We start from the raw sequence: 57,671 nt of genomic DNA, 5'->3' as shown, positions 1-57,671 counted from the left end.
GTTTGTTTCGCATCAGCCGTTTTCTGGATGTTACGAAAACCAATGCTGTATTTGATATGGGTGATTTCAACATAAATCAGTATATGAAAAATACCTGGTCCGTGGATCGGGGTGACGAACATATTCATTTTAAGGTGAGATTCTCTGAAAAAGTTGCCCCCTACATAAAAGAAGAAGAGATGTTTGTTCGTCCGCGCATGACAGATCTTGCGGATGGTGGTTTGTTATTCGAGGTAACTCTGAATAGCAGTCGTGAATTTTTAAAGTGGTTATATCAGTTTGGTCCTGAGGCGGAGGTGCTTGAACCCCAGGAGTATCGAAAAGAGATTCGTAAACAACTTTTGGTATGGCTGGAACGATATGAAGATGAAGAGGCACTCTAGTCACCAGGGAGAATGCGGAAGAAAAGGAGTAGTTATATGAGTGTGAAAATATTTGCCGCAGTAAATGGCATGGATAATTATTATGGAGCTCAGGCATTTCAAGTAGGAGATACGCTGTATCTTGTAAAAGACCCCGATAATCGCCGGGATCACCAGGCAATTAAAGTAGTTGTTCCACCGATCGGAGAGGTAGGATATATTATTAACCATCCGGGCAAGGTCCCTCATGGCTGCTGGACCGGGGCAGGGTTCTATGATGCCTTCTATCAGCAAACCTGTGCAAAAGTGAGATTTATGATGAAGGATATGCTCATTATTGAACTGATTGAAATTACACATGTACCTGTGCCACAGATGGATTCAATGATCGCGGATTGGCAGTTTCGTGAGAAAGCCTGAGTATTGATGAAAATATAAAAAGGCTCATGCACGAATGAGCCTTGTGTAGGCAGCCTCCAGATGCATGGCTGTCCTTGCCCAGCTGAATTGGGCAGCAGCGGTTTCACGTCCGCATTCCCCAAGCGATTGTGCAAGAGCAGGGCTGCTTGCCAGCTGAGATAAAGCGGATGCGAAAGGCTGCGGCTTTCCGTAGCCGGATATCAAATATCCGTTCTTTCCCGATTGAATGATTTCACGAATCCCCCCATTATCGGAAGCAATAACGGGAATGCCGGAGGCCATTGCTTCTACATTAACGAGGCCAAAGGCTTCATGGTTCTGTGAAGGGCATACGAGACAGTCCACGCTTCGGTAGAGCTGATCAATCTGCTCATGTTTCATCTGACCGAGAAAGAGCGCCTGCACATTATATTTACGTGCCAATTTACGCAGGTAGCGTATAAATTGCTGAGGACCCTTACCTGCAATGACCAGCTGGACAGTCAGATGTTTCTGTAAGAGAGCAATGGCACGGATAAGAACATCGACCCCTTTGCCTGGAATTATTCTACCGGCATACAGCACAGTGAAACGATCGGTTAAGCCAACATTTTTGCGCAAACGAAGCTGTTCCTCTCTGTTGACTGCTGGTCTGAATCGCTCAACATCCGTACCTAGGGGAACAACATGCAGACGCGACTTGATAGCAGGAAAACGCTGAAAGAGTCTGCGCTTTAAAGATTGGCTGTTCACAGCTATGCAATCCGCTTTTTTGAGTGCGGCCACCTTCCCTGGGCCGGGTTTAACGAATGTAAGAGAGTGAAGATAGAGTACAACGGGGATGTGGGGAAATGCCTTTTTAATTGCTGCCATACTGTGGGGTCTGTTATCCACTTGAATAACGTGAACCTCCAGTGTATGCAGCAAACGAATAACAGATCGTGTATAGTCAGCTGCATTTGTAGCGGAGACACGCCTGATAGTAATCTGGTCAATCTGCTCTATCACTGGAGAACCTTTTACAGAACGACTTATAATGGTTACCTGATGACGACGGGCAAGCTCGCGTGCAATGCTCAAAATACAGATTTCGACTGAACCATTGCCGGGTAGAGGCAGTTTCTCTGGTGCTATCATGACGATTTGCATGTTTCGCTCCTCCTTGTCCGACCTGGGTAACAAACTTCGTTATGTATTGTATGTGTGAATCAGCAATTTGGCTCCTGTGTGGTGCTCGAACTCAGCAGTGGTAAACGTTTCATACATGGAATATTCTGCTGTCGACCTGTGCTGCAGATCGGACGTGCTTTTGTGATATACTGTACAGGATATACTATGCGTTTTTTGCATATAGAAGCAGGGGGATAAAAATGTTACGTTCAATGCTGGGTCGTTTCCGGCTGCTGTTGTGGTTACAGGGAATTTCGTATCTGTTATTATTATTTGTTGCTTTTCCTCTCCGGGATGCAGGCATCATGCCTCAAGCCGTCACGTGGTTTGGCAATTTATACGGTTTTCTGTTTTTGATGTACCTTTTGTTTATGGTGTCCTTATACACTGTTCAGAAATGGCAATTGCGCCGTCCCATAGCGCTTTTTTTCGTGTCATTCGTACCACTGGGCAACATGATTTACGACTTTTTTGTTTTTCGAAAAATGTACCGTGAATCCGTAAATAAAGCTTGACTTTATTTTATGTTATGAAATATGATGTTTACATGTTATTCATCGGTTGTACTAAAACTACATATTCCTGTTAAAGGGGAGTAGCTTTTACAATAAAGTCGTCAATTCGGGATCACATCCCCGGCTTTATTGGCAGCATTTCGTTGTTAGCGAGACCTTTACCAAGTATACATGCTCGGTAAAGGTTTCTTTTTGTGGTTATAAAAGGACCTTGCCAGTAATGGTAAAGGTCCTTTTTTTTGTACATTATAAGGATATTAAGGAGGAGTCAATGTTGGATGCAGCATTATTATTGGAATACGGGTGGGTGCTTCTGGTCCTGGTAGTCCTTGAAGGATTGCTTGCAGCAGATAATGCTTTGGTGCTTGCAATTATGGTCAAACATTTGCCAGAGGAGAAGCGTAAAAAAGCGTTGTTTTATGGTTTGCTGGGCGCATTTATTTTCCGTCTTGGTTCTTTGTTCCTTATCTCGTTCCTGGTCGATGTATGGCAGGTCCAAGCGATTGGAGCGCTTTATCTCCTGTACATCTCGATTAACCATATCGTTAAGAAGATTATGGGCAGCCGCAATAAAACGGATGAAGCTGTGGACGATACACCTAAAAAGCCGAAAAAACAATCCGGTTTCTGGATGACCGTGTTTAAGGTTGAAGTAGCGGATATTGCCTTTGCAGTGGACTCGATTCTGGCTGCTGTAGCGTTGGCAGTGGCTCTGCCTCCGAGTGGTTTGCCGCCAATAGGCGGATTGGATGGCGGTCAGTTTATCGTCATTTTCCTGGGTGGTTTTATCGGACTTGTGATCATGCGTTTTGCCGCTTCATTTTTCGTAAAATTGCTTCATTCCCGTCCGGGTCTCGAAGTAGCTGCTTTTGTCATCGTAGGTTGGGTAGGGGTCAAGTTATCCGTAATTACGCTGGCTCACCCGGCACTCGGTGTTCTGGATGAGCATTTCCCCGAAAATAAAATATGGAAATTCGGATTTTATATTGTGTTAATTGCGATCGCTGTGTGTGGATGGTTCCTGTCATCCAAGGTTCCAGCGAAGGAGAATGAAAACCCGGTTGAAGAACTGGAGAAGCAGACTGAATTGTAAAGTTCTCCTGAAGAAAAATGGCTATGGAGGAGGCGTCTTCGGACGACCTCCTCTTTTTGCGCAGGTGCACACGGGTTTCACGTGTACATCAATATTTTCCAAGGAAAGGGTTGACAACCGAAAAGATGTGCCCTTAATATAGTACTATCAATGATGAAGGGAGGCCGAGAGACATGACGCTTGGTTATAATTTGAATTCGACACAACGTAACTTGGACACAACTGCATATCCGGCTCATCGTCTTTTTGGCCTCATACGGTCGACATAAAAGAAAAGGCATATTGATTATGGAATGACATAACATTCTATGAGCAATATGTGTTCTTCGCGATATCAAGCGATGGATGACAGGTACAGACTCGATTTGTCCTGTTACCCATTATTGTCATGCAGTATAAGCCATGGACGACGAGTCCATGGTTTTTTTATATTTTTTTTAAAAATAATTACACAAGTTGAATTGTTTTCAACTTATATAACAGCAAACCGAATTTGCTGAACGTACAGGAAGGAATAAATTTTTATGAATAATGAGAACAATCCATTTACAAACTTGAGCGAGCCAGCGGAAGGCTTCCGCCATCAAGTTCATCTACCAGCCGGAGAACTCACCGTATATGCTGCTCAGCAGCTGTTCTCTTCTCTGGACTATAAAGTATTCGAGATGGCCAACAATAATCTGCAAATTCCCGGCATTTCTTATATGGGGTATACTCCGGATGTGCATGTCGGTGTAGGAACATGTATCGGCACAACGGCTGTCTGGGAGGCACAGGGTGGATATGTATCGCCGTCCATCGTAGGAAGTGACATTGGCTGCGGCATGCGTGTGCATCTGACGAATCTGCACAAGGATGATCTGAAAGAGGTCAAGCTGCGGCGCAAGCTGGTCAAAGCCATTGAAAAGGTACTGCCGATGGAGGCAAACCAGCGGGGGCATTACTCGGATATCAGACTAGAGCACGTCGTACGTAAAGGACTGCATGGACTCCCGAAAAAATACATTCCCGACAGTTACACTCCCAAAAAATCCACTTCACTTACACATGTGGAAAGCAGCAAGTTCACTTACGATGAAAATGTGTTAAACCTTGTCCCGGATATGACCTGGCACCGGTCTCATCGTCAGCTTGGCACATTGGGTGGCGGGAATCACTTTGCCGAGATTCAGGCGATTGAGATTGCTGAGGAAAATCGTGAAGTAGCCGAGGCTTGGGGACTGGTGGATGGACAGATCGCAATCATGATCCACTCAGGCTCCCGCGCATGGGGCGGGCATGTGAGCCAGACGAGCTCGGCTGCCATTGCCAAAGTGATGCAGCGGCTGGGACTTGGAACTTCTGATCCGAGACTGGTATTCGCCCCGCTGGAGCACGCGGAAGCAAGACACTACGTAAACATGATGTACTCTGCGTTGAATTATGCCGTGGTGAATCGTCATCTGATCGCTTATTCCATTCGCGAAGCATTTCGTGATGTATTCGGGTCTAAATGTGAATTCCGTACCTTGTACGACCTGATGCATAATTATGCCTGGGAGGAATCCCATGCAGAGCGAGGCTCCGTGTTTGTACACCGTAAAGGGGCAACTCGAGCATTGCCTGCGGGTCATCCTGATAATCCCAAACCTTACATGGCTACAGGCCATCCGGCGTTGATTCCGGGGTCTATGGGCACGGCCTCCTACATCATGGTGGGTCAGCCTGAAGGAGCAGACAACTATTATTCGATATGTCATGGTGCGGGCCGTGCCCGGTCTCGTACAGCGACCAAACGTCTGGTTACTGTGGAGGATTTTGCCGGAGCATTAGGGGTAGGTACAGCTGACGAGATTGTTGTAAATCAGCGGTCTCTGGAATCTATTATTGATGAATCACCTCAGGCGTATAAAAATGTCGATGAAATTATAGATAGTGTTACTGGTGCCGGATTAGCACAAGTGGTAGCCAAATGCAAGCCGCTTGCTGCGGTAAAAGGAGCGAAATAATGAATCAAAATGAAATAAAGATGAAACAGGAAGAAGCAATGAAGGCCATTTACACCTATGATGAGCAGCATGATAACCGAATTCGGGTTGAAGGATATGCGGTTTATTCCAGACTGATCCGTGGCATCGGTGAAGCCCTGTTGAAGCGGTACGGCGTGGAATACAAGTTGTATTCAAGCTCGGATCCGAATAACGAATATTGGGAGCTGCTGCGTGAGGATTTACAGAACGGCAGCGAAGAGGTGGAACTGGTCGCTCGTATCTTCGAGGACCTTGAGCTTCAAACCCTGCATTATGATGACGATGGGGATGTGCCTACATATGGTGTGCATTACTCCATCCGCAACAACGTGTTTGCTTATCCGAAGTGGGGTGTAGCTTTGGTCCGCGTTCCTTTTTTCCGCGAGAACGGGATCTACAGTGAGGACTTTGTGTTTGCTATCGGCGATGAAGAGATGAAGCAGTTTCTCGGCAGTGTACGGGAACGGGAACGTCAGCAAAATATGAAAAAGGTCACGGTATATACGGATGCCCGCAACGGGAGTGACCGTCATGTGGAGTCCATCACACGTTCAGTAAGCAGAGAAGATGTAGTCCTTTCTGCACAGATCAAGCAGGATATTTTCCGCTCGCTGGACCAGTTCTTTGAAGCGGATCGCTCCTTCTATCGCGATTATGATATTCCTTATAAACGCGGCATACTGCTCTATGGTCACCCCGGAAACGGAAAGACCACACTGGTAAAATCAATCGCAGGCAGCATTCCCGGACCGGCTGCTTACTGGCAAATTACCGAATACACCAACAGCGAGTCGGTACGTGAAGTGTTTGACGCAGCCAAACGACTGGCACCGATGGTGCTGATTATCGAGGACATTGATTCCATGCCGGATGAGGTGCGTTCCTTCTTCCTGAATACACTGGATGGCGCGACGTCCAAGGAAGGCATTTTCCTCATTGGTACAACCAATTATCCTGAGAAAATCGATCCGGGTCTGATGAACCGTGCAGGTCGTTTCGACCGGGCTTATGAAATTCCGCTGCCAGATGAGGCCCTGCGTTTGCAATATTTGCGTCAGCGAGGATTTGGCGCATTTGCGGGTGAAGAAGGCACCATAGAGGCGGCACGTTTGACAGATACGTTCTCGCTTGCACAACTCGGGGAATTGTATGTCAGTGCAGCGCTGGAGTGGCATCAAAATGGGCGTACAGACATTGTTCAGGTGATTCAGTCCATGCGTGGAGAACTGGACAAGAGCCATAAACACAACTGGCTTGCTCAGCCGGGCAAGGGTCGAGCAGGATTTTATTGATCTGATGAAGATGATGATGGATCTTTCGGCACAATTGCACCTGCCATAAATATAAATTCATCTGGTTTGGGTATACTAACCTTGTCTCTGATAACATAGAATGACTTTCGGGAGGTACCTATCGCAGCCATGTGCTGATGAAATGCCGGATACTGACACGGCCTGTCGCCATGCCTCAACGGAACGTCTGTTTAGCAGAGAAGGAAGCATTTGGATCATGGTAATATGCAACAATTTTTATGCCAATTGTTTAAATGCCTCTGGAGCGGTTAATAGTAGTCAGACGCAACAAAAACTTAAAATTAGAGGTGAATGATATGGGTTGGTTATGGTCATTAATTATCGGTGGTATCATTGGTTGGCTCGCAGGTCTGATTGTTGGTCGTGACATCCCGGGCGGTGTTATCGGTAATATCGTTGCCGGATTTATCGGTGGATGGTTAGGCGGAGTGATTCTGGGAGACATGGGACCGGAAATGGGTGGATTCCACATTGTACCTGCATTGATTGGTGCGATCGTGCTTGTAGCTATCGTCAGCTTGATCTTCCGTTCCATGGGACGTAGCCGCGGATAAACGCCGCAATGATTACAATGTTTTGATGAAGCAGTATTTGAAACGTTTGCTGTGCAGCATGAAGCTGTACGAAACATACACATATGAGTGCTTCCAAACGAAGCCTAATGAAGAGGTTGATGAAGAGCTGCCTGCGGCGGCTTTCCATCAACCTCTTGTTTGTTTTACAATGGAGAATGCAGGCATAGTCTGAGCACAGGGAGATGAAGAGGTTTGGGAATTGAAGAGAAAAAATTAGAAAAGGCAACGTTTGCCGGTGGATGCTTCTGGTGTATGGTCACTCCGTTTGAGGAACAGCCAGGCATACACGGTATTATATCGGGATATACAGGTGGTCATGTCGAAAACCCGACATATGAGCAGGTTAAGACCGGGGAAACCGGACATGTGGAAGTGGTCGAGATTACGTTTGATCCAGAGGTGTTCCCTTACGAGCGTTTGCTGGAGCTGTACTGGCCTCAGATTGACCCGACAGATGACGGAGGGCAGTTTCAGGATCGTGGGACGCAGTATCGTACGGCTATCTTTGTGCACAATGAACGTCAGCGGCAGCTGGCCGAGCAATCGAAGCAGGATGTGGCTGCCAGTGGTCGGTTCACCCAGCCGATCGTGACGGAGATTCGCGATGCTGTAACCTTTTACCCCGCAGAGGATTATCATCAGGACTATCACAAGAAAAACGAGAAGCATTATAAAGAAGACCGGGCGATGTCCGGCAGAGATGAGTTTATTCAAGCAAATTGGAAATAAGAGAAGCCGGAGCGGCTCCGCAAGGAGCTTATCCGGCTTTTCTCATTCCATCATGAGTGTTCGGGACTCGATGGAAATTATTTGGCGGATGAAACCTTCAGTGCATACTTGGACAGTGCATCACCCTTCATGGAATAGATGACATCGTTCGCATAAGCCGATACATGATCCAGTGACGGAACAGCTGTGCTGACGGTGTATACGTGTATGTCTTCCAAGGTCTGCGGATCAAGGATATATCCTGTTTTGGCAAAATCCAGCTGATATAGTCCGTCCTGTGTCCGGTCCACATTCATGAGCACTGGCTTCGCATCCTGGAATAAACGTTCAGTTACCTTGCCGTTCATCGTGTAAAGTTCCAGCTTCGGTCCAGTGAGTACGGTATAACCGTTCCCTGACGTTTGGATGAAAGCATTGCCAGCAATGGCACGACCCCATGCAAGCTTGCCGTCCGGGCCAAACCCCATCAGTCGGTTGCCTGTGCTTGCAAAGTTGGCACGCATGATGATGGAGCCGTCCTCCAGAATAGCCAGTGATTCACCCCCGCCATCGCCTTGTGTACTTGCATCTGCCGGGTATTGATAGAAGGACAGACGCGTGAACGAGGCATCGTAAATTTCAATTTTAGGGTTGGCAGCGGGCTGCCAGAAGCTGCCTGACTTCACCTGTTTGCTTGCATCAACGACAATTCGGTCATGGCCTGCCTGAAGCACCGTGCCTGAGATCGTTTTCTCGCTCAGCAGTTTTCCTTTTTTGTCATACAGCGAGAGTGTGGAGCGCACAGAGCCGTTTGCCTGCACCCCCTGACTTGAAGCCACCAGCAGATTATCATTATTCATGAGAGATATATTGGCTGAAGCATTTATATTTTTAACCCAATTAGTCTTACCCGAAGTGTTGAAGGAGTAGAGTTTTTTGCTTTTATCCGAATACTCCATGTACACATAGGCTGTACCATTGTTTGTATACCAGGAATTAGAGTAGGTAGTATAAGGCCCGCTTTTCTCATGGAAAATGGTGCTCCATTTGACTTGCCCTGTCTTGGCGTCCAGTGCCTGCAGTGAATCAAGCTGCCAATCCAGTGTCGTTTTGCTGCTCGTTTTGATCACAGGCTGGGAGGAGTGAACGTACACCAGATTTTTGGATGGTACAGCGTAAATATTGTGGATCATCACGTCTTTCTCTGTATTGGCCTCTGTCAGCATCAGAGAAGATGAGGTCCAGGCTGGTTTTGGAAGAGATTCTGTGGCTGCCGCCGCGTGTGCTGCTGTGTTCATGTTCAGGAAAAGCATGCTGCTGAGCAGCAGGGCAGCCCATGTTGTCGTCTTGTGTTTGTTCGTTGGATACAAGTGAGAAACCACCTTTCGTCTTCGGTCAAAATAGAACCGATGGAAGAATTCTACCATTATATTCTAGTATAATTCAACCAGAGACGTTGTAACCTTTTCGTGATTTTTGTATGTAAATTCGTTGTTTAAAGAAGTGGAACAGTTACAGCGCATTCATCTTCTTCCGATGTGTTTCGAAGTTTGATATATTTAGTGCTGTAACACGAGCTGCACGGAAGGTACGGAGCAAGCGGACAAGGAGAACAGACATGAATTGGAGTGAAAACCTGACTTTATTGATCCTCGCAGGCATCGTCCTGTTGTTACTGCTGACCTGGATCATAAGGAGAATAGTATATCGCGGGCAGCGGATACGGAGCGAGGCGAATCCTCAGAAAATTACGATCAAGGATATTGATCAAATGCAAGATGGCTCCGAATTTGAATTGTATCTATACAATCTGTTAGAGCAGCTGGGCTACGATGAGGTTCATAAAACGACGGGCAGCCGGGATTTCGGAGCAGATCTCGTTTTTGTGGACAGACTGGGCAGAAGAAGTGTTGTGCAAGCGAAGCGTTATGGAGCAAATCATCCAGTGGGTCTGGGCGCGGTGCAGGAAATCTACACGTCGATGCGTTATTATGAGGCAGAACGTTCGATTGTACTGACTTCTGCCCGGTATACGGAGTCCTGCCGAATACTGGCAGCGGTGAACGGGGTAAAGCTGCTGGACCGCGAGGATTTGATGGAGCTGATCCGTCTCTTCAAATCATGCAGGCTGGACGAGGCGCTGGAGCTGATCGAAGAGGATGATCACGAGCCCATTGAAACGTGGCAGTCTCGGCGCAGGCGCTCTTGATATCAGACGGGCGCGGTCTTGGGCGCTGGGATGGAGGGTTTCTTTTACATAAAAGGGATGTAGAACGGGTCTCAGGCTTAGCTGCACCTTCACTTGTAACGCTGCACATGATATATTGAACTTATATCAATTGAAGGAGTGTGTAATGGGTTATGGCACGTACACAGACACAAAAAGCGTTGCGCAAAGCAGCACGGTCAGGGCAGTGGTGTCCCGAGCAAAGCCGGAGAATCAATGGAGATTATGGTGCGTTATCCCAGCATGTTCGTCTGACGCCAACCAAACAGGAAAAATTGCAAAAGGTCAAACACAAGAAGCAGATCATCCAGGATGGTGGTGCTTCTTTTTATTTTGTCCTGGAGCGGAGTGTGTTAGGAGGCGTTCACCAGGAAGGCTGATTGTATGAGTGAATACTGCATAAAATACGGTATAAATACTGCATTAAAATGAAAAAAGAGAGAAGCTGTGCAGCTCCTCCCCCAAATAAACCAACATCAATTTTATGACTGAACAAGATGTGGAACTTCTACGTTCGGATCAACGTCGGCTTCATAATCGACCCCATCGGTTTCAAAACCGAACAGCTGGAAAAACTCGCGGCGGTAGCCTTCCAGATCGGACAGGTCATAGATGTTCTCGGTTGTCAGCTCGTTCCAGATCTTCGCAACTTCCTCCTGAACGTCTGCTCTCATCTCCCAATCATCGATCCGAATACGTCCTTGCTCATCGGTCGGCACATCACCGCCCGCATACAGACGATCTGCAAACAGTCGCTGCAGCTGTTCGATGCAGCCTTCATGCAGTCCTTTTTCCTTCATCACTTTGTACAACGCGGAAATATACAGCGGCACAACCGGTATTGCAGAGCTGGACTGGGTGACAAGCGCTTTGGCTACCGTAACGTAGGCACGTCCGCCTGTTGTACTCAGACGCTCATGCATTTTGCGTGCTGTTGCTTCCAGGTGGTCCTTCGCCTGACCAATGGAGCCTTCACGATAGATCGCATGTGTCAGCTCAGGCCCGATGTAGGAGAAAGCAATGGTCGTAGCGTTGTCTGCAATTACGCCGCCTTGCTGCAGTGCATCCATCCACAGCTCCCAGTCCTCGCCGCCCATCACGTTGATGGTCTGACGAATCTCTTCTTCTGTAGCAGGTTCAAGCGTGACCGAACTGATCTCACCTGTATGGAAGTTTACGGTTTTGTTCGTATAGGATTGTCCAATCGGCTTCAGCACCGAGTTGAACACTTCACCTGTATTTGGATCGGTACGGCGCGCGGAAGCAACGCTGTAAACGACCAGATCCACCTGACCGAATTCGCTGCGGATCAGCTCGACGGCTTTGTCGCGGGTTTCGTTGGCAAAAGCATCACCCGTGATGCTATAGGATTTCAGGCCTGCGGCGTCAGCTGCCTTCTCGAAGGCTGCAGAGTTATACCATCCGGCAGAAGCGGTACGCTTGTCCGTAGAGCTGGACGGGCGGTAGATACCGATTGTATTGGCTCCTGCTCCAAAAGCGGATACGATCCGTGAAGCCAAGCCATAACCTGTAGACGCACCAATGACAAGCACGTTGCGCGGGCCCTGAATGGCTGGCTGGGATTTTACATAATCAATCTGCTCCTGAACTTGTGCCGCACAGCCGACAGGATGGGACGTTGTGCAGATAAAACCACGTGTTCTTGGTTTAATAATCATTATTGTGACACCCTTTCGTGTTCAATTCATGTTTTAATCATGGTCAAAGCATAATCGTTTCATTGTGCTGCTGCTCGTCCTCATACTCCACATGTTCCATACTCTTCATGCTCTAATCGTTCCAGACTCTGCATGAATGCTCTAATGTGGGTATGCATCTTCCCTATTGTAAAACAATTATGTTCGAAACGGAAACCGTTTTGACCATTTTTACTGCAAGTCTGGCTATTGAGGGGTTATTTTGGGATGATGGGTTTGAAGGTTTTGCCGAAAACCAGGCAGAAATAATTTAGCGGATCATGAATGTTTTTTTATAGAGCGGACGCTTTTATCAGAATGATTAGACTTCTTGCGAAGTGAGAAGGTATCAGATTATTTTTATGGATGAAAAGGTTATAACGTGATGATGAAAGGATAGACTTGGCATGTTAAAAGAACGGATTGAGTATTTGAGCAAACGAAAACAAATTGCACGCAAAGACCTTGTAGAAGGTCTGGTTACGCAAGCTCATTTTGCCAACATTCTCGCAGAACGGTACCCGCTGCCCGAGGATCTGGCGGAGAGCATTGCCGGGCGTCTGGGGGTGAGCGCCTCCTATCTGCTGCGTGCCAATGCACAAGACGAGCAGACGATGGCGCGGGCAGAGCAGATTTTTGCACAGATGTCCGTGCCAGCCACAATGATCCCGGAGGAGGAGGTGCATGCGCTGGAGGATCGGCATGATTCACTCGTGATCGAGTTAACAACGGCTCTTATGAAGGCAGTATATTATCAGCAATTAAATGACGCTGCGGCGCATGAATATATTCATACGTCGTATCTCAATTTTTATCTGGAGAAGCTTGGCCGTCCGGATGATGTACAGCTTCCCCGGCCGCTCAGCAAAGCGCTGCTTTTCTATAAAATTCAATATTATCGCTCCAAGCTGGCTTATGTGGATGTGCTGACTCACGTGACAAGACTGAGCAGCCTGACGGAGCCGGGCAGTGAACTGTGGCTGTCCATTCAGAATGTTCAGATGGAGGCATATATTCAGACCCGGCAGTACGAGGCGGCAAAAAGCACGTTTGAACAGACGATGAAGCATGTCTATGATCAGCGTTTGTTTCACCGTTTGTCCGGTCTGTATGTGGCCTACAGTGGCTATTGTTTTACGATGGGGCTTGTACAGGAAGCGCTGTCCGCCTTGTCGATGGCAGAGGCGAATTTGGTATATGCCGGGAATCCGGGTGATCTGGTGACTGCGATTGCGAATAATCGGATTGTGATGTTAACGATGTCAGGTGAACTCGACCAGGCACAGGCGGAGATTGAGCGCTTCGAGAACCTGCTCCGTGCCGAAACGGAGGAGACGCAGCAGGCGATGAAGCCGCTGCTCTGGGTGTACCGCTGCGAGGTAGCCTCGGCCCGAAAAAGCTGGGGCGTGCTGGCGCAAGGGGTACATCAGCTGTTAAGCTGTGCTGTCACAGAGGATCAGCGGATGAATGCCGTCTACTATCAAAGCCAGCTGGCTCTGGCGCACGGTGAACAGGATGTGTTTTTGACACATGCGCAGGCATGTTTGCCTTATTTCGAGAGTATCCAGCAGTCGATGCGTTTGGAGTCATTATATGAAGGACTGGCTGTAGTGAATGAGGATCAGCGGCGGTACAAGGAAGCAGCAGCGTATTATCGCAAACTGGTGTATTTGCTGCGCAATTCCCGCTAAAGGTGGGGCGAGGCGGCAACGTGTGCTGAAATCTGGAGTAATAGTAAGGTCTGGAGAGGTAGTTGGTGCGGTGAAGTGCTCGAAGCAAATGAAGGGGGAGGGGGACATAAAGAAGGTGAAGCTGGGGATTGTGGACGGGGTGAGGGCTGAGAGGATATGAAGGAAAGTAAAGCTATAGGCGTCGGGGGCGGAGAGATGGATATAGAGCAAGTAAGGATATGGGCAAGCATGATGGTAGGAGGGAATGAAGGAAAGTAAAGTAATAGATAGTGGGCGGCGGGCAGGAGAGCATTAAAGAAAGTGAAGCGTGGCTGGATAAACTAAGTAAGGTAAAGTAAGTGGCGAAAGCGAAAGTGTAGTGGTGAGACAAAGTAACTTTAAAGATTTCTATGGGGAGACTTTGGCTAGAATGCTCCGACATGATGGGTTTTATGATTCTAACGATTTCAGGAGACGTTATTTGAGCGATATCACACGTTTTTATTTTCTAACGATTTGAGGAAGCCCTATTTAGGAATTCTGATGTGGAAATGGGCAATTTTCTGGCGATTTGAGTGAAATAAGGTTTCTGGGGATCGTTACAATTTTAGAACGCCGCATATCGCTTCAATAAGCTTATCTGGATTCGTTAGAATCATTAGCTGCGCCTGGCTCATGTTCAAATAAGCAGAGTGCATCTTAGGTTTCAGATTGAACCGCTCTGAGGCATTCTTGCAGGTTACTTGCAGGCGTACAGGGTTACATATGAATCAAAATGTGGGTGTCGGGCTGGGATGAGCAACTGAGATTCAAGGTAATGTTACAAAAATAAACGCTTGAATGCTCATTGAGTCAGGCCGAATATTCATTTTTATTGGGGAAAGCAGGGCACAGGGGCAAATATCTCGATAAAGTTGTGTCTGTAACAGACGCATTTCCTCGGTTTTTTTGTATGTGTCCGGATGTGTATTCAGGGCTGTCACGTTGTGTTTATAATTAAGCATACACAATAAAAAAACAAATGAGGTGCTTGATATGATGGGATGGTTTACACGTAAAAATAAACAGGAAGATGCGATTGCCAAAGCGGATCGCACGATAAATAGCGGGCTTACGGGTTTGCTGATGAAAGGTTTTGTACCTAAAGAACATCGGGATGCCATCAATCAAAGTTTGGACTCGGCTAAGCAGGCACAATTGGCTGCCAGCGGTTCGCTGCCCCTGACGGCAACCGGAAAAGTGCTCAGTGTATCGGATACAGGGAAATTAATTAATTTTGATCCGATTGTGGTGCTTGTGCTTGAGGTAACTGAAACGAACGGTCTCACCTATCAGCGCACGATGGAAACACTGGTGTCCAAACTGCAGATTCCGCGTACCGGTGATCGTGTTGGTTTGGGGCAGAATCCAGCTAATCCGTCTGAACTGATCTACATGGGACTGCTGTCGGTATAGGAAGAGCGGCATAAAGGAGTTTCGAAATTGAATCAAGTTCATCTAGAATCAGGCCGATACTGTTGTGCCATTTGTGAACACATATAGAGAAGAGATGGAACAGGGTGTATCGTTTCATAGGCAAGAATATAAGTGAAATAAGAGAAGATTATTAGATTGTTGCGGATAACAACGGTAAATAGACATAGAAAAGGGTGGTAGATATGAGTCGTTTTTTCAGAATAATAGGTCTGCTTATGGTGTTGGGGGCGGGATTTTCTCCCGTGGTAGCGCAGTGGCTCTGGGATGATCCGTTTATGGTCATGCAGGCGTGGTGGTTTAAACCGATGATTTTTGGCGGAATTGGGCTGATGGTGTTGACATCTATATTGGGTACAAGTCTGGGACAGCGCAAGATCAAATCAGGACAACCGGCGCTTGGCGTTATTCAAAGTATACAGCAGACGGGTATCTATATTAATGAGCAGCCTGAAGTGCGAATGACGCTGAAGGTATCTCGCCAGGGACGGGAAACATATGATGCGGAGCTGAGAAGTGTCATTCCGTTGACCTCGTTGTCCCAATTTCAGCCGGGCAGTGTTATTCCACTTGTTGTGTCCGAGAAGGATGAGCGCAAGGTCGGGCTGGATCAGCATGGAACGGTAACACAAGAACATATGCAGGAGCTGTTGAATGAAAAGATGATGCAGCAGGGCATCGCGCCCGAAATGGTGGATATTGCACGTACAGGAGAGAAGGGACTAGCCAAGATTGTAGATGTTACTCCACTCGGCAATGGAAGCAACGGCAACATCAAGCTGCAGTTGAAATTAAGTATTACGAAGCCGAACGGGGAAACCTTTGAGGTGACCACGCAAAAAGAAATTGTTCCTTCTGCGCTATCACAGGTCCAGCAGGGTCATATCATTAACGTCTTTTATTCCAGACAGGACCCTTCCAAGGTCGCCCTCGCACTTCAAGTGCAGGAGCAGCAGTTGAATCAGCTGTTCTCGTCCTGAACGTGCAAGTCATGAAAGCTATGCCTGCCCTGAGTCAGAATTGGGACCGGAGCAGGCTTTTTATTTTTCCAACGGTCTTTTAGAGAAGGTTAGAAACGTGAAACGTCATCTCGAAGAGGACTGTATAAGCATGGCCCGAAATGAGGAGAAAAGAGGCTGGGCATGCTGTTCAAGCTTCTCCCGACTGTGCTGCTGTTCATCAAATAATGATTCGTGATCGAACCATACGACAGCATAGTCTCGCTCTTGATCAGGCTTATTAGCATCCCAGCACACGGGACCTGCTCCATCTTCATAGGAAGCAAAAGGAATATATCCCGCCTCAATCAGTGTTGGCCATGAGGACCAAAGCTTACGAATTTCCTCCAGAGGGGAGTCCGAAGGCAGGTTGGGCAATGCAATTGTACATCCATCGTAACGGAGATATACGTTTAGAACGTATCTAGTGCTCAGATAAGCGGCGTACAGAGGCGGCACAGAAAAAGCAGCACCGCACGCATCAGAGCGAGGTCTGATCAAAGCATCAACCAATTCGTCAATCTGCTCCACGGTAACTGCTGAATCCAGCATTCTCCAGCGAACCCAGCCCTCTTCGTCGACCTCGCCATCCTGCATCTCCACAGGCACGCCCGCGTCATTTTCATCCATTTTGGCTGGAAGGGACATCAGTATATCCCGGTGGGGGGAATCAAAGTATGCATCAAGCCAGCTTTGGATGAAAAGCCGATCCTCCTTCAGTATCTGTGTGTCACCCAACGTGTTCACAGCCTTTCTGTTTTCCATTTTTCACTTCATCGAATACACTTCATCAAATGCATTACAATATACGTTAAACAATACCTATCCGCATGCGATAAGAGAATAACACTTCCTTGGAGGCTCCATCAAAAACAAGCTCGGCCTGTCGTCTGAAGTCATCCGCAAGCTCATTCAATTCTGCTGCACCGAGCTTCAGCGCCGTTTGCAGGCCACCTTGGCTGAGCGCCAGATTGGCATAACGATCAGCGGTAAACGGCTCGTAATGATGGAATACAATCTCGCGGCTGTAGCGGAACAGACCTGACTGCCGAATCTGCTGCAGATGTCCCTCCTTGCTCCATTTATGTGCCTGCTGCTCTGCACTCGACAGACGTGAGGCAAGCTCGTCTGCAGTGCTTACCAACTGCTGGTAGGCTGCTTCGAGCTGCCAGTCCAGCACTGGCGGCCAGTCACAATCGTAGGCGGCAAAAATGCCACCAGGACGCAGCACCCGTGCAAACTCACGCAGGGTGGATGCCGGTTCCATCCAGTGAAACGATTGGGAGCAGGTCAGGATATCCACGCTGTCATCTGGCAAGCCGAGGTCGTGGGACATGCCTGCCGCGAAGCGAAGCTGATCCGGCTTGCCTGCTGCTTCCCATTTGGCAATGCCCACACTGCTCATATCGTCACTAGGCTCCACACCGATAATACGCTCGGCATCGTTCAGCCAGATCCAGGTGGATAATCCTGTGCCGCAGCCGACATCAGCAACGAAGCGAGGTTTGCTTCCCAGATAATTCGTAAGTATATCGACAATTTCCCGGGGAGCAGAGGGCCTGTTTTGATCATAGAGTGTGCCAAAGCCTTTAAATCGTTCCACATTATTACGCCTGATTTGCTGATTCATCGTTGTGCCTCCCAACATCATTTAACGGCTATCCATGTTTCCTGGATACCTCAGTACCTCAACAGTTCAATCCCTGAACAGATGAACAGCTCAATATCTGAGCAACTCGACAGCTCAAAACCTGAACATGCTGCTTTCCTTAATAGCTTTATGATATAGCCATATATTATATTGTATCATCATGCGCAGCTTCGTGCCCATCATCTTCCAGCAAGCGTGAATGAGACACCGCATCCTGATGTCTGCGGCGCAGCTCCTGGCGTACTGCCGAAGGCTTGATTACAGTTACTTTTGAGCCAAAGGAGAGCAGGAACGAATATAATCGCTCACCCTCTTCAATCTGAAGCGAAACGCGCAGCTTTCCATCTGCCTCTTGCTGAATCAAAGCGGGGTCGAGCAGATCATAGACGCGGTAGGCGACGGATTGCTCAAACAACAGCTCCAGTTGAATCAGTTCAGGCTGCTCCTCGGCAGGGTTGTCCCCAGCGGGTGTTCTTCCTGCGTTTATATTCTCTTCTTTCATCGGCGTTGACAGCGTACGTTCATATGCACCGGGTACGAAGCGAAGTTCTGTTATACGCTTGATTTTGTAAGTCAGTAGCGTGTCTGGCTTATGCGGATCACGTTTCAGACCTTTGAAGTACCATGTATTGTTCTTGAAAATAAGCTTGATCGGTAAAGCAGTCTCTTCGCTCTCCTCCCCGTTCGAGTCCACATAATGGAATGAAAGCAGTTGGCTGGCGAAGATCGCCTGTTTTACTTGATTAAACAGCTGCACCTCCTGCTCGGGAATGCTGCCCCAAGGAGAATACTCAAATTCAATCCAGTCCAGTTTATGATCAAAAAGGGTCGTTAATCGCCCTAACATCCGGGCGCTGTTCAGATGAGGAATAGCACTGACGCTGTACAATCCCAGCAAAATTTCATTTTGCTCATCCTCATTCAGCAGTGACTTGTCCATGACATAGTGGTCCATCAGATGAATGCCGCCATGTTTGCCTGTTGTCGTATAAACGGGAATACCTGCCGCACTCAGGCGGTCAATGTCCCGATATACGGTACGAACGGAAATTTCGAACAGGCGGGCAAGCTCCGGTGCGGTCGTTTTCTTTTTTTCCAGCAACAGCAGCAGCATTTGAAATAATCGGTTATGTTCCATGACAAAATTATATCATGACAGCCCTTGTCAGGGTATGGGTGCTAGACTTGGGGTATAACGTTATATTTCACAGTGAAGCAAAGAAACAAAAACACTTGCTCCAGCAGGAGTTAACTTAAAGAGGAGGAACGCAGCATGAAAATGAAGAACGGATTTTTCTGGGGCGGCGCAACGGCGGCCAATCAGTTTGAAGGCGGATGGAACCGGGATGGCAAAGGGCCGAGCACATCGGATATGATGACAGGCGGCACACACACGACACCTCGCCGGATTACACCTGTACTGGAAGAGGGCACGTATTATCCGAGCCATGAAGCAGTGGATTTCTACGGGCATTATAAAGAAGACATTGCCATGATGGCCGAGATGGGCTTCAAAATGTTCCGCATGTCAATCAACTGGTCCCGCATTTACCCGAACGGTGACGACCTTGAGCCGAATGAAGAGGGCTTGAAATTTTATGATAACGTCTTTGCCGAGTTGAAGAAATACAACATCGAACCTTTGGTAACGATCTCCCACTACGAGACTCCATTTGGATTGACGCAAAAGTATAACGGCTGGGCTTCCCGTGAAGTAATCGATTTTTACATCCGTTATTGTAAAACCCTGTTCAACCGGTACAAGGATCAGGTGAAATACTGGCTGACCTTCAACGAAATCAACTGTTTGACGATGCCGCTGGGGGCATATATGGCAGGTGGATTGTTGTTCGAAGGCAAAGAGACATTGACCGATGGGGTAGATCAGCCGCAGACCCGCTTTCAGGCGCTGCACCATCAATTTGTCGCCAGTGCCAAAGCGGTGAAGCTGGGGCATGAGATCAACCCGGATTTCAAAATCGGCTGTATGGTTGCGTTCATGACCACGTATCCGAACACATGTAACCCTGACGATATTTTGCTTGCGCAGAAAAAGGACCAGCTGTCCAATATGATCTGCGGTGATGTGCAGGTTCGGGGTGCCTATCCAGGCTTTGCCAAACGATTCTTTGCAGAAGAAGGCATCGAGATTCAGATGCAGCCGGAAGACGAGCAGATACTGCGCGAAGGCTGTGTAGATTTCTATTCCTTCAGTTATTATATGTCTCTCGTCGAAAGCGCCGATGCATCGCTGGAGAGAGCGGAGGGCAATCTGCTGGGCGGCATCAAAAATCCGTATCTCGAAGCTTCGGACTGGGGCTGGCAGATCGATCCCAAGGGACTTCGCTATACGCTGAACCATCTCTATGACCGTTATCAGATTCCGCTCATGGTTGTTGAGAATGGTCTCGGTGCGGTAGATGTCATTGAAGAGGACGGCTCGATTCAGGATGACTACCGGATTGATTACCTCAAAGGTCACATTGAGCAGATGAAAGAAGCGGTTGCGGACGGCGTAGACCTCATCGCGTATACGATGTGGGGCTGCATCGACCTTGTGAGCGCATCGACCGGGGAGATGAAGAAACGTTACGGCTTTATTCACGTCAACAAAGATAATGATGGCAACGGTGATCTAAGCCGGACGCCGAAGAAGAGCTTTTATTGGTACAGAAATGTGATTGCATCCAACGGTGAGGAATTGTAAAGCCGGAAGGTGGCATAGGAAAAACCTATCTATTGTCAATGCAAAGCACCCGCCCATTCCTGTAATCAGGAACGTGCGGGTGCTTTGTTGTGTTTTAGACCAGACAGAGCGATCAGAACTATTGCTATTAAAAGGCTTGTCTTCTTTGCAGGCAAGCATCAGGCGGACATGCGGCTAGACGATGCTGCTGGTTTGTAATCCGGACAGCCGCTGCAAATAGCGTCTGTAGAACCAGATGCAGGTGAATAGCCAGCATCCGCTGATAAAGTAACCACCGACGACATCGCTGGGATAATGCACACCCAGATAGATACGGCTCATACCGATGGTCAGAATAAAGACTGCACTGGCTACCATCATGAATACCCGTCCTGTAAAACTGGGGATATGCTTCCAGATCAGAAAAGCCAGTCCGCCGTACAGGCTGAATGAGGCCATAGAATGTCCGCTGGGAAAGCTGTATCCACTGACTTCGATAATGCGGTGAATGGTGGGGCGAGCCCGCCCAAATACAGCTTTGAGCAGCGCATTTAACACGGTAGAGCCGACAAGCACAATGGCAAGAAACAGCAGCTCGCGTCTGTGCCCCAAGTAGAGATAGAGCACCAGCATAGCAAGAATCGTGATTATGACGACTTGCCGCCCGCTGCCAATCCAGGTGAAGAATTGCATCAATCGGGTCATACCGGGGGACTCCATCCCTTGAATCCAGCTGATCAGCACATCATCAAAGCGATGTATCTGGTTGTCGCTGATCGAGAGCGCAATGCCGATAAAAGCGCATAAACATAACGCTGCAGCGAGCAGCGAAAATGAAATTTTTGACGTCCAATGGTTCTTCAATAATTCAAATCCTCCGTGACATATGATTCTTATAATTGTAGCAAATCAGAAGATCATGTATATACTGATGATCCTGAACATAGTGTTAACCATTTTACAATAAAACAAACAAAAATCAAATGGAGGTGTTCTTAAAGATAAAGGCAGCCTATAAGAGGGGGAGATGGAGGATGAGGAAGGTTGTCACAGTCGTTCTGATTCTGATGTTGTGTGCAGCAAGCTTATTCGTTTGGTCGGGGGAAAGAGCATATGCATGCAGCTGCGTGAATTCCACGGCCAAGGAAAGACTGGAGACGCACAGTGCGGTGTTTACGGGGAAAGTCGTAGATATTGGCGGTAACTTCATATCCATATTTAACAGTCAACAATACAAGACATACACGCTGGATGTGGATACGGCATGGAAGGGTGCGGATGCAAAACAGATGAAGGTCCTGATCAGTGATATGGGTGAGGCCTCGTGTGGAACAACATTGGAGAAGGATCAGCTATATCTGATTTTTGCTATTAAGGATGAGAGGGATGGCAAGCTGTACAGCAGCTTGTGCAGCTTCAACACCCGGCTGGAAAAAGCCGAAGAGGCGACAGCAATATTAGGGAAGGGGACTCCTGTCAGCTCTGATGATTTCAGATTCAGCAGCGGGTACCGCAGCCCTTGGATGATTACTCTTTATGCTGGAGGTACAATAGCATTGCTTGGACTGGCAGGTGGCTGGCTGTGGAGAAGAAAGAAAAGGCAGGTTTAATCTGCCCAAATATCAAAGGTATAACGTGTTGTGGTTTAAAGGCATAATCTGCGCAAGCAATCATGGCTGATTGTTAAATAAATCCCCTTATGAACGTAAATGCGTTCTGTAAGGGGATTTTGATATGGTGAGCCTGTTTTTCTGTATGTCTCTATGTCTGTATGTGTTCTGGTTGAGCATTTATTTAATCCTGTGTCTAACCTTCATGTCAGCGCTGCAGCTGCAGCATGTATTCATACGCGGTAACGCCGAATACCCGCTTGAAATGTCTGTTCAGATGTGTCAAATCCACGAAGCCGCAGTCAGCTACAGCAGCGTAGAGGTCCTTTTGCTTTTCTAAGGCTTGTCTCGCGTGTTCAACCTTGCAGTTTAAGAAAAACTGGTAGGGTGAAATCCCGGCACAGGCTTTGAATTCCCGAATGAATTGAAACTTGGATAAGCCGAATTCAGCAGAAAGATCGTCCAGCTTGAGCACATTTGCGGTGCTGCAGAACATGATTTCTTTAGCTTTGCGAACGAGGCTGTCCTGAGGCTCCCAGAGCTTGGCGGGCTGTTCTTCCCGGGCAAGCATCTGCACCAGATCATAGAGCCGGGTGCTGCACTCGGCTTCGTCCTGTCTGTGCTGCACGGCATCGTTCAGCATCAGAATGCTTCGGGCAAGCTTCGGATCATAGACGATGGGAGTGGAGAAGCGAAGTTCTTTTTTACCCATAATCTCTTCAACGAGTTCGGGCTTCAGGTAGAGCATGACATAGTCAATGCCCTCTTTATCATAAGAGCTTCCGTCATGGAGCTGCTCACGGTTAAACAGCATGACACCGTTCGGATGCGAAGCCTGATAGTGACCGTCCAGATTATACTGCTGGATACCGCGCAGCGTTACCCCTACAGCATATTCCTCATGGCAGTGCTTTTTATAGGTGAAATCGGTGAAGCTGGCGGACAGGGCCAGCACGTCTTGTGATCTTCTGTAACTAAACTTTTCCATACCGCACACCTCCGCAGATTAGGGCGTGTCTGAGATAAGACCTGACACTATAATGGCTGAGTATATCAAAAAAAGAGCCATCAGCACACTGCATGTCCGCTGGTATCGATTCAGCAAGGGGCGAAAAACGGTGCCGAACACGACCCAGCTCGAATACGCCAAAAATCCGATACATGTAATCAGCATAACATATGCAAACGCAGACCCCGATTCTGGAGCGACATAAGGAAGTACATAGGCCGGAATGACGGTAAACGTAAACAGCACCACCTTGGGATTCACAAACTGCATCATCAAACCGTTCCAGAAGCCTAAAATGGCCTGTGGAGCAGCCTCGGTAGAGCCCATGCGATAGACCTGATAAGCAAGATACAGCATGTAGATGCTGCCAATGACCTGCATGAACCGTAATATTCCCGGCAGAATGTCTGCGAGTACCTGGTTCAGAAAAGCAGAAGCGGTCAGCAGCAAACCAAACGCCAGCGTAGCTCCCCATACATAGGGCATGGTACGGCGCGCGCCTACCTTCTCTGTGGAGGAGAGAATGACAATATTGGCGGGGCCGGGGGTGAAGGTGACAACGATACAGTAGATTAAAAAAGATAGTATATTCATCTTGAGCTCCTTCTTGGATGCTATCTTAATTTCAACTAAAGATTTTACACACACCACTCCGATGACAGAATAACCTTCCAATCGCTGTTATCCCCAGATTTTTTTGATTCCCCTTTCTAAAGGGGAAAATCCGGTGATAAAGGCGACCGCTCCGCTTTTTCAGGTTTTTTCTGTCCTCTCCGTTAACGTGTAAAAGAGTAGTTCAAATTAAATAGATTTTAAATTTAAAGATCATTGTCGTAATCATACGGCGAAACAGGCGCTCGTTTATAGTACATTATTGCAGAGAGGTTCCCTTTTTGAATGATTGCGTTTACAATCTATAACGAAGTGAGGGGTAGTAGACATAGAACACTTGAGGAAGTGAACGAGATGAAAAAAATGCTGCTGATCTATATAGTACTGATTGCGGCGTTTGCTCTGTATGTATTGAGGTTTGAATATACCAGTCAGGTGAACAGCTCGTGGGAGAATCGCGGCCTGCGCGGTGATCTGGGCGAGACGTATATGATGATTACGTTCCAGTCGGGGCTGGAATATTGGAAAAGTCCCTTGAAGGGGTTTGAGGATGCTGCGGATGCGCTTGGAGTAACCGTCGAATATCGCGGGGCTACACGATATGACGCGAAGGAGCAGACAACGGTGATTGAGCAGGCGATTGCACGTAAACCTGCGGGTATAGCCATATCAGCGATTGACCCGAAGTCGTTAATTCCAGCCATTAACAAAGCGGTGGAGGCAGATATTCCTGTTATTCTGTTCGATTCGGATGCCCCGGGCAGTCAGGCGTATTCTTTTCTCGGAACAGATAATTACAAGGCGGGCGTAACGGCAGCGGATAAAATGGCCGAGCTGCTGGGCCGTGAAGGAGAAGTGGGTGTATTAACGTCGCCGGGGCAGCAAAATCATGAGGAACGCACAAAAGGATTCAGCGAAACCATTCAGCAGCGTTACCCTTTGATGCATGTTGTTGAAGTCGCAGATGGACATGGGGATACACTAAGATCCCGGGACGAGACGCTGCGTATGATGAAGGCGCATCCGAAGCTGGCCGGCATATTTGTAACCGAGGCAACGGGAGGGGCCGGGGCTGGCGAAGCTGTGCAGAATGCAGGGAATGCACAGAAGCTGCATATTATTACTTTTGACACCAACAAAGCAACGCTGGATCTCATCAAAAACGGGACGATATCCGCCACGATTGCTCAGGGAACCTGGAACATGGGATATTGGTCGCTTCAATACCTGTTCCATCTGCACCATCACTTGACCGTGCCTGCGCCATCGTCTTCCGGGGAGAACGCGCCGCTGCCAGTTACGGTGGATACGGGGATTTCCATAGTGACACGTTCGAATGTGGATGATTATTATGCCAAATAACGATCATGAAGTTGAGAATAACCTCGGAATTCGCAGAACGTGGCGATCTGTAGCCGGAGAGTATGTCCGCCGTTTGCGTTTACGCAATATGCCGTTGCGGTATCAGCTGATGCTGCTGTTTTTGCTTTTTGCGATCGTGCCATCTGTAGGGTTGGGCCTGCTCGTCAACTGGACGGTAGAACGGGTCGTGGAGCGGCAGGTCGAGGGACATACGATGCAGCTGATTGGCAAGGTGAATGAAGCGTTGAACACCAAGATGGAAAATTTGCAAAATATGACCTATCTGATTGCGTTTGAACCCGATGTGGATGCTTTTATGGATGAGAAGCTTGCCGGAGACGGGGATCGACTCAACAGCAACAAACCATTCATGGGTAAAGGGGATGCAGAGTCTGATCAGAATCGACTGTATGGCATGAAGCAGACTTTGCAGGGCTTCACAACGTTATATCCTGAAATTGCTGGCATCGTGCTGGTAAACGGGAAAGGGGATTACGTCAGTAATGATATGTATCCGCGAACCGCGGTCAATCTGACCCGGGAGGAATGGTATCAACGGGCCGCGGCACAACCAGGTATTTTTACGGTGCTGGGCCAGCCGCGGGAGCGTAATATGACAACACATGTGCGATATAAGGAGGATGAGATTGTATCCGTTGCCCGCTCGATTACGGATGAGACGAACGGACTGGTGAAGGGTGCTGTGCTGATTGATCTCAAGCTCAGGTCTGTGTCGCAGGCAGCCCGGAATGTCACTCTCGGGAAATCTGGTTATGTTATGGTTACAGATGCTGCGGGAAGGAGTGTGTACAAGCCGGAACATCCGCTAATTGATCATATCCCGACAAACTGGTTTGCGGCGGGAGAAAGCGGAACATTTACTCAGGTGGTGGAGGGCGAGACGTTATTGTTCATGTACCAATCATCTACCTTTACGGGCTGGAGAACAGTCGGGGTATTTCCAACCAAAGATTCGATAACCGAGGTGAGGCAGATTCAGTTTTACGTGGTCAGCTTTGTCTTTGTTGTATGTTTGTTTGGTCTGAGCGCATCCTTGTGGTTCTCCCGCTCGATTGCCCAGCCGATTTTCCGGCTGATGTCTTATATGCGCAGAGCGGAGACAGGCAACCTCAGTGCAGGCCGCTGGAGTGATCGTACGGATGAGATCGGTATGCTGGGAAACAGCTTTAACCGCATGCTCAGCCAGATTCGTCAGCTGATCTCGCTGAATGAGCTGCGGGAACGGCAGAAGCGTGATGCGGAGATGCGCAGCTTGCAGGAGCATATCAAGCCTCATTTTCTATATAATACGCTGGATACCATTCACTGGATGGCCCGAAAGGAAGGGGCAGACGGTGTGTCGGATATGGTTGCTGCGTTGTCCCGCCTGTTCCGTATCGGACTCAGCAAGGGACAGGACTATATTCCGCTCCGGTCTGAACTGGAGCATATCCACAGTTATTTGCAGATCCAACAGACAAGATATCGTGACCGTCTTCAATATACGTTAAACGTGCCTGAAGAAATTCAGAGCCTGTATGTACTGAAGCTGCTGCTCCAGCCGTTGGTGGAAAATGCCATATACCATGGCATCAAGGGTAGACGAGGCCCGGGCCATATCGGGATAGAGGGGAAAATAGAGCATGGCAGGCTTCATCTGACGATTCAGGATGATGGTGCAGGCATGAGCAGCGAACGGCTGACCGAGATGCTGCAGCTGCTGGATATGCCCATGGAAAGTCTGGAATCGGGTTCGCCGGAAAAGACGGGAAAAAGTTACGGCATGCTGAATGTGCAGGCACGGTTAAGGCTGGCATTTGGAAGGGATTACGGTATTGCGCTGCATAGCAGCCCTGGTGTGGGAACCCGTGTTACGATTGTTCATCCCCTCATGCGGGAGCTGCCTGCAGTTGTGCTTCCCCCAACTGAGCCAGAAGATAACCGAGAGCGACAGGAAAAGGAGTGAACAAGGTCGTGGATGATATAAAAACACCCGTAAATGCAGCGGATACGCTGTATCGTGTGCTGATTGCAGACGATGAGCCGATTATTCGGGAAGGCATACGGGAGGCCATGGATTGGGCTGCGCTTGGCATGCAGGTGGTCGGCGAAGCCGAGGATGGTGAAGAGGCACTCGAACGAGCGGTTGAGCTGAACGTTCATGTCGTGCTGGTGGATATGAATATGCCGTTTCTGAATGGGATCGGGCTGATTCGTTCTTTACAGGAGCAGTGCCCGGGGGTGCGATATTTGATCATATCAGGCCATGATGAATTTGCTTACGCGCAGGAAGCAGTTCGTCTCGGAGTAGAGGATTATATCCTGAAGCCTGTTCAGGCAGAGCAGCTGAAGGCTGCACTTGAGCGGCTTCGTCAGCGGCTGGATGAAGAGCATCAGCGGACAGCGTATGTCAGACAGGCCGCACAGCAGATTGAGCGGAACATCCCGCTGCTGCGTCAGCGATTTTGTCAGGAATGGATGGAGGGCGAGCTTGGCGAGAAAAACCTCACAGAGCAGCTTGCCTTTCTACAACTTCCATCTGTGTCACCTGTGCAAGTCGGTGTTGTGCGCTGGCCTGCTGCGGAAGCACGTCAGACTATTTTGAGAGAGAATGATCGCCAGCTGTTTCTGTTTGCCGTGGAAAATATTATTACAGAGCTGCTCGAGAACCGTCCGCATGTGCTCTTTCGCGAGGGGAGCGGTCTCATCGGCATCTGTCTGTGGCAGGAGGCTGGAGAGGAAATAGCATCTCTGCTGGAGCAGCAGATCAGTGCCTGCCTGAATATTGCAGTACATGCCTATGTCGAGTCTCATACGGGAACGCTCGAAGAGGTGCCGGAGACGTACCGGCACTGCCGTGCACAGGTATACGAGGAAGTGAAGCTCTCCCCGCTTGTGCGCAGGGCACGGCAGTTGATTCAGGAGGAATACGCGGAGCGGGAGCTGACGCTGGAATCACTCGCATCCCGTCTGCAGGTGTCGGCAGTGTATCTCAGCCGTGTGTTAAAAAAAGAGCTGAACGACTCCTTTGTTACACTGGTTACACGCGCTCGCATTCGTAAGGCCGCGCAGCTTTTGGATTCCACTGCGCTCCCGATCCATACGATCGCTGAACGAGTGGGATATGATACACAGCATTATTTCAGCACAGCCTTCAAAAAAACGATGGGCATCTCTCCTGCCCAGTATCGAAAGAACGGCGGAACGGACAATTCGTCCGCAGGGCCAATGTAGACTATTGACATATCAAACCTATAATCAAACCCATCGCAAAAGGTTAACCGCCTGCGGTGGGTTTTTCGTTATCCTCTTCCATCAAAAGTTAAATTTTTATAAAAAAGGTTCAAAACCTGCAAAGACCACACGTAGTTGAAATGCTACGATAGGAGACAGAAAGGCATGATAACTGCGTGATACTTGCTCAGTTGTAAGCGTTATCTCAATAATGAATCGGAGCGTAAAGACGTGAAGAAAGGGGAACTTCATATGAAAAAAGGAGCAATGCTCATCTGGCTTCTGATAATGGCCTTGATGCTCTCGGCCTGTAATCTGGCTGAAAGTGATGTAGGCAGCAAGGAAAAAGGATATGTCGGTATATCCATGCCTACCAAATCATCGGAACGCTGGGTGGGAGACGGGGAGAACATGGTTCGTCTGTTCCAGGAGCAAGGATATAAAACCGATCTGCAGTACGCAGAGGATGTCGTCGAAAATCAGATCTCCCAGATTGAGAACATGATTACCAAGGGTGTGGATGTGATGGTAATCGCATCGGTGGATGGCAACACGCTGACAGATGTAATCAAGAAGGCTCATGACGAAGGCATACAGGTCATCTCGTATGACAGGCTCATCCGCAATACACCTTATCTGACGTATTATGCTACGTTTGACAACTTTAAAGTGGGCGTGCTGCAAGCTTCCTACATTGAACAGAAGCTGGGGCTCAAAGAAGGCAAGGGGCCATTTAACATTGAGCTGTTCGGTGGATCACCGGATGACAATAACGCCTACTTTTTCTTTGACGGTGCAATGTCTGTGCTGAAGCCTTATATTGATTCCGGCAAGCTGGTCGTACGAAGCAAACAGATGACGATGGCACAAATCGCTACACTGCGCTGGGACGGGGCACTGGCTCAGGCACGGATGGATAACCTGCTAAGTGCCTACTATTCGGGCGATAATTTGGATGCGGTGTTATCCCCATATGATGGCATCAGTATAGGGATCATCTCATCTCTGAAAGGCATCGGCTACGGCAAGCCGAACAAACCGCTGCCGGTTATTACCGGACAGGATGCGGAGCTGGCCTCCATCAAGTCCATTGTGGCCGGGGAACAGACACAGACGGTTTTCAAGGATACACGTAAGCTCGCTGAGAAAACGGTGGAGATGGCCAATAGCATTTTGCAGGGAAAACAAGCAGAAGTGAATGATACGAAATCATATAACAACGGATTAATGGTGGTTCCAGCTTATCTGCTCGACCCGATCTCTGTAGATCGAACCAATGTCGAAAAAGATATTGTGGGCAGCAAGTATTACACGAAACAGGAGATTGGTTTGCCATGAGTAGATCATGAAATAGGGCTGCCGTAAAGTGCAATGAAAGAGATTGAGCTGCCTTAAAGTGTGGTGCAAAAGATGGGCTTGCTATAACGCATAATTCAGGAAAGGAGCACATGCCATGACGGACATCATTCTTGAAATGAAGAACATAACCAAAACATTTCCCGGTGTCAAAGCGCTGGAAAACGTCAATCTGAAGGTGCGGGAAGGCGAAATTCATTCGATATGCGGTGAGAATGGCGCAGGCAAGTCTACGCTGATGAAGGTGCTGAGCGGAGTATACCCGCATGGAAGCTATGAAGGTGACATTTTGTTCCGCGGTAAACCATGTGAATTCAAAGACATTAAACAGAGTGAGGAACTGGGCATTGTCATTATCCATCAGGAATTAGCGCTGATCCCGTATCTCTCGATTGCAGAAAATATATTTCTCGGCAACGAACGCGCCAGCAAAGGCATCGTGAACTGGAAGGAAACCTTTGTCGGAACGCGTGAGTTGCTGGGCAAGGTGGGCTTGAACGAAAATCCGAATACTCTTGTGTCCAGTATCGGGGTAGGCAAGCAGCAATTGGTCGAAATTGCGAAAGCGCTCTCCAAAAAAGTGCGTCTGCTCATTCTCGATGAGCCAACTGCAGCGCTGAATGAGGATGACAGCGAAAATCTGCTGCAGCTGATGCTGGAGTTCAAAAAGCAGGGCATCGCCTGCATCCTGATCTCCCATAAGCTGAACGAGGTGTCCAAGGTTTCGGATGCGGTGACGATTTTGCGGGACGGCAAGACGATTGAAACGCTCGATATGAAAAAGGACAACGTCACCGAGGATCGCATCATCAGCGGAATGGTGGGACGGGACCTGACGAATCGTTATCCTGAACGTCATGCAACTATTGGTGACGTGGTGCTGGAAGTGAAGGATTGGACAGTGTATCACGAGCATCAGGCGGAGCGCAAGGTGCTGGATCAGATCAATCTGAATATCAGACGCGGTGAGATCGTAGGGATCGCGGGACTGATGGGTGCTGGACGTACGGAGCTTGCGATGAGCATTTTCGGCAAATCGTATGGTCGCAACATCTCGGGACAGCTGATCAAGGACGGCAAGCCGATTCAGAACAACAGTGTGACAGAGGCCATTCAGAATGGTTTTGCTTATGTGACAGAGGATCGCAAGGAATATGGACTTATTTTAATGGATGATATCAAACGCAACATTTCACTCACCGGACTTGGCAAACTGACCCGCAATGCCGTTGTGAACGAGCAAGAGGAAGTGCTGGTTGCAGAAGAGATGAAAAAAAGCATGAACATCAAGGCACCTAATATCCTCCAGAAAACAGGCAATCTGAGTGGAGGTAACCAGCAGAAGGTGGTGCTGAGCAAATGGATTTTTGCCGGTCCGGATATTCTGATTCTGGATGAGCCGACCCGAGGGATTGATGTGGGTGCCAAGTTCGAAATTTATACAATTATCCATAAGCTTGCTGCCGAAGGCAAGGGTGTGCTGGTAATTTCCTCCGAGCTGCCGGAGGTTCTGGGCCTGTGTGACCGGATTTATGTGATGAATGCCGGACGAATTACGGGTGAAGTCAGCCGGGAGCAGGCATCGCAGGAAACATTGATGAGATATATGACCAAGTCTGGAGGCGGTAAGCATGGAAACGGTAACTAAACTGTTCAAAAATAATATACGTCAGTACGGCATGATCATTGCCCTCGTTGTCATTATGCTTCTGTTTGAAGTGCTGACAAGTGGACTGCTGCTCAAGCCAATTAATATTACGAACCTGATTTTGCAAAACAGCTACATTCTGGTGCTCGCCATCGGCATGGTGCTGGTTATTATTACAGGCCATATCGACTTGTCTGTCGGTTCGATTGCGGCCTTTGTCGGCGCCGTAGCCGCCATCATGATGGTGGATTGGCAGCTGCCAGCGTGGCTTGCGGTTATTGCTTCCCTGCTGGTTGGTGCGCTGATTGGTGCATGGCAGGGCTTCTGGATCGCATATGTACGGATTCCGGCCTTCATTGTGACGCTGGCAGGAATGCTGCTGTTCCGTGGTTTGACGATGATTGTGCTTGAAGGGCAGTCCATCTCTCCTTTCCCTGCCGGATTCCAGAAAATCAGCTCCGGTTTCCTGCCGGATGTGCAATTCTCCGGTCTGGGTCTGGTGTCCATTATTGTGGGGATTGCACTTACGATCTGGTACATCATTAATGAACTGCGGGAACGCGCATCCCAGCGCAAGTATGGCTTTGAGGTTGTATCTCAAGGGCTGTTCCTACTCAAGCTGATTGTGGTCGCTGCGGTCACGAATCTGTTTACATTTGTACTGGCAAGTTATGCAGGTATTCCAAACATTCTGGTGCTGCTGTTTGTGCTGATCGTAGTGTATTCCTTTGTCATGAATCGTACCGTCATGGGACGACATGTGTATGCACTTGGAGGCAATGAGAAGGCGGCAGGACTATCCGGGGTGAAAACGAAAAAAGTGACCTTCTGGGTGTTCGTGAATATGGGTACACTGGCTGCTGTATCCGGTTTGATCTTTGCCGCACGTCTCAATGCGGCTACGCCGAGAGCGGGTACGAACTTTGAGCTGGATGCCATTGCGGCTTGTTTCATCGGTGGAGCGTCAGCTTCAGGCGGGATCGGAACGGTGTTTGGTGCCATCATCGGTGGTCTGGTTATGGGTGTGCTGAACAACGGGATGTCGTTGATCGGTCTCGGTATCGACTGGCAGCAGGGAATCAAGGGCTTGGTGCTGCTCCTGGCGGTAGCGTTTGATATCTATAACAAAAATAAAAGAGCGGCTTAATACGATGGGTGTAAAATGTACTGAATGTAACGTGTTTTTAAAGGTAAATATAACGTAATTTAATATGCAGTTAGAAAAAAGGCTTGGCGTGTGCCAAGTCTTTTTTGTCTTTATTTTGGAACGGCAATCCATAATGTCCATGAATCTTTTTCAATAATTGGAGCTGTGCTGTTTTTAAGTTTGCTGTTAATAAACACAATCAGCTCGCCAAGCTCATGGTCTGTTAATTCATGAAGAATCGAGCGACCGGTCCGCTGCGCCAGATCTTTATTTAATGCAGCCAGGTCCTGATGAACACACCTGGTTTCCCAAAGCTGCACTGTTTTTACGATCACGAATCCATTGGAATCAAGCGATCTCTGAACTTCATAGGCTTCGTGCCGACGGGAGCGTTCCATGTCAATCCATTCAGGATACTTTTCGAAGAAGTAACCCCTAATATGATGTTCATCCCCTGGCAGTAAACAATCTTCCGGTGTTCTGTCTTGAATGATGAATACGCCATCTGTTTTCAGGATACGCTTAGCTTCTTGAAAACAGCTGTCTAAATCTTGCAGATGATGTATAAGCGCTCTTTCCAGGACGATATCGAATGTACTGTCTGGAAGTCCCGAGCTGTAGGCATTGCCTTGTCTGAATGTGACATTGCTCAAATTCTCGCAATGCTTGGCAGCCCCTTTTAACATCTCTTCCGAAAAATCTATTCCAGTGACATGCTTCGCTCCTGAATTTGCTAAAGCTTTAGTATAAATTCCTCCACCGCAGCCGATATCAACAATTTCTTTACCAGCTATGCCTGCATGCTCTTCAATCAAAGAGAGCCAAGATGCATCCGCAGTTCTGGTCGCATACGTCATTCTGTTGCGTTGATCGTGAAAATCGATTGGCACAATAACCACCTCTTGTTTCATTGTTTGAAACCAAGTTTCAACATATGATATAACTTACGATACCATATTTTTCTTTATGGTCAAGAGGTTCCAGCTTATTCCCATACGTCCTTACGATATAACTTGAGAACCATTCAATTACAAGACGTTAACAGAGAGAACACAAGAAACTGATCCTTGCCTCGCATCAACTACATCAGTGCACCTATGAAACGAGTGGCAATACCAAAGTAGATAAACAGTGACAGAATATCGTTCAATGTTGTAATTAGCGGGCCGGAAGCTACGGCAGGATCGACCTTGAAGCGGCTGAGCAGGAGCGGAATGCAGGTGCCTGTCAGTGTGCCGATGATCAACGTAAAGAACAGGGACACACCGATGATCATACCGAGCAGCCAGTCGCCTTGCCAAATATATGCGATTACCGTAATCAGCACGCCGCAGACCAGACCAATCATCATGCCGACTTTGATCTCTCGTATAATCAGAGCAAGCACCGTTGCTCTGTCCAGCTTGCGTCCAATCAGTCCGCGTACCACAACCGCGAGCGACTGCGTTCCCGTATTTCCTGTCATTCCGGCAATCATGGGCATGAAAAATGCGAGCGCGACAACCTGATTCAATGTATCCTCAAAAAAATCCACAATGCTTCCCGAGATCAGACCGATCAATAGCAGCAAAATAAGCCAGGGCAGCCTGCGTCTGACCGCAACGAGTGGTTTGGTATCAAAATCAATATCCTTGCCGCCGCCGCCCATCTTGGCGAGATCTTCGCTTGCTTCATCCATAATAATGTCAATGACATCGTCCATCTGGATGATGCCGCACAGACGGTTGTTCTCATCTACAACGGGCAGAGCCATGAATTCGTAGCGCTGCAGCAGCTGGGCCGCTTCCTCCTGGTCCATATCTACGGTGGCGTGGATGACTCGTCTGGTCATCAATTCCTCCACCTTGGTTTTGTCATCGGCCAGAGCGAGAGAACGATAACTGACCACACCAGCCAGCTTGCCTTCATCGTCGGTGACATAGAGGTAGCTGGAAGCGGAGAGGTGCAACGTACCCTGCGATTGTCGCAGTGCTTCCTTCGCTGTATCGTGAGTGAACAGGGTACGATAACGGTCTGTCATAATCCGTCCGGCCGTTTCCGGTGGATAGCTGAGCACAGAGCGGATAATCGCTGAATGATCCAGATTCATGCTGGACAGCAATTCTTCTCTGCGCTTTGCAGGCAGATCGTGCATGAAGCGGATAAGGTCACTTTTATCCATCTGCTGCATGACCTCCAGTGTACGTTCTGGCCCGAGTCGTTCAAAAAGTTCAGCCTGCTCGTGCAGCTTCAGGTTCTCGGCCAGATCGGCCAGTATATCCGGCTTGAATAGAAGAAGAAAGCGATTTTTGTCGTCTTCCGGGAACTTTTTATAGATGAGTGAAAGATCATAGGGACGCAGTTCCTTCACAAGTTTATAGAATTCCGGCAGATTCCGGGATTGTACATGCTGCGTAAGCTGCAAGGTGATTTCCTCAAGGGAAGGCTCTTTGGTCGTCTGTGACCTTTTCATATCGACACTCCTTTTCTAATGCTGGGTTTCATATTTTTAAACGAAAAGGCGCTAGTGTTAAACAACGCTGTATCCACATGGGGCAGGATATTGTAATCTTGCTTAAACATTCGAGATAGGCTTACAAACGGAAGCGCTCAGGATATACTTGTTCTACAGCTTTTACAATAAAACCGATGTGGAGGTCGTCCGTCTTGGAAAGAGATATTCGAACACAATTGCTCAGTCTGGCTGAGCCGGAATACCAGAAATTCGCGGCTTCCCTGATCCCGAATATATCCAATGTAATGGGGGTGCGCTTACCCGCAGTCCGCAAAATAGCCAAACAGATCGCCGCAGGAGACTGGCGGACGTACCTGGATACGGCAAAGGACGAATATTTTGAAGAAGTGATGCTGCAGGGCATGGTCATCGGGCATGTGCAGGCAGAGCTGGATGAGCTGCTGACCCGTATTGCGGCTTTTGTTCCCAAGATCGACAACTGGTCCGTGTGTGACAGCTTCTGTGCCGGACTGAAATATACGAAAGTGCATACCGAAGCGATGTGGAACTTTATTCAGCCTTATCTGAAATCCGAGAAGGAATATGACATCCGCTTTGGCGTGGTTATGCTGCTGAACTTTTATCTGGAGCAGCCTTATATTCATAAGGTGTTGCCGCTGCTTGATCAGATTAAACATGAGGCTTATTATGTGAAAATGGCGGTGGCCTGGGCAATCTCGATCGCTTATGTGAAGCAGCCTGAAGCTACCATGCCGTATTTGGGGCACAACACGCTTGATGATTTTACGTACAACAAGGCACTGCAGAAAATTACGGAATCATACCGGGTAACGCCGGAGGACAAGCAAGTGATCCGCAGCATGAAACGTAAGGTGAACAAACAGACAATTGCGCCAAAACAGGAAAGCTCCTGACTCGGATGATGGTAAAGGGGCTCTGACTCAGGCAATGCTAAAGAGAGGGTGAATATGGAATGCGACAAAAGATAATGTATACCACGATGCAGCTGGACGGTCGTCCCTGGAGTCTGCTTGCAACAGAGAAGGGGCTGTGCAGGATCGTTATGCCGAATGAAACGCTGGAGGACTGGCACGGCTGGATTGGTAAAATTGCACCTGGCGCCGAGCTGGAGGAAAATGAGCAAGCGTTAAAACAGACCGGTATGATGGACTGGATAAAATCCTATTTTGCAGGAGAAAGGACAGCTTACACCGAGGACATCCCGCTTGACCTGATCGGCACCGAATTTCAGCAGCAGGTATGGAAAGCGCTCGGGCGTGTGCCATACGGTGAGACACGTACCTATGGCGATATCGCTGCCGTGATCGGACGGCCTTCGGCTGTGCGGGCTGTAGGTGCAGCGAACGGAGCGAATCCGATTCCTTTGCTGCTCCCGTGTCACCGAGTTATTGGCGCGAACTGCAAGCTGACGGGCTTTCGCGGTGGTCTGGAGTTGAAGCGCAGGCTGCTGGATATCGAGCAGATTCAAGGTGTTGAAGCTGGAGGGCATGCAAGGTTTGAATTTTAACATCAAGAGGTGAATGATCTATGCAACAGACATATTGGCTGACAAATGTCATTTTGGAACAAGGGTACATTCGTGAAGAAACAGAGGTCACAGGCACACAAACAGGACTCTCGCATCTTCGGATTGAGAACGGAGTGATCGCAGCCGTTCTGGATGGTAGTGAACAGCTGACGGACAATTTGCCGCAAATAGATGGCAAAGGGCTTCTTTTGCTGCCTTCGTTTGAAGAAGCACACATTCATCTGGATAAAACCTACTATGATGGGCCGTGGAGAGCGGTTAGACGTATCTCCAGTATCTTTGATCGCATGGAAGAGGAGAAGGTGCTGCTGCCTAAGCTGCTGCCCGAGGCCAGACGCCAGGCAGAAAGCCTGCTCGCTTTGATTCAATCCTATGGCTCCACACATGTTCGTGCACATTGCAACATTGAACCGGTCAGCGGGCTGCGGCGGTTGGAGGTTACGAAACAGGCACTTGATCGTTATGCAGGAAAGTTATCTTCCGAAATTGTTGCGTTTCCGCAGCATGGGCTGTACCACTCAAACTCGGTGGAGCTTATGGAACAAGCTATGGCAGAAGGAGCAACTCATGTTGGGGGACTTGATCCTTATACTGTAGATAAAAATATAGAGAGATCGCTGCATACGATGGTTGAGCTGGCAGTGAAGCATCAGGCGGGGATTGATATGCATCTGCATGACAGCGGAGAAGCGGGCAAGCAGACATTGCTTGAGCTTGTCAGACTGACGGAAGAAGCGGCGCTTCATGGTCAGGTTACGGTCAGTCATGCGTTCTGGTTTGCCAGTGCAGAACAGCAGGAGGCCGAAGAAGTGGCTGGTCGAATGGCATCGCTAGGCATGAGTGTGGCTTCAACCGTTCCGATTGGCAAGACGATGATGCCGCTTCCGATGCTTCGGCAAGCAGGTGTCAACGTGAAGCTGGCAACGGACAGTCTGACGGATCACTGGTCACCGTTTGGCAGCGGCGATATGCTGGAGAAGGCTGGCCGATTCGCTGAGCTGTATGGATACAGTGACGAGTTGTCTTTATCACAGTCGCTGGCCGTGATTACAGGCGGAGTGACACCGCTGAATGCAGCAGGGGAGAGGGTCTGGCCGAAGGCGGGGGATGCGGCGAGTTTTGTGCTGGTACATGCGAGCTGTGCGGCCGAAGCGGTGGCTCGGCGGGCACACAGAGAAGCTGTATGGTATCAAGGTCAAATGGTGAGCGGGAAAAACGAACAGCAACTCTGAAGCTAACATAGTTAAAGCTTGAATAGATAAATCGGGATTAAGCACAAAAGTGAGCCGCGGATACCGCGGCTTTTTTGCATGCCATGATATGAGCATGGTGATCAGAAGCAGAGGAAGAAATTATACGCAGATACCACATTTTGGGTTATGATAGATGAGATTCCAACATAAAGGAGAGTTATGCACATGAACATTGAATATGCCTTGCAGACAGACTACACCTACATCGTTGAAAAAGATCGGCATATTCATCAGGGGCTGGTTAAACCCAAGATAACAGAGAAGGAAATTTACATCCTCTGGGAAGGCGAAGCAAGGATCGGGTGGATGAGGTATGGATATTTTTGGGATAACATGCCCTTTATGAATATGATCTGGGTGGAAGAGCCGTATCGCGGTCGCGGATTAGGGCGGATGGTTGTGCAGCATTGGGAAAATGAAATGAAACAAAAGGGTTTTGATATCGTCATGGCCTCCACACAATCGGACGAGCAAGCACAGCATTTTTATCGGAAAATGGGCTATGTAGATGCAGGCGCACTCCTGCTGGACAATCAGCCACTGGAAGTCATACTGATCAAAAGAATTTAGGCAGTGACAGCTGAAGGAGTGTTGAGTATGAATTATCACATGGAGAAACGAGTAACTTTACAACGGATAACAAAGGAAAATGAGGAGCAGTGTATCCGTCTTCAACCACGGGAAGATCAGTTAGCACTGGTAGCCAGCAACGCGGATTCATTAATCCATGCGACCAAGGAAGTCACTTCAAGACCCTACGGGATTTATGCGGGAGTTGACATGGTCGGATTTGTTTTATTTGATAACGAGATGTATACGGACGGGTACTACTGGATTCTTCGCTTTATGATTGATAGGCAATATCAGGGGCAGGGTTATGGCAAAAGCGCTATCCAGGAAATTGTTCACATGCTGCAAGAACGAAGCGACTGTAAACAGATCAGAGTATCTCATGTACCTCACAATATCGCAGCCAATACACTGTACAAGCATTGTGGTTTTGAGGAAACAGGTGAACGAGAGGATAACGGTGATATTATTTTGAGTTACCGTATAAGAGAATAGGGGGCAGCAAGTCATGATCAGAGAAGCGGAAGCCAGGGATGCAGCATGTATTGAAGGATTGTACAGAGAACTACTGCCTGATCATGCGGGTACGAAAGTGCTCGCTGAACGCATTGAAGAGATCAGATGCCACGAACACAGCTTTCTGTTTGTATACGAAGTGCAGGATCAGATAGTCGGTACCGCACATTTACATATTTGCTTGGATGCTCTCGCAGGAAATCGACCGTTTGGTGTGGTGGAGAGGGTTGTTATTTCTGACAAGGTGCGGAGCAAGGGATATGGTTCAGAATTAATGAAGCACCTTGAACAGGTATGTGTACAGTTGAACGCTTCGAAGATGCTTCTTGCCAGTGGTGCCTCCAGGCACGGGGCGCATCACTTCTACACGAAGCTTGGGTATGATGGAGAGTCCAGTAAAGCCTTTAAGAAATATCTATAACTTCAGGAGAGACGTCCAACAAGATGAGAGATAAACATGATCGGCTTTTGAATAAAAAATTCATTGCGGTGACGTTTACGCTGCTGCTTATGACGGTATGCTGTCTTTCCATTGCCGCATATTTGCGAGCAAAGTCGGGTTCCGGCATGTATGCTTTTCTCAGCTGGGACATGTTTCTGGCATGGATTCCACTTCTGATTTCGTCGCTAATGGCGTATGTCTCCAGGCATATGTTCACCAGATATCGTATCATCGGTGGCGCTTTGACAGGCTTACTAGCTCTTGTATGGCTTTTCTTTCTGCCCAATGCGGCCTATCTGTTTACGGAGATGCTGCATACATTCCGATATTTTACGGCTCAGCGCGGAAATCCATTTTGGCACAGCATGGATTTCTGGTACAGTTTGAGCCTTACGTTTGGTGTAGCGCTCACGGGTCTACTGCTTTCGACGTGTTCCATTATGCAGATTCAACAGATTCTTCATAAATGTATACACAGAGTGGTCTGCTGGATAATTGTCGGGGGGATATTGCTTCTAAGCAGCCTGGGTGTATATATCGGGAGGTTTAATCGCTGGAATTCATGGGATATCGTGTCCAGACCCGGGAAGATTGTCATGGATTTGGTGAATGATCTAGGGGCGGAAGAGAGTATTCTGCTCGAATTTGTAACACTGCTGTTTGTAGTGCAGGCTTTTATATATGTCATTATTTCACTGCTTAATTTCCAAAGCAAGGAGCTGTCCCGATGAGAGTAGCTATAAACCGTGTTCGTTTGCTGGAGCAGTTAAGCAGAACGGTCCGATTTGTGTCATCCAATGAGCATGTTCGAGTGCTTGAATGTGTGTATATAGAGGTGTCTACAGACCGAATCAGCATCATTGGTGGAGAGGGCACCACTTTTTTTATGACGGAGATGCATACAGAGCATGTTCAGATTCAGCAATCAGGCAGAGTTGTGGTGCAAGCCAAACTTCTGGCCGACATTGTGCGAAAGATGCAAGAGAGCGAGATTATTTTATCCAACGAGGAAACGAATGATCGTTTAACGGTGACTACCCCCTCTGCCAGATCCACCTTTGTGCTACAACTGCTGCCGGCTGATGAATATCCGCTTCCAGAGCGCATGGAGGAAAAGACGTTGTTTACGATCCACGGAGGGCACCTGAAAGCTGCGATTCGTCAAACCTTGTTTGCAATCCAGAAAAAAGAACAGATGCCCACACTTACCGGTGTGAAGATGGAGGTTCAGAATAACACGTTAACCATGATTGGCTGTGACCGGTATCGGATGGGGAAGGTGAAGCAGAGTCTAACGTCTCAAATATCTGCTGCCAGCGAAACGGCAATTGTTCCTGGCCGGGCCGTAACCGAGCTTGAAAAACTTCTTGGTGATGAGTCTGTTGATGTCAGATTATGCAAATCCAAAATTGAGTTTAACGGCAAAGATTTTACACTTCTAACCCATTCCATTACAGGCACTTATCCGAACGTTGATATAGATGTAGAAGGGGCGTATGCAGCTCGTTTTACCCTTCAAAAGTCCGCACTTATAGCTTCGCTGGAACGAGTAGCAATTATTGCCTCTCAGGAGAGAACAAACCTGATTAGAATGCGGGTTCAGGCGAAGCAGGTGCAGTTCAGCGCCTCAAGTCAAGTGAATCAGGCGTTGGAGTCTCTGGATATCGATCAATTTCTCGGAGCGGAATGTAAAGTGTCATTCAATGCGGGTTACGCATTGGAAGCTTTAAAAGCTCTGGATACAGAACAGGTTCAAGTACAGATCAATCAGGGGATGCAGATGATTCTATTTACCTCACAAGAGAAGGAAGGGGTACTGCAATTAATTATGGCGGCCCGGACAGCTGGCTGATTTTTGTGCGCAAGAGAAGCAGCAGGATAGATTAATAACATCATTCAGGAGGTAAAGGCATGCGGAAAGCTTCTGGTTTTATCCAGCAACTGCCTAATATTCAAGAGTGCCAGCGGATGTTCAAGGCAGCAGCGATGCTGGATGCCATTTTGATGCCGGAATGGCAGTATAGATACTATTCATACAATGCACATTGGGATGTGAATGAACAGATGGCCTCGCTGAGAGATGGAGAGGGAGATCACTACTTTGCGCTGTTTGATTCCCGCGGTTTGATCGTGAAAGGTTACGACAAAGTCTATGCATCTCTTCATAAGGATCAGCTTGGTGACGTGTTGACGGGTGTGCCTGAGGTATTTGAAGCGTTTCTGAAAGAGCCTGCTTTTATGATGGATCAAACGACATTCTGCATCTGGAATGAAGCGGAGCGGAACGAGTGGGCCTCGAGTCAGCAGCTTGCGGATGAAGCCTATGCCTTGCTGCATTTGCTTACTGGAGGTGCAGCGTATTATCATGCCTGGGCTCAGGAGTATTATGAGATTGAACTGGAGCTGCAGTGGGTCCAGCATGTTTTTGACATGAAGCCGCTGAATGAAGAGCTGCTGCAAGGGCTGAATGCGGAACTGGAGCTCGATGAGCTTCAGGAGGATATTACGGAGATTGGATACGTGGTCTAGGAGGAATGACATATGAGTTTATCTGAGTGGACTGCAGACACGCTTCAATATGATCTGTCAGATGAATACTCGCTCAGGCTTGCGGATGATCAGGAGTGGGGGTTATTTTGCACCATTTATTATGATATGGGTTACGTTGGATTTTTCAGAGAAGAAGAGTTCAACTCCTCAAGGTGCAGCGCGTACTGGATCTATCTGAATGAGAGCAAAATAGGCGGTGTGCGAATGGAACCGAACAAGATGTATCATTTATTCTTGATTCCGCCATTCCAGCAAGGATATCAGGTCGTCAAGCTGCTGAAGCAAAAATTAATGCAGTGGTCTGATCGCAGTCAACGTATCGTGACATTTGAGATTCTGCCGGGTCAGGTGGACTGGTTTGCCAGAGCCGGATTCTGGCCGGCCGAGTTCAGGTGCCGCTGGATGCAGCGGCCTGTGGATCGTTATGAGATCGAATGGGAGGACAGATGGTCTGTACAAAGTCCCGAGATTATCGAAAACGGAACGGGCGGTTTGAAGTACATCAACGAAGAGCAGATTGCCCGGTGTGATCTGGAGAGTTTTGGCGGCAGTCTTGAAGCAACGCGAAGAAAGCAGATATCCCTGGAAGATTTTACGCCTGACGAAGACCCTAATTATACGAACGAAATCCTGACCCGGGCCTCTACGCTTGTATATGATCAGGAGACGGGACAGTTGGTTGCCAACTGCCGCTTGTGTCTGCAGGACAATCAGGCTGCGGTATACAGTATCGGCGTCATTCCTTCGTATCGAGGAAGAGGGCTGGCTACCCGGATGTTACAGAGGGCATTAACGAAGCTCAAGGGTCACTATCCATTTTTGCGGCTGTATGTGATGGAAGGTAATGAAGCAGAGTCCGTATATGTGAATCTGGGCTTTGTACAGGGGGTTCAGGAGATTCAGACGATGTATATTCCCGAGGAGGAATCGGAATGAAAGCGGCTATTCTAACCGATATTCATGGAAATGCTCCTGCACTTCAAGCTGTACTGAAGGATATTGATCAACAGGGGGATATTGAGCAGTTATTTTGTTTGGGAGATATGATCGGCCTTGGCCCTTATTCCAATGAAGTTCTTGACATGTTATACAATCGCAAGAACCTGACGGCTATCGCAGGAAATCATGAACAAGCTGTACTGCATCTGCTTGAGGGGAAAGGGCCGCTGGAAGGACACAAAGGCATGCAGCAGCATCATGAATGGATTGCGGAGCGGCTCAGCGAGGATTCCATCAAGCGAATACAGCTTTTACCTCAAGCAATCGAAGAAGAAGTTGAAGGACGGCATGTGCTTTTGACTCATTATCATATGACGGATGACAAGCTGGATGCAATCGAGAAGGAGCCTGCCGGAATAAAGTGGGATGCAAAATACGAAGGCAGCACGTATGATCTGATTTGTTTTGGACACTATCATATTCTGCATTATTTCAGGACAGCGCAGCGTGTCTACCTGAATCCGGGAGCATTGGGTTGTAATGATCTGGCGGTGGCGAGATACGGAATTGTGGATTTTCAGAAGCATCAGCTGGATGTAAAATATACGGGAGTGCCCTACGATAATAGACCATATTTGCAATCGTATGCGCGTCTGAACGTGCCTGGTCGGGATTTTATTTTGAAAGCCTTCCACGGGAATCAGCTCGAAAAAGAAATGAATTAGCGACAAGGGCGATCTGGCGAGGTCGCCTTCTCTCGTTTATAAGATCGCCTTCTTTCATTCATATTGTTCAAAATAGGGGGAGGTAACTATGATATTTGTTGTCATTATTGGTGTACTTGTATTGCTGATTCTAGGTCAATATGTAGTTAAGGCGGCTATCGATACTTCGAAAAATAGTGAGCTTACGCGCGAGATTTTGGAAGAGTTAAGGGAAATCAAAGCGTTATTGAAAGAGAAGCAGTGAACGTAGATAAATCTATTATGGGGTGATGAAGGTGATTCATGATTTAAAAGGTGAAGATCACATGAGTTCTGCGGTGGGCATGCTTTTCGCTATGGTAGAAGAGAACTGGAACAGGTTGGAATCCATTACGGGTTCAATGTCACAGGAGGAGGTCGATTATAAAGGACCTGGTAATCTCTACAACAGCACAGCTCAGCTGCTAAGACATATTATGTTCGTTGACCTGAACTGGGTATATCGAATGAAAGGACAGCAACTCCCATACGATATGTTGGAGCAGTATGGCCCTATGATTGATAAAGATAACAAACTTCCGTTCATTGAGGGAGTGTCAAGAGACACACTGATTTCTCAACATTATTTGGTTATAACCATGCTGCAACAAACATGCTCGCTACTTACTGACGAGGACCTGAATACCGTGCTTGCTTTCGGACATGAAAATGAAAAGCAGGCTTCCGTTCGCTGGGCACTGTGGCATATGGCTGACCATAATCGTTATCATCAGGCACACATTAATCAGCTAAGGAAATGGTATAAGAATGATACATCTAATCGATGAAGGGGAGATGGTCATAAACGATGGAGAGTACGCGAAACATCAAACGTTTATGGTTTTTTTGCTGGAATAGCAGCGGTTGCTTTGGTCTATAGACATCACTATTTTAATTTGCTGGTATACTTCTTTAAAGATTCAACATGTATGTGTATTAGAGCCCAAGCATTATTTCCGTCTTTAAACTGCACCTGGGAGAACTTTAAAGAGAGTGTGGTTTACCATAAAAAAATAACTCACGTCTATGGTACTATTGGAACTCCGGGAATATCTGAGGAAAAGATGAACAGATTAATTTCATTTTATAAACGAAGTAATCTATTCAACTTAGTCTAGCCAGCTGAGAAATTCTCACAAGTCTTAGCTTTTCTTAATAAGAAAGACTGCACTGTCCCATATTTAATCAATAGGTGCATAATTTTAGTCGATCGCTACTATGCTCCATTTTCCATTTGCATCAGCAGCAAAATAATGGGTAATAGCGGCATCCTCAATGGCATTATCCCTTAACCTCTCTCCAGTTACGTTTACTAAGATCTGATCTTTGGTTTTATCTTCTGAAATATTATAAATTTTTGTGAACTTATATTCTCCGCCAAAGCTTCCCATGTAAGTATCTGCAGTCTTCGAGTCTTTAAATGTACTGCGGAAGGCTTCTTCGTCTAAACTTACCTGAGCGTCTAGATTCTTCTTTAAAACGTCTTTAATCTGATCGTTTAATAAAGGGTTGTTCTCTTTCTCCAGGTCAATGAACACTCCTTTTTCAAAATCAACTTTTGATTCTGCAGGCTTTTCAGTAGCTGCTTGTTTCTCAGTAGATCCGCTCCCTTGTTGGGTACTTTGATTGGCTTCTGAGTTATTCTTAGTCGCGTCAGCACAAGCAGAAAGGACGATGACAAGCCCCAGCATAAGTATAATCATTGCTGCTTTCTTTTTCACGATATTCTCTCATTTCTGTGTTATGTTTAAATTGTATATATAAGTAAACAACGATTCTAGCCTGAAAATGTTACAGATAATTCAAAAAAGAAGCCGAGTGATTTCTTTCAGCTTCTTTTTTAATGACTTTAGCACAGTGCTATCATTTGATACACTTTACGCGGCGTAGAGTGAGATACGCTATATGAACCTTCTGCGACCTTATATTGCGAAGATCCACTTCCATTCAGCAGAATACCATCGACCAAGGTACCAGAAGGTGTACTGCAATTAATTATGGCGGCCTGGATAGCTGGCTGATTTTTGTGCGTAAGAGAAGCAGCAGGATAGATTAATAACATCATTCAGGAGGTAAGGGCATTGGGTTGTGAATGAACAGATGGCCTCGCTGAGAGATGGAAATCAAAGCGTTATTGAAAGAGAAGTAATTAATCAGTTACGGAGGTGGTTCCGGTTCCATACCTCTGATGGAAAAAGGAAAGGCCACATTCCAAAAGCATGAAAAAAAACTAACCAAACTTCATTTCAGTGTGTTTATATCAGGAGAGGGGGCATATATAATGTCAGGTCATACCGCATTGGTCATTATCGATGTGCAGAGTGCTATGTTTGATGCGTCAGATCCCGTATATCAGGGTGAGCAATTGCTCATAACCATCCAGAAGCTTATTGTGTCAGCTCGTGAAGCAGGGCAGCAAATCGTTTATATACAGCACAGTGAAGGACCCGGGAGTCCATTGGAACGAGAAACAGCGGGATGGGAGATTCATCCGTCCATTGCACCGGTCACTGGCGATCTTATTTTTGAAAAAGAAACACCGGACTCGTTCCACGGAACGGATCTTCACGAGCAATTACAGTACTGTGGTGTCACCAGCCTTATTCTCGCAGGTATACAGTCCGAGATTTGTGTGGATACGACTTGCCGTAGAGCGTTTAGTCTGGGGTATAACATACAGCTGATTCGAGATGCACACAGTACATGGGACTCCAATGTGCTTCTGGCAGCACAGATTATTGAGCACCATAATTCTGTACTGAGCATGTTTGCTCACGTTGTGAATTCAGAAGACGTTAAAGCATAACACTCAGGTTACGATACAATACAACGGCAAACAGATCTACGTTACGAAGAATGGCCGTTTTGACCAGGATTCGAGGTATGTTCTTCATCATCAGGCGTTGAAGGATTATCTGGATAAAGAATTGGAGGGAACATACTATGGCGGGAATCCGATTAAGGAAGAACAGGAGGAGACGTGATGACGATTCATAAAAGAATATTCAATGGGTCTGCATGGCTTGCTCTACTATCTATCTTTTTCATTCCCGGTACATTGCAGACGGAAGGCGGCCCGCTTCATACGGAGTATGGATTCCCGCTCCGTTTTCTGACGGACTATCATGTTTCAAACCCGGAGGCATCCATCTGGTTTATTTCAGGAATGCATATTAATTTGCTGGTATACTTTGTGAATATTCTGTTTATTTATACCGGAATACATATCATTTTGTATATCAAGAAGAGATTAACTGAGAAAGATATAAGTTGAACTATCCATTTACACGTTAACGGAGAGGACAGAAAAAACCTGAAAAAGCGGAGCGGTCGCCTAAAAGCTTTCTGAAAGAAAGCTGCTTCGGAAGCATACGCTGATCACCGGATTTTCCCCTTTATTTAAAGGGAATCAAAAAAAATCTGGGGATAACCGCTACTCTCCAGGTTATTCTGTCATCGGAGTGGATTGTGTAAAATCTTTAGTTCGATTTATATAAATGGAGTGAATAATGGTGGAACAGCTTCCTTCAAGATGGAGTTCAGAACGGCTTTTAATATCAGATGTAGAGGTTTCTGATATTGCTGAACTTCAATCACTGTACGATACAAGCCGCTATATACAACAATGGGATGGACAAGAAAATGATCCGAATTACGTGAAAAATTGCTTGGAACAAGGGAACCTTCCTCCAGGTGGAACGTTGAACAATTACAGAATTCAAAGCATACGCACAGCTGCGGAAGATCAGAAGATAGGACTGTTAAGTGTATATCACGGTTACCCTGCTGAAAATGTGCTGTACTTAGAATTTTTGTATATTCAGAGTGGTGTTCAGAAACAAGGGTATGGACAGGAAATGATGTCTGCTTTAACTCGGCAGCTTGCCGGACTGGGTTACCATGAGATTAGAATTAATGTAGCACTCAAAAATTGGCCAGCCTTACGTTTCTGGTTCAGATCCGGATTTAGCCAAATTAGCGGCATTTATGGTGATACCGAGCATACGTCAACCAGTTTTGCAAACATGGAGTTAATCAAGAATCTGCTGTAAAACAGGTCAATCCAACCTAGGAGCGTGAAGCTGTATGGAAACGTTTTTTCGATATAACTGGATGGTGCGTGAACAGTGGTACGCATGGTGTGCAGAACTGCCGCCAGAAGAACTGCTTCGTCAACGTACAGGCGGGGTCGGGAGTATTCTGAGAACTTTCTTTCATGTCATTGATGTGGAGTGGAGCTGGCTGCAGGTGCTGCAAGGCAAACCTGACGGTGCAGAGGACTTTGCGAACTATCAGACGCTTGAAGCGGTTCGTGAGTTTGACCGGAAAATGCATCTGGACGTTGAAGCATTTGTACTGGCCTGGGAGCCGAGTATGGAAAAGAAGGCTTACATCGACCGCCGAGCCGATGGGCGTGTAGATGTGGACGCTTGGGGTGAAATCATGCGTCATGTGATTGCACACGAAATTCATCATATGGGGCAGTTATCGGTATGGGCCAGAGAATTAGGCAGGGAGCCTGTGTCTGCCAATGTTATAGGCAAGGGCTTGATCCGGCCTGATGTAAACGAAAGGTTGTGAGTACTATGATACAGCTTGACAGTATTAACTGGGTTCAACTGGATGAAGCAGTTCGGCGTGAGATGAAACAGGCGTATCGACTCATCTCATTGAAGCCAGGATTAGAAGCCGAGGTTATGCGCGTTGAGCTGCCTGATCAGCTCTACGTGTTGAAGATATGGAATAAGGAATCACGCCCGGATATTGGTAAACAGTATGAGTTACTATCTGCTCTTGCGCAGAGTGGGGTTCGAGTGTCCAGACCTTATGGTTGGGGGATGGATCAGCATCAGAATCAAGTGTTACTCATGAGTTACGATGGTGTCCCGGTTACCCGGCTGGATCGGCATATATTAAGTCGGATGGCTCAGACTTTACACGAGATTCATCAATATTCTGTCAACGTTACAGATCATCGAGAGGAACTTGAAGCGAACTTGCCCCGATATGACTTTGTTGACTACTTTTTTCCTCAGGCTGCCGAAAACGAGGATATTTATCCCATTGTTCATGATCTGATGAAGCGTGTACAGATCAGACAGGAGCATTTGATCCATGGCGATTATAACCTGGGAAATATGGTTGAGATGAACGGACAATATACGATTATTGACTGGACTAATGGACAGTATGGAGATCCGAGATACGATGCTGCATGGTCTGTTTTTCTAATCAGGATATACAATGGAGAAGAGTGGGGCCATTTTTATCAGACCGAGTTACAAGCTGTATCCAATCATATGTTGGATGAGGAATCAGCTTTCGAAGCCTTGGCCTGGTTACGTTGGGTGCTGCTTTCACGCGGTGGCGGTGTTCCCAGAGATGCTGAAGTTACGCGGCGGGTCCTGAATATTGCTGCTCATAACCCGTATTTGCACGCAAACTTGCTGTGAGCCTGTCCTAAATTCACACCTTCTGCATACCTATGGTAGTAGAGGAGTGTGATGGATGATGGAACAGAAGGTACAGGCGTATTTCGAGCTGAAGCAGCAGCAGAAGCAGATTGAACAGCAGTTATCTGTGTTGAGAGATGAGATTGTGGCGTACTGTGAGCAGCAGGGGGTATATGAAACGGAAGTAGGCTCTTATAAGGTGAAAACAGTGCTTCAGCATCGCAAGGAGTATGACGATCAGAAGCTGTACGCTTCTCTGCCCGATCCAGAGATCTGGAGGCTGCTGTCCAAAGTGGACAGTCATAAGCTAAAAAGCTTGATCAAGCTGAACATTCTCTCGGAGGAGCAGATTAGTCCGGCCTGTACTGTGAAGCAGGTGACCCTGCTGCAGGTGGAAAAAGTATAGCATGCAGCTCTATTCCGTCTGCTCGCTGCTCGAATTGGTAGAATTTCAGGGGGCAAAACGTTTATTTTGTGTATGGAAAGCGCATTCATTTTTCGATATGATGAAAAAAAGAACCTGTGAGGAGGAACGAGGATGTCTACCGAAATTCCGTCCCTATCTGCATCTTATGCCAATTCATTCAAAATAGGTGCGGCAGTGCATACGAGAATGCTGAAGACTGAAGGGGAATTCATTGCGAAGCATTATAACAGTGTAACCGCGGAGAATCAGATGAAGTTTGAAGAGGTTCACCCGCGAGAGCATGAATATACGTTTGAGGCGGCAGATGAAATCGTTGATTTTGCTGTGGCCCGTGCAATCGGTGTACGCGGGCATACCTTGGTATGGCACAATCAGACGCCGGCATGGGTATTTGAGGATGCTTCCGGAGGACCGGCTTCGAGAGAACTGATGCTGTCCCGGCTGAAGCAGCATATTGATACGGTTGTTGGCCGTTATAAAGGACAGATTTATGCCTGGGATGTCGTCAACGAGGCGATTGAAGATAAGACTGATCTGATTATGCGTGATACCAAATGGCTGCAGTTACTTGGGGAGGATTATCTGGTTCAGGCATTTAATATGGCTCATGAAGCAGACCCCGATGCTCTGCTGTTCTACAATGATTATAATGAGACGGACCCGGTCAAACGGGAGAAAATCTATAATCTGGTTCGTTCTTTACTGGATCAGGGCGCTCCTGTCCACGGTATTGGTATGCAGGGGCACTGGAACATTCACGGTCCATCTATCGAGGAGATTCGGCAAGCGATTGAACGTTACGCTTCATTGGATGTGCAGCTTCATGTGACTGAACTGGATTTGTCCGTATTCGGGCACGAGGAGCGGCGTACCGATCTGACCGAACCAACGGCAGAGATGGCAGAGCTCCAGCAGAAGCGCTACGAGCATATTTTTGCGTTGTTCCGTGAATATCAATCCAATATCACTTCGGTGACGTTCTGGGGAGTTGCTGACAATTATACCTGGCTGGACAATTTCCCTGTACGTGGTCGCAAAAACTGGCCGTTTGTATTTGATACACAGCTTCAGCCAAAGGATTCCTTCTGGCGGATTATCGGGCGAGACTAGGTTATGTAAGTCAAACTAAAGATGCTTTCAGAGTCCGCTGGTTTTCCCGGATGTATAGCCTTGCATGCGCCCTTGATAAAGGGATGGCCTGTAAGGCTTTTTGAAGTATCTTATAAATATAGCAGATATATTCTAATTTTAGCATTGTCACTTTGACTGTACGATGCCATACTTGAGAAAAAAAGGGGAAATGGCAGGTGAATCCATGTACAAGGTCATAGTAGCAGATGATGAGCCGTTTATGCTGGAAGGCTGGAGAACGATGATTGATTGGCAAGGCTGCGGATATGAGTTATGTGGAACTGCAACGGATGGAGAAGAAGCGCTTGAGCTGATCGGCACGGTGAATCCGGATTTGGTGGTGACGGATATCCAGATGCCGGTGCTGGATGGACTGGATCTGATTCGAACGATGCGTGAAGAGCTGAGATATGATTCCCAGATCGTGATTGTAACCGGTTATTCCGAGTTTGGATATGCACAGCAGGCGATACGATATCGGGTGAATGAATATGTGCTTAAACCTCTGGTACCTGAGGAGATTCATGAATTGTTACGCAGTATGATTGTTCCTTTGGATTTACAAAGACAGGAGATGGAGCAGCTATATGCAGGCGAGCAGTTTGCAGCCGCGGAACTTCTGGACACACCTGCCGAAGTCAACGGCACACTTGAAGAGACTGATCTTGAGAAAATGACGTCTCATGCCAAGCAAATGCTTTCTTTTATGGAAGCTGGAGATGTGAAAGGCATTACACATGCGATCGACGAGATGCTGGAGGAGATGCAGACATTACGGTCTGGACTCAGCCTTGCTCAGAGCATTGTGCTGTATATTCACGGAGAGCTGCTGCGTAAATATCGAGTACTTGGGGAAGATTCCATGCTTCTTCAAGAGCAGGCTTGGCACCAAACCGAGAGATGGATTACGGGAGATTTGAAGGAGCTTTTTGTTCGAATTACAGAAACCTTTGCTTCCGCTGGTCAGAGCGATCCAGGCTCCGGGGGACTGGTGACTGAAGCGGTTCAATATTTGAAGCAGCATTATCGGTCCAAAATCAAATTGCAGCAGCTCGCTAATCACATTCATGTAAATGCGGCCTATTTGGGGCAGCAGTTCAAGCGTGAGATGGGTGTCAGCTTCAGCGAATATGTGCATCGCCTTCGGATAGAGGAAGCACGCAGACTGCTTCGGCGCACCAATATGAAAATTTCAGATATAGCGTTTGAATTGGGCTATCACGATGCCGAGTATTTTACAGAGAAATTTAAAGCGCTTACAGGTGAGCTGCCTTCTCTATACAAAAACAACAGTCAAGGGTGATCATGTGCGCACAAAATGGAGAAACTTTCGGACCGTCAACGACATCCCCCTGCGATACAAGTTTTTACTGATTTACGTGCTTAGTATTTTGCTTCCGATCATTGCGATCAATCTGTTTTTTTATCAGCGAACCTCGGCAGATATCAAGGTACGGGAGCAGGAGAATCTGCGCAAATCCATCGACCGGGCTACTGGCGAGCTGGTGGGTATGATTGATGAGAGCGTTGCACTGAGCCGAATGATTGCGGCAGACGATTCCTTATATGAGGCTCTTGATCGTACCTATCAGTCACCTGTGGAATATTACAATGAGTATCATGTTTTTCTTCGAGATAAATTGACAAGGTATATGTCGGCGAACATTCTTGAGGTCCGTATTTTTACAAATAATGATACGATCCAGACCGGCAGCCATTATATCGTCATGAAGGATAAGGGAACCACGCTGCCAGGGATTGACCAGTTAAATCAAGCCAGCGGAGATATTCTGGTTATCGATTATGAAGAAGAGTCGGGGTTCAGTCGGGGGAAACGAATCAGTGTTATTGGAAAAATGAAGACGTTCACTTCGTACGCAAATTACGCGAAGTATTCCAAAATTGATCTGGAAGTCAACCGGATCTACAGCATCCTGAATCGTGAGACGAACAGCCTGCAGCTGAGGCTGGTGGATGGCAACAATCGTCCCGTGGTGTCCAGCGCACGCTTCCCGGCGGATGGCGAGTGGTCCGGTGATGTAGATGCTGAATATGTGCTGGAAAAGTCTCTTGGCAATCTGGCTTATCTGGACGGCTGGAAGCTGATTGGGGTTGCGGATACGCGGCATGTCGATCAGCTGCTGAACGAGGCGCGTAATTCGATTTTGTGGCTGGCCGTCATCAGTGTTATTGTGCCCTCGGTGCTTATTTATTTTATTCTGCGTTCTTACCATTATCGTATCCGGAAGTTATCACGGCATATGGAAAAAGTACGGAATGAGCGTTTCGACCTGATTGAAATTCAGGAGGGCCGGGACGAGATCGGTGGATTAATTCGTACGTTTAATATGATGATCAGCAAAATTCATTCTCTGATTAACGATGTCTACAAATTGGAGATCAGGCATAAGGATCTGGAACTGGATCAAGTGCGCACAGAATTATCTATGCTTCAGAGCCAGATGAATCCGCATTTTCTGTTTAACACACTGAATGCACTGCTGGTTGTGAGCACTAAAAACGGATATACAGAAGTGTCGGAAATTATCAAGAGTTTATCGCTGCTCATGAGGCAGCTGCTCAGTCGATCCGATAATCTGATCCCGCTGCAAGAGGAGCTGCAGTTTACTACCCTTTATCTTCAGATTGAGAAGTTCAGGTTCGGGGATTTGTTCGATTATACACTGGATATTGATCCGCAGGCCGCAGGCAAGCGGATTCCGAGAATGAGCATTCAGCCGCTTGTGGAGAATGCGTGCAAGCACGGTCTGCAGGCCCGTAAAACAGGTCGGTTGATTCATATAACGGCCCAGCTTGAGGAATCAGGGCTGACGATTGGTGTGATTGATAACGGCGTGGGTATGGAGCAGGACAGATTGCGCCAATTAATTCAGGATGTACGCTCGGATCAGGCGAAGGACGGCTCGCATGTGGGCATCCGCAATGTCTATCGACGTCTGGAGCTGTTCTATGAAGGGCATGCAACGTTTACGATTCGCAGTGAGAAAGGCAGCGGAACAGAGGCTGGATTTCATATTCCTGCAGATCGACTGTAACGTATGAAAAGGGGGCAACGAGATGTATAAAGTGCTTCTGGTTGATGATGAGCCGTTTGCAATTGAAGGGCTGCAGCTTTTGATTGACTGGCGGAAATTCGGCTTCGAAATTAACGGTGTATGTGCCAACGGTGAAGAGGCTGTTGAGGCCATACGCACAAGCAAGCCTGATCTGGTTGTTACAGATATTCATATGCCCGCGATGAACGGACTTGAACTCATTGAAGAGGCTCGTCGTCAAGGGTATGATTCGACGATGTTTGTCATTACGAGCGGTTACAGCGATTTTAATTATGCAAGGCAGGCAATTAGGCTCGGTGTGAGCAATTACTTAACAAAACCGGTCGATACGGTAGAAGCGGATGATATGCTGGAGCGACTGGCACACGAATTGAAGCAGAAGCATGAGCGCGAGTCTATGCGTGAACAGGCCAAACATCAGGAAATCAGACAGGTTCTCTTCGCGCTCGTTACTGATCAGGAATATGAGAATAGAGAGACAGCAGCTCATGTGATCTCAAGTTTGAAGGAGCAGGCCAGTCAATGGTCATATGTCAAAGTAAGATTTCAGCGAGCTGATTCGGGTCAGATCCGTTCTACGATTCAGGATGTTGTGACCCGTGAGCACTGCTGTTATGTGGTGGAGAATGAGCAGGATGTCTGCGGCATCGTATGGGGGGAACGTAGTTCCGAACGGGAGACTCTGCAAGAAGGAAATCATCGGGATTTTGCCACGCGGCTGTTATCTGCTTTAAACGAAGTGGTGCCACATGGCGTGCAGCTCGCCACGGGTCTGCCTGTGCAGCAGTTGGAGAACTTATCTCTGTCGAGAAGCACGGCAGCCCAGGCGGAGCGTTTTTTATTTTTGCATGAGGGTGATCTGCTGTTCGCCGAAGATATTCAGGAGCAACGTCTCATATTTAACCCGGAGTCTCTTCGTGAAGTGGATCTCATTATGGAGCATGTGGAGAACGGTTCGCCAGAACAGGTGAGCCAGTCGATCAGAGAAGCCTTCAGCCAATTGGTGAAAAATAAGACGGCTCCTGAACTGGTTCATATCTTCATCACCCAGATTTTGTTTCGGGGGCTCTCCCTGTGCAAGGAGCTGGGAGGAGAACCAAAAGAGCTGCTGAAGAACACAGCTATCTATCCTGGGCATCAGGATTATCGGAATATTGAGGAGTCTGCCAATATGTTGGAGTCGTTTTGCTTAAAGTGCCGGGCACTGGCAAGCTCTCTTCGTCAAAAGCAGCTCGGCGGGACACAGGCAATGGTGGCTGAATACTTGCAGGAGCATTTCAGAGAAACTTTTACAATCAAGGAGCTGGCAGAACGCTTTTATATGCATCCGGTGCACCTCGGGCAGTCTTTTATGCGCAAGTATGGTAAAGGGGTGCTGGACATGGTGCATGATCTGCGGATCGAGGAAGCGATAAGGCTGCTTGAAGCATCGGACATAGCCTCATGTGCAATCGCAGAGCAGGTCGGATATAAGAGTTACCAGCATTTTTTGAAGCAGTTTGAGCGAAGAACAGGGTTGAAACCGGCGGAATATCGTCTGAAGTTTGCTCATTGAAGAGCACTTGACGGGGGTATGAGCTGGTTTTTTACCTCCTGAAATTAAGGGGGGCAGATGCTTAAATCTGTTTATTTTGTAACCGCATACATTTCCTCATAATAAAGACAGTAAGGCAAACCACTTCCAAGGAGGCGCAATACATGGGGGGATTGAAGAAAAAGAAACTTTGGGGTTCCGTTTCTCTCGTTATGGCATTAACTCTGGCACTTGCAGGATGTAGCGGTGAAGAGGCCAAAACGACGACACCCGATGGCAAGGAAGTATTAAACATCTCGGCTTTTATCGGAACACCAAATCAGGCACCGGCAGCGGATAACCGCATCTACAAAAAGATCGAAGATGAGCTCGGCGTCAAACTGAACATGGAGTTTCTCGTAGGTGACTTGCAGCAAAAGCTGGGGGTTATGGTTGCAGGAGGAGATTATCCTGACCTGATTACAGCAGATACCAAGCTGGTTGCGGCCGGTGCGGTTATTCCGCTGGAGGATCTGATTGAGGAGCATGCTCCAAACCTTAAAAAGCACTATGCAAAAGATTGGGAGCGAATGAAGGATTCCAGTGACGGTCATATTTATTGGCTGCCGAACTACGGCGTATACACGGGTGAGTTCATCAGTAACTATTATTCCGGCCCTGCGTTCTGGATTCAGAAACAGGTGCTGAAAGAGGCTGGTTATCCAACTCCGAAAACGCTTGATGATTACATGAAGCTGATTCGTGATTACACTGCCAAGCATCCTACAACAGAAGATGGTCAACCGACGATTGGTTTTACAACACTGGCTTCCGACTGGAGAACCTTCCCGCTCCTCAACCCGCCTGAGCACTTGACAGGTCATCCGAATGACGGCGGCGTTGTCGTTGATGATAATGGTGTTGCAAGCGTATTCGCGGATAAAGATATTTCCAAACGTTATTATAAAGAGCTGAACGGTCTCTATAATGATGGATTGCTGGACAAAGAAGCTTTCGTTCAAAACTATGACCAGTACTTGGCTAAAATCTCTTCTGGACGCGTGGTCGGTATGTTTGACCAGCACTGGAACTTCCAGCAAGGTGAAGATACACTCGTAGCTCAGAACAAAATCGGTCAAACGTACGTAGGCTTCCCGCTAGTATATGACACAAGCATCAAGGATCATTACCTGGATCGTCCGGTTATCAACTTGAACAACGGTTTTGGTATCAGTAAAGATGCAAAAGACCCTGTAGCTATCCTGAAGTTCCTCGATGCACTGATGGATGAAAAGTATCAGAAGCTGTTGTCCTGGGGTGAAGAGGGCGTAGATTACATGGTCAACGAGGAAGGCAGATTCTATCGTACACCTGAACAACGTACTCAACAGGAAGATCCGGCATGGAAGCTGGCTAACAAAGCAGAAGGCTTCTATGGTGCAGCACCGAAAATGGAAGGTACATTCTCGGATGGCAACGCTATTGGTGCAACCAATCAGCCTGAGGAATTCTACGACAGCCTGAAAGCTGAGGATAAAGAGCTTCTGGATGCCTATGGTTTCAAAACATGGAGTGACTTCTTCTCTCCTGCACCAGAGAACCCAGTGTATTATCCAGCTTGGCAAGTGGATCTGAAGGAAGGCTCCGATGCTTCGGTAGCCAACAAACAAATGACAGATACATCCTTGAAATATTTGCCTAGAGCGATTATGTCAAAAGCAAATGAATTCGACTCCATCTGGAGCGAGTATGTGGATGCTTACAAGAAAATTAATGTGAAGGCGTATGAAGACCGAATCAATGAGCAATTGCAATGGCGGATTCAGAACTGGACCGTGAAATAAATAAAAGCGACCGAAGGATTGCTTTGGAAGGCATAGGCCGCAGCAACTGCTCCTGTGCCTTCTGAACAATCGATCCCCGAGTACCGCTGTAAGTTGATAGGAGGAGTGAAAGATGGCGAACACGCCAGGAGCTATACAGGATAAATCCGCTCCAACCATAGTGACCAAGACGCCTCTTATGAAGCGCCTGCGCAGTCAAAAACAACTGATGTTTATGTCTCTGCCCATTGTTGCTTATATTCTGGTTTTCTCGTATTATCCGATCTGGGGCTGGGTGATGGCATTCCAGAATTACAGTCCAGCGAAGAAATTTTCGCAGCAGGAGTGGGTCGGACTTAAGCATTTCAAATTTCTGCTTACGGACGACGCGTTTCTGAACGTACTTCGCAATACGATCGCGATGAGTTTGATTAACATGATCCTTGGCTTTGTAACAGCCATTGTTTTTGCGATTTTGCTGAATGAAATCAAGAACAAGCTGTACAAACGTACGATTCAAACGATTTCGTATCTGCCTCACTTTCTGTCCTGGATCATCGTTACGGGTATTGTAGCCAGCTCGTTATCGGTAGACGGCGGGATCGTGAACGTGGTGCTGATGAAGCTTGGATTCATCAATGAACCGATTATGTGGCTTAGTGTTCCAGAGTATTTCTGGGGAATTGTCGGTGCGTCGCACGTCTGG

The 57,671-nt window shown here is 47.6% G+C and carries 59 protein-coding genes (2 of these 59 running past the window's edge); 47 read left to right on the top strand and 12 right to left on the bottom strand.

Annotated elements, in window-relative coordinates; translation table 11 throughout:
- Both ACQSGY_RS20900 and ACQSGY_RS20895 read left to right on the top strand, forming a co-directional pair.
- On the top strand, positions 1-383 hold the 3' end of the coding sequence (locus ACQSGY_RS20900; RefSeq protein ID WP_427180431.1) for a helix-turn-helix transcriptional regulator. It extends 589 nt beyond the left edge of the window; the window shows 383 of its 972 coding nt (coding positions 590-972); its start codon lies beyond the left edge, outside the window; its stop codon occupies positions 381-383.
- 36 nt (positions 384-419) lie between these two features.
- Positions 420-782 carry an HIRAN domain-containing protein gene (locus ACQSGY_RS20895; protein ID WP_184185871.1) on the top strand — a complete coding sequence of 121 codons (363 nt, stop codon included), beginning with the start codon at positions 420-422 and terminating at the stop codon, positions 780-782.
- Between the two features lie 24 nt (positions 783-806).
- On the opposite strand, the gene ACQSGY_RS20890 is transcribed toward ACQSGY_RS20895, so the two are convergent.
- Positions 807-1,910 carry a glycosyltransferase family 4 protein gene (locus tag ACQSGY_RS20890; RefSeq protein WP_427180429.1) on the bottom strand — a complete coding sequence of 368 codons (1,104 nt, stop codon included), beginning with the start codon at positions 1,908-1,910 and terminating at the stop codon, positions 807-809.
- Positions 1,911-2,131: 221 nt separating this feature from the next.
- On the opposite strand from ACQSGY_RS20890, the gene ACQSGY_RS20885 reads away from it, so the two are divergent.
- From ACQSGY_RS20885 to msrA, 7 genes are all read left to right on the top strand, one after another.
- Positions 2,132-2,446: a DUF3817 domain-containing protein gene (locus ACQSGY_RS20885; protein ID WP_427180427.1), complete on the top strand. Its 315-nt coding sequence runs from the start codon at positions 2,132-2,134 to the stop codon at positions 2,444-2,446.
- Between the two features lie 274 nt (positions 2,447-2,720).
- A complete protein-coding gene (locus tag ACQSGY_RS20880) occupies positions 2,721-3,539 on the top strand; it encodes a TerC family protein (RefSeq protein ID WP_145406174.1) in 819 nt (272 codons plus the stop codon).
- A 524-nt stretch (positions 3,540-4,063) separates the two neighbouring features.
- Complete coding sequence (locus ACQSGY_RS20875; RefSeq protein ID WP_216519239.1) at positions 4,064-5,527, top strand: RtcB family protein; 1,464 nt, start codon at positions 4,064-4,066, stop codon at positions 5,525-5,527.
- A complete protein-coding gene (locus ACQSGY_RS20870; protein WP_427180425.1) occupies positions 5,527-6,840 on the top strand; it encodes an AAA family ATPase in 1,314 nt (437 codons plus the stop codon). The genes ACQSGY_RS20875 and ACQSGY_RS20870 overlap by 1 nt, the downstream gene beginning before the upstream one ends.
- A gap of 317 nt (positions 6,841-7,157) precedes the next feature.
- Entirely contained in the window at positions 7,158-7,415 is a 258-nt protein-coding gene (locus ACQSGY_RS20865; RefSeq protein WP_145406117.1) for a GlsB/YeaQ/YmgE family stress response membrane protein, read from the top strand.
- Positions 7,416-7,473: 58 nt separating this feature from the next.
- Positions 7,474-7,608 (top strand): hypothetical protein, encoded by a 135-nt coding sequence (locus ACQSGY_RS20860; RefSeq protein ID WP_427180424.1) that lies wholly within the window; start codon positions 7,474-7,476, stop codon positions 7,606-7,608.
- Between the two features lie 20 nt (positions 7,609-7,628).
- The gene (gene msrA, locus ACQSGY_RS20855; protein WP_427180423.1) at positions 7,629-8,165 is read left to right on the top strand and encodes a peptide-methionine (S)-S-oxide reductase MsrA; all 537 of its coding nucleotides are present in this window, start codon (positions 7,629-7,631) and stop codon (positions 8,163-8,165) included.
- A 77-nt stretch (positions 8,166-8,242) separates the two neighbouring features.
- Here the strand turns inward: msrA and ACQSGY_RS20850 are convergent, their stop codons facing one another.
- On the bottom strand, positions 8,243-9,514 hold the full coding sequence (locus ACQSGY_RS20850; RefSeq protein WP_427180422.1) for a hypothetical protein: 1,272 nt from the start codon (positions 9,512-9,514) through the stop codon (positions 8,243-8,245).
- A gap of 248 nt (positions 9,515-9,762) precedes the next feature.
- Here ACQSGY_RS20850 and ACQSGY_RS20845 point away from each other — a divergent pair, with 248 nt between their 5' ends.
- Together ACQSGY_RS20845 and ACQSGY_RS20840 are read left to right on the top strand one after the other, a co-directional pair.
- Positions 9,763-10,353, top strand: a complete 591-nt coding sequence (locus tag ACQSGY_RS20845; protein ID WP_427180421.1) for a restriction endonuclease — start codon at positions 9,763-9,765, stop codon at positions 10,351-10,353.
- 152 nt (positions 10,354-10,505) lie between these two features.
- On the top strand, positions 10,506-10,751 hold the full coding sequence (locus tag ACQSGY_RS20840; RefSeq protein ID WP_188591558.1) for a hypothetical protein: 246 nt from the start codon (positions 10,506-10,508) through the stop codon (positions 10,749-10,751).
- 102 nt (positions 10,752-10,853) lie between these two features.
- On the opposite strand, the gene fabV is transcribed toward ACQSGY_RS20840, so the two are convergent.
- Complete coding sequence (gene fabV / locus ACQSGY_RS20835; RefSeq protein ID WP_427180419.1) at positions 10,854-12,050, bottom strand: enoyl-ACP reductase FabV; 1,197 nt, start codon at positions 12,048-12,050, stop codon at positions 10,854-10,856.
- Between the two features lie 425 nt (positions 12,051-12,475).
- On the opposite strand from fabV, the gene ACQSGY_RS20830 reads away from it, so the two are divergent.
- The 3 genes from ACQSGY_RS20830 to ACQSGY_RS20820 all read left to right on the top strand — a co-directional run bounded on the left by ACQSGY_RS20830 (position 12,476) and on the right by ACQSGY_RS20820 (position 16,191).
- The gene (locus ACQSGY_RS20830; RefSeq protein WP_427180418.1) at positions 12,476-13,759 is read left to right on the top strand and encodes an XRE family transcriptional regulator; all 1,284 of its coding nucleotides are present in this window, start codon (positions 12,476-12,478) and stop codon (positions 13,757-13,759) included.
- A 1,014-nt stretch (positions 13,760-14,773) separates the two neighbouring features.
- On the top strand, positions 14,774-15,193 hold the full coding sequence (locus tag ACQSGY_RS20825; protein WP_427180416.1) for a hypothetical protein: 420 nt from the start codon (positions 14,774-14,776) through the stop codon (positions 15,191-15,193).
- A 203-nt stretch (positions 15,194-15,396) separates the two neighbouring features.
- Entirely contained in the window at positions 15,397-16,191 is a 795-nt protein-coding gene (locus ACQSGY_RS20820) for a hypothetical protein (protein ID WP_216519254.1), read from the top strand.
- 105 nt (positions 16,192-16,296) lie between these two features.
- Here the strand turns inward: ACQSGY_RS20820 and ACQSGY_RS20815 are convergent, their stop codons facing one another.
- From ACQSGY_RS20815 to ACQSGY_RS20805, 3 genes are all read right to left on the bottom strand, one after another.
- Positions 16,297-16,974, bottom strand: coding sequence for a hypothetical protein (locus ACQSGY_RS20815; RefSeq protein WP_427180414.1), 678 nt, complete (start codon positions 16,972-16,974; stop codon positions 16,297-16,299).
- A 46-nt stretch (positions 16,975-17,020) separates the two neighbouring features.
- Entirely contained in the window at positions 17,021-17,839 is an 819-nt protein-coding gene (locus tag ACQSGY_RS20810; protein WP_427180412.1) for a class I SAM-dependent methyltransferase, read from the bottom strand.
- Positions 17,840-18,005: 166 nt separating this feature from the next.
- Positions 18,006-18,998, bottom strand: a complete 993-nt coding sequence (locus ACQSGY_RS20805) for a helix-turn-helix transcriptional regulator (protein WP_427180410.1) — start codon at positions 18,996-18,998, stop codon at positions 18,006-18,008.
- Between the two features lie 135 nt (positions 18,999-19,133).
- On the opposite strand from ACQSGY_RS20805, the gene ACQSGY_RS20800 reads away from it, so the two are divergent.
- Positions 19,134-20,567, top strand: coding sequence for a glycoside hydrolase family 1 protein (locus tag ACQSGY_RS20800; RefSeq protein ID WP_427180408.1), 1,434 nt, complete (start codon positions 19,134-19,136; stop codon positions 20,565-20,567).
- A 174-nt stretch (positions 20,568-20,741) separates the two neighbouring features.
- Here the strand turns inward: ACQSGY_RS20800 and ACQSGY_RS20795 are convergent, their stop codons facing one another.
- A complete protein-coding gene (locus ACQSGY_RS20795; protein ID WP_427180406.1) occupies positions 20,742-21,410 on the bottom strand; it encodes a phosphatase PAP2 family protein in 669 nt (222 codons plus the stop codon).
- A 170-nt stretch (positions 21,411-21,580) separates the two neighbouring features.
- Here ACQSGY_RS20795 and ACQSGY_RS20790 point away from each other — a divergent pair, with 170 nt between their 5' ends.
- On the top strand, positions 21,581-22,156 hold the full coding sequence (locus ACQSGY_RS20790) for an LPXTG cell wall anchor domain-containing protein (protein ID WP_427180405.1): 576 nt from the start codon (positions 21,581-21,583) through the stop codon (positions 22,154-22,156).
- A gap of 208 nt (positions 22,157-22,364) precedes the next feature.
- Here the strand turns inward: ACQSGY_RS20790 and ACQSGY_RS20785 are convergent, their stop codons facing one another.
- Positions 22,365-23,144: an AraC family ligand binding domain-containing protein gene (locus ACQSGY_RS20785; RefSeq protein ID WP_427180404.1), complete on the bottom strand. Its 780-nt coding sequence runs from the start codon at positions 23,142-23,144 to the stop codon at positions 22,365-22,367.
- An 18-nt stretch (positions 23,145-23,162) separates the two neighbouring features.
- Entirely contained in the window at positions 23,163-23,759 is a 597-nt protein-coding gene (locus ACQSGY_RS20780; protein ID WP_427180402.1) for a LysE family translocator, read from the bottom strand.
- A 372-nt stretch (positions 23,760-24,131) separates the two neighbouring features.
- Between ACQSGY_RS20780 and ACQSGY_RS20775 the strand changes: the two genes are divergently transcribed.
- The 6 genes from ACQSGY_RS20775 (at position 24,132) to mmsB (ending at position 32,524) form a co-directional block, all read left to right on the top strand.
- Positions 24,132-25,139 carry a substrate-binding domain-containing protein gene (locus ACQSGY_RS20775; protein WP_427180400.1) on the top strand — a complete coding sequence of 336 codons (1,008 nt, stop codon included), beginning with the start codon at positions 24,132-24,134 and terminating at the stop codon, positions 25,137-25,139.
- Complete coding sequence (locus tag ACQSGY_RS20770) at positions 25,120-27,105, top strand: cache domain-containing sensor histidine kinase (RefSeq protein WP_427180464.1); 1,986 nt, start codon at positions 25,120-25,122, stop codon at positions 27,103-27,105. Before ACQSGY_RS20775 ends, ACQSGY_RS20770 begins: the two co-directional genes overlap by 20 nt.
- 8 nt (positions 27,106-27,113) lie before the next feature.
- Positions 27,114-28,373, top strand: coding sequence for a response regulator transcription factor (locus ACQSGY_RS20765; protein WP_427180399.1), 1,260 nt, complete (start codon positions 27,114-27,116; stop codon positions 28,371-28,373).
- Between the two features lie 252 nt (positions 28,374-28,625).
- Complete coding sequence (chvE, locus tag ACQSGY_RS20760; RefSeq protein ID WP_427180396.1) at positions 28,626-29,711, top strand: multiple monosaccharide ABC transporter substrate-binding protein; 1,086 nt, start codon at positions 28,626-28,628, stop codon at positions 29,709-29,711.
- 115 nt (positions 29,712-29,826) lie between these two features.
- The gene (mmsA, locus tag ACQSGY_RS20755; protein ID WP_427180394.1) at positions 29,827-31,377 is read left to right on the top strand and encodes a multiple monosaccharide ABC transporter ATP-binding protein; all 1,551 of its coding nucleotides are present in this window, start codon (positions 29,827-29,829) and stop codon (positions 31,375-31,377) included.
- Complete coding sequence (mmsB, locus tag ACQSGY_RS20750; protein ID WP_111270776.1) at positions 31,361-32,524, top strand: multiple monosaccharide ABC transporter permease; 1,164 nt, start codon at positions 31,361-31,363, stop codon at positions 32,522-32,524. Before mmsA ends, mmsB begins: the two co-directional genes overlap by 17 nt.
- Positions 32,525-32,634: 110 nt before the next feature.
- Here the strand turns inward: mmsB and ACQSGY_RS20745 are convergent, their stop codons facing one another.
- Positions 32,635-33,414 carry a class I SAM-dependent methyltransferase gene (locus ACQSGY_RS20745; RefSeq protein WP_427180462.1) on the bottom strand — a complete coding sequence of 260 codons (780 nt, stop codon included), beginning with the start codon at positions 33,412-33,414 and terminating at the stop codon, positions 32,635-32,637.
- Positions 33,415-33,605: 191 nt separating this feature from the next.
- The gene (mgtE, locus tag ACQSGY_RS20740; protein WP_427180392.1) at positions 33,606-34,976 is read right to left on the bottom strand and encodes a magnesium transporter; all 1,371 of its coding nucleotides are present in this window, start codon (positions 34,974-34,976) and stop codon (positions 33,606-33,608) included.
- 194 nt (positions 34,977-35,170) lie between these two features.
- Here mgtE and ACQSGY_RS20735 point away from each other — a divergent pair, with 194 nt between their 5' ends.
- The 13 genes from ACQSGY_RS20735 (at position 35,171) to ACQSGY_RS20675 (ending at position 44,329) form a co-directional block, all read left to right on the top strand.
- Positions 35,171-35,893: a DNA alkylation repair protein gene (locus ACQSGY_RS20735; protein WP_427180391.1), complete on the top strand. Its 723-nt coding sequence runs from the start codon at positions 35,171-35,173 to the stop codon at positions 35,891-35,893.
- Between the two features lie 59 nt (positions 35,894-35,952).
- Positions 35,953-36,507 carry a methylated-DNA--[protein]-cysteine S-methyltransferase gene (locus ACQSGY_RS20730; protein ID WP_427180389.1) on the top strand — a complete coding sequence of 185 codons (555 nt, stop codon included), beginning with the start codon at positions 35,953-35,955 and terminating at the stop codon, positions 36,505-36,507.
- Between the two features lie 20 nt (positions 36,508-36,527).
- Positions 36,528-37,760 (top strand): amidohydrolase, encoded by a 1,233-nt coding sequence (locus tag ACQSGY_RS20725; RefSeq protein WP_427180388.1) that lies wholly within the window; start codon positions 36,528-36,530, stop codon positions 37,758-37,760.
- A gap of 186 nt (positions 37,761-37,946) precedes the next feature.
- On the top strand, positions 37,947-38,351 hold the full coding sequence (locus ACQSGY_RS20720) for a GNAT family N-acetyltransferase (RefSeq protein WP_427180387.1): 405 nt from the start codon (positions 37,947-37,949) through the stop codon (positions 38,349-38,351).
- Between the two features lie 27 nt (positions 38,352-38,378).
- Positions 38,379-38,846 carry a GNAT family N-acetyltransferase gene (locus tag ACQSGY_RS20715; protein WP_427180385.1) on the top strand — a complete coding sequence of 156 codons (468 nt, stop codon included), beginning with the start codon at positions 38,379-38,381 and terminating at the stop codon, positions 38,844-38,846.
- 13 nt (positions 38,847-38,859) lie between these two features.
- The gene (locus ACQSGY_RS20710) at positions 38,860-39,288 is read left to right on the top strand and encodes an N-acetyltransferase family protein (RefSeq protein WP_427180383.1); all 429 of its coding nucleotides are present in this window, start codon (positions 38,860-38,862) and stop codon (positions 39,286-39,288) included.
- A 23-nt stretch (positions 39,289-39,311) separates the two neighbouring features.
- Positions 39,312-40,040, top strand: coding sequence for a DUF1361 domain-containing protein (locus ACQSGY_RS20705; protein ID WP_427180381.1), 729 nt, complete (start codon positions 39,312-39,314; stop codon positions 40,038-40,040).
- Positions 40,037-41,161, top strand: a complete 1,125-nt coding sequence (gene dnaN / locus ACQSGY_RS20700) for a DNA polymerase III subunit beta (protein WP_427180380.1) — start codon at positions 40,037-40,039, stop codon at positions 41,159-41,161. Before ACQSGY_RS20705 ends, dnaN begins: the two co-directional genes overlap by 4 nt.
- Positions 41,162-41,220: 59 nt before the next feature.
- The gene (locus ACQSGY_RS20695; RefSeq protein ID WP_427180378.1) at positions 41,221-41,838 is read left to right on the top strand and encodes a hypothetical protein; all 618 of its coding nucleotides are present in this window, start codon (positions 41,221-41,223) and stop codon (positions 41,836-41,838) included.
- Between the two features lie 12 nt (positions 41,839-41,850).
- Complete coding sequence (locus ACQSGY_RS20690) at positions 41,851-42,795, top strand: GNAT family N-acetyltransferase (RefSeq protein WP_427180376.1); 945 nt, start codon at positions 41,851-41,853, stop codon at positions 42,793-42,795.
- Entirely contained in the window at positions 42,792-43,523 is a 732-nt protein-coding gene (locus tag ACQSGY_RS20685) for a metallophosphoesterase family protein (RefSeq protein WP_427180374.1), read from the top strand. Before ACQSGY_RS20690 ends, ACQSGY_RS20685 begins: the two co-directional genes overlap by 4 nt.
- A gap of 88 nt (positions 43,524-43,611) precedes the next feature.
- Entirely contained in the window at positions 43,612-43,767 is a 156-nt protein-coding gene (locus ACQSGY_RS20680) for a hypothetical protein (RefSeq protein ID WP_427180372.1), read from the top strand.
- A 31-nt stretch (positions 43,768-43,798) separates the two neighbouring features.
- On the top strand, positions 43,799-44,329 hold the full coding sequence (locus ACQSGY_RS20675) for a DinB family protein (RefSeq protein ID WP_427180460.1): 531 nt from the start codon (positions 43,799-43,801) through the stop codon (positions 44,327-44,329).
- 414 nt (positions 44,330-44,743) lie between these two features.
- On the opposite strand, the gene ACQSGY_RS20670 is transcribed toward ACQSGY_RS20675, so the two are convergent.
- Positions 44,744-45,262, bottom strand: a complete 519-nt coding sequence (locus ACQSGY_RS20670; RefSeq protein WP_427180371.1) for a hypothetical protein — start codon at positions 45,260-45,262, stop codon at positions 44,744-44,746.
- Positions 45,263-45,822: 560 nt separating this feature from the next.
- Between ACQSGY_RS20670 and ACQSGY_RS20665 the strand changes: the two genes are divergently transcribed.
- From ACQSGY_RS20665 to ACQSGY_RS20610, 12 genes are all read left to right on the top strand, one after another.
- Positions 45,823-46,347, top strand: a complete 525-nt coding sequence (locus ACQSGY_RS20665; RefSeq protein ID WP_427180369.1) for a cysteine hydrolase family protein — start codon at positions 45,823-45,825, stop codon at positions 46,345-46,347.
- Between the two features lie 177 nt (positions 46,348-46,524).
- Complete coding sequence (locus ACQSGY_RS20660) at positions 46,525-46,815, top strand: hypothetical protein (RefSeq protein WP_427180367.1); 291 nt, start codon at positions 46,525-46,527, stop codon at positions 46,813-46,815.
- 235 nt (positions 46,816-47,050) lie between these two features.
- Positions 47,051-47,593: a GNAT family N-acetyltransferase gene (locus ACQSGY_RS20655; protein ID WP_229729665.1), complete on the top strand. Its 543-nt coding sequence runs from the start codon at positions 47,051-47,053 to the stop codon at positions 47,591-47,593.
- A gap of 34 nt (positions 47,594-47,627) precedes the next feature.
- The gene (locus tag ACQSGY_RS20650) at positions 47,628-48,122 is read left to right on the top strand and encodes a DinB family protein (protein ID WP_427180365.1); all 495 of its coding nucleotides are present in this window, start codon (positions 47,628-47,630) and stop codon (positions 48,120-48,122) included.
- 5 nt (positions 48,123-48,127) lie between these two features.
- The gene (locus ACQSGY_RS20645; RefSeq protein WP_427180458.1) at positions 48,128-48,994 is read left to right on the top strand and encodes a phosphotransferase family protein; all 867 of its coding nucleotides are present in this window, start codon (positions 48,128-48,130) and stop codon (positions 48,992-48,994) included.
- Between the two features lie 58 nt (positions 48,995-49,052).
- Positions 49,053-49,400 carry a hypothetical protein gene (locus tag ACQSGY_RS20640; RefSeq protein WP_289376864.1) on the top strand — a complete coding sequence of 116 codons (348 nt, stop codon included), beginning with the start codon at positions 49,053-49,055 and terminating at the stop codon, positions 49,398-49,400.
- 132 nt (positions 49,401-49,532) lie between these two features.
- Positions 49,533-50,531: an endo-1,4-beta-xylanase gene (locus ACQSGY_RS20635; protein ID WP_427180364.1), complete on the top strand. Its 999-nt coding sequence runs from the start codon at positions 49,533-49,535 to the stop codon at positions 50,529-50,531.
- Between the two features lie 205 nt (positions 50,532-50,736).
- Complete coding sequence (locus ACQSGY_RS20630; RefSeq protein ID WP_427180362.1) at positions 50,737-51,855, top strand: response regulator transcription factor; 1,119 nt, start codon at positions 50,737-50,739, stop codon at positions 51,853-51,855.
- Positions 51,856-51,931: 76 nt separating this feature from the next.
- Positions 51,932-53,608, top strand: coding sequence for a sensor histidine kinase (locus tag ACQSGY_RS20625; protein ID WP_427180360.1), 1,677 nt, complete (start codon positions 51,932-51,934; stop codon positions 53,606-53,608).
- 22 nt (positions 53,609-53,630) lie between these two features.
- Positions 53,631-55,184, top strand: coding sequence for a response regulator transcription factor (locus tag ACQSGY_RS20620; RefSeq protein ID WP_427180357.1), 1,554 nt, complete (start codon positions 53,631-53,633; stop codon positions 55,182-55,184).
- A 143-nt stretch (positions 55,185-55,327) separates the two neighbouring features.
- Entirely contained in the window at positions 55,328-56,986 is a 1,659-nt protein-coding gene (locus ACQSGY_RS20615; RefSeq protein ID WP_426333220.1) for an ABC transporter substrate-binding protein, read from the top strand.
- Positions 56,987-57,098: 112 nt separating this feature from the next.
- Positions 57,099-57,671: the 5' portion of an ABC transporter permease gene (locus ACQSGY_RS20610; protein ID WP_111270754.1), read on the top strand. 393 nt of this gene lie beyond the right edge of the window; 573 of the gene's 966 nt are visible here — the first part of the coding sequence; the start codon lies at positions 57,099-57,101; the stop codon falls past the right edge of the window.

The organism is Paenibacillus sp. TC-CSREp1, assembly GCF_050171015.1.
GTDB lineage: Bacteria > Bacillota > Bacilli > Paenibacillales > Paenibacillaceae > Paenibacillus > Paenibacillus silvae.
The sequence above is the reverse complement of the archived record's forward strand: the minus strand, read 5'-3'. Positions and strand labels throughout refer to the sequence as shown.

Excerpts from the sequence above, each read along its gene's own strand:
- ACQSGY_RS20895 (WP_184185871.1), top strand. The coding sequence starts at position 420 with ATGAGTGTGAAAATATTTGCCGCAGTAAATGGCATGGATAATTATTAT.
- ACQSGY_RS20890 (WP_427180429.1), bottom strand. The coding sequence starts at position 1,910 with ATGCAAATCGTCATGATAGCACCAGAGAAACTGCCTCTACCCGGCAAT.
- ACQSGY_RS20885 (WP_427180427.1), top strand. The coding sequence starts at position 2,132 with ATGTTACGTTCAATGCTGGGTCGTTTCCGGCTGCTGTTGTGGTTACAG.
- ACQSGY_RS20875 (WP_216519239.1), top strand. The coding sequence starts at position 4,064 with ATGAATAATGAGAACAATCCATTTACAAACTTGAGCGAGCCAGCGGAA.
- ACQSGY_RS20870 (WP_427180425.1), top strand. The coding sequence starts at position 5,527 with ATGAATCAAAATGAAATAAAGATGAAACAGGAAGAAGCAATGAAGGCC.
- ACQSGY_RS20865 (WP_145406117.1), top strand. The coding sequence starts at position 7,158 with ATGGGTTGGTTATGGTCATTAATTATCGGTGGTATCATTGGTTGGCTC.
- ACQSGY_RS20860 (WP_427180424.1), top strand. The coding sequence starts at position 7,474 with ATGAAGCTGTACGAAACATACACATATGAGTGCTTCCAAACGAAGCCT.
- ACQSGY_RS20845 (WP_427180421.1), top strand. The coding sequence starts at position 9,763 with ATGAATTGGAGTGAAAACCTGACTTTATTGATCCTCGCAGGCATCGTC.
- ACQSGY_RS20840 (WP_188591558.1), top strand. The coding sequence starts at position 10,506 with ATGGCACGTACACAGACACAAAAAGCGTTGCGCAAAGCAGCACGGTCA.
- fabV (WP_427180419.1), bottom strand. The coding sequence starts at position 12,050 with ATGATTATTAAACCAAGAACACGTGGTTTTATCTGCACAACGTCCCAT.
- ACQSGY_RS20830 (WP_427180418.1), top strand. The coding sequence starts at position 12,476 with ATGTTAAAAGAACGGATTGAGTATTTGAGCAAACGAAAACAAATTGCA.
- ACQSGY_RS20825 (WP_427180416.1), top strand. The coding sequence starts at position 14,774 with ATGATGGGATGGTTTACACGTAAAAATAAACAGGAAGATGCGATTGCC.
- ACQSGY_RS20820 (WP_216519254.1), top strand. The coding sequence starts at position 15,397 with ATGAGTCGTTTTTTCAGAATAATAGGTCTGCTTATGGTGTTGGGGGCG.
- ACQSGY_RS20815 (WP_427180414.1), bottom strand. The coding sequence starts at position 16,974 with ATGGAAAACAGAAAGGCTGTGAACACGTTGGGTGACACACAGATACTG.
- ACQSGY_RS20810 (WP_427180412.1), bottom strand. The coding sequence starts at position 17,839 with ATGAATCAGCAAATCAGGCGTAATAATGTGGAACGATTTAAAGGCTTT.
- ACQSGY_RS20805 (WP_427180410.1), bottom strand. The coding sequence starts at position 18,998 with ATGGAACATAACCGATTATTTCAAATGCTGCTGCTGTTGCTGGAAAAA.
- ACQSGY_RS20800 (WP_427180408.1), top strand. The coding sequence starts at position 19,134 with ATGAAAATGAAGAACGGATTTTTCTGGGGCGGCGCAACGGCGGCCAAT.
- ACQSGY_RS20790 (WP_427180405.1), top strand. The coding sequence starts at position 21,581 with ATGAGGAAGGTTGTCACAGTCGTTCTGATTCTGATGTTGTGTGCAGCA.
- ACQSGY_RS20785 (WP_427180404.1), bottom strand. The coding sequence starts at position 23,144 with ATGGAAAAGTTTAGTTACAGAAGATCACAAGACGTGCTGGCCCTGTCC.
- ACQSGY_RS20780 (WP_427180402.1), bottom strand. The coding sequence starts at position 23,759 with ATGAATATACTATCTTTTTTAATCTACTGTATCGTTGTCACCTTCACC.
- ACQSGY_RS20775 (WP_427180400.1), top strand. The coding sequence starts at position 24,132 with ATGAAAAAAATGCTGCTGATCTATATAGTACTGATTGCGGCGTTTGCT.
- ACQSGY_RS20770 (WP_427180464.1), top strand. The coding sequence starts at position 25,120 with ATGATTATTATGCCAAATAACGATCATGAAGTTGAGAATAACCTCGGA.
- chvE (WP_427180396.1), top strand. The coding sequence starts at position 28,626 with ATGAAAAAAGGAGCAATGCTCATCTGGCTTCTGATAATGGCCTTGATG.
- mmsA (WP_427180394.1), top strand. The coding sequence starts at position 29,827 with ATGACGGACATCATTCTTGAAATGAAGAACATAACCAAAACATTTCCC.
- mmsB (WP_111270776.1), top strand. The coding sequence starts at position 31,361 with ATGGAAACGGTAACTAAACTGTTCAAAAATAATATACGTCAGTACGGC.
- mgtE (WP_427180392.1), bottom strand. The coding sequence starts at position 34,976 with ATGAAAAGGTCACAGACGACCAAAGAGCCTTCCCTTGAGGAAATCACC.
- ACQSGY_RS20730 (WP_427180389.1), top strand. The coding sequence starts at position 35,953 with ATGCGACAAAAGATAATGTATACCACGATGCAGCTGGACGGTCGTCCC.
- ACQSGY_RS20725 (WP_427180388.1), top strand. The coding sequence starts at position 36,528 with ATGCAACAGACATATTGGCTGACAAATGTCATTTTGGAACAAGGGTAC.
- ACQSGY_RS20720 (WP_427180387.1), top strand. The coding sequence starts at position 37,947 with ATGAACATTGAATATGCCTTGCAGACAGACTACACCTACATCGTTGAA.
- ACQSGY_RS20715 (WP_427180385.1), top strand. The coding sequence starts at position 38,379 with ATGAATTATCACATGGAGAAACGAGTAACTTTACAACGGATAACAAAG.
- ACQSGY_RS20710 (WP_427180383.1), top strand. The coding sequence starts at position 38,860 with ATGATCAGAGAAGCGGAAGCCAGGGATGCAGCATGTATTGAAGGATTG.
- ACQSGY_RS20705 (WP_427180381.1), top strand. The coding sequence starts at position 39,312 with ATGAGAGATAAACATGATCGGCTTTTGAATAAAAAATTCATTGCGGTG.
- dnaN (WP_427180380.1), top strand. The coding sequence starts at position 40,037 with ATGAGAGTAGCTATAAACCGTGTTCGTTTGCTGGAGCAGTTAAGCAGA.
- ACQSGY_RS20695 (WP_427180378.1), top strand. The coding sequence starts at position 41,221 with ATGCGGAAAGCTTCTGGTTTTATCCAGCAACTGCCTAATATTCAAGAG.
- ACQSGY_RS20690 (WP_427180376.1), top strand. The coding sequence starts at position 41,851 with ATGAGTTTATCTGAGTGGACTGCAGACACGCTTCAATATGATCTGTCA.
- ACQSGY_RS20685 (WP_427180374.1), top strand. The coding sequence starts at position 42,792 with ATGAAAGCGGCTATTCTAACCGATATTCATGGAAATGCTCCTGCACTT.
- ACQSGY_RS20680 (WP_427180372.1), top strand. The coding sequence starts at position 43,612 with ATGATATTTGTTGTCATTATTGGTGTACTTGTATTGCTGATTCTAGGT.
- ACQSGY_RS20665 (WP_427180369.1), top strand. The coding sequence starts at position 45,823 with ATGTCAGGTCATACCGCATTGGTCATTATCGATGTGCAGAGTGCTATG.
- ACQSGY_RS20660 (WP_427180367.1), top strand. The coding sequence starts at position 46,525 with ATGACGATTCATAAAAGAATATTCAATGGGTCTGCATGGCTTGCTCTA.
- ACQSGY_RS20655 (WP_229729665.1), top strand. The coding sequence starts at position 47,051 with ATGGTGGAACAGCTTCCTTCAAGATGGAGTTCAGAACGGCTTTTAATA.
- ACQSGY_RS20650 (WP_427180365.1), top strand. The coding sequence starts at position 47,628 with ATGGAAACGTTTTTTCGATATAACTGGATGGTGCGTGAACAGTGGTAC.
- ACQSGY_RS20645 (WP_427180458.1), top strand. The coding sequence starts at position 48,128 with ATGATACAGCTTGACAGTATTAACTGGGTTCAACTGGATGAAGCAGTT.
- ACQSGY_RS20640 (WP_289376864.1), top strand. The coding sequence starts at position 49,053 with ATGGAACAGAAGGTACAGGCGTATTTCGAGCTGAAGCAGCAGCAGAAG.
- ACQSGY_RS20635 (WP_427180364.1), top strand. The coding sequence starts at position 49,533 with ATGTCTACCGAAATTCCGTCCCTATCTGCATCTTATGCCAATTCATTC.
- ACQSGY_RS20630 (WP_427180362.1), top strand. The coding sequence starts at position 50,737 with ATGTACAAGGTCATAGTAGCAGATGATGAGCCGTTTATGCTGGAAGGC.
- ACQSGY_RS20620 (WP_427180357.1), top strand. The coding sequence starts at position 53,631 with ATGTATAAAGTGCTTCTGGTTGATGATGAGCCGTTTGCAATTGAAGGG.
- ACQSGY_RS20615 (WP_426333220.1), top strand. The coding sequence starts at position 55,328 with ATGGGGGGATTGAAGAAAAAGAAACTTTGGGGTTCCGTTTCTCTCGTT.